Below are 56,182 nucleotides of genomic sequence, written 5' to 3'. Positions count from 1 at the left end.
TGGGTCGTGCGGCGGATCGAGGCGGATTATCTCGCCGCCGCTAGGTTTGAAGACGAGCTGATGGTCGAGACCGAGATGGTTTCGCTATCGGGCGCTCGGTTGACAATGTCGCAATTGGTCAAGCGTGGCGAGACCGAGATTTTCCGCGCCGTAGTAACGGCCGTCTGTATGAATGCGCAGGGCAAGCCCGTGCGCCTTCCGGCAGAGATTCGCGCATTGATGTAACATTTTCAGCCTCCGGGGTGGTTCTGTTGGCTTTTCATCTCCATCTGCGTTAGCGTTTGGCAAAACAAGGCCAAATGGCCATCAGGCAAAACAAAGAGCAGGTTCATGGAAGCTGAAACGCTGGCGCTGGCGCAGGAGATCGATTTCTCCATGTGGGGGCTGTATGCCCGCGCGACCTTTATCGTCAAACTGGTGATGTTGATGCTGATCGGTGCATCCATCTGGTCCTGGGGCATTATCATTCAGAAACTGATCAACTACCGAGCCGCGCGGCGCGAGGCGCAGGTATTCGATGAAAGCTTCTGGTCTGGCAATCCGCTGGATGAGCTGTTCGAGCAGATCGGAACCCAACCCGATGGCAGTTCCGAGAAGATTTTCGCGGCGGGGATGATCGAGTGGCGACGCTCGCACCGCACCGATGGCGGCTTGATCGCAGGGGCGGCGGCGCGGATCGATCGCTCGATGGACGTGGCGATCGCGAAAGAGGCCGAGGGGCTGCAGAAAGGGTTGCCCATTCTGGCCACTGTCGGATCGACAGCGCCGTTTATCGGCCTGTTTGGCACCGTTTGGGGCATCATGAATGCCTTTATCGAGATTGCCGAGCAGCAGAACACAAACCTCGCCGTTGTGGCCCCGGGTATTGCCGAGGCGTTGCTGGCCACCGGTCTTGGCTTGCTGGCCGCGATCCCGGCGGTGATATTCTATAATAAACTCAGCGCAGACAGTGACCGCATCGTCGGCGGCTACGAGGCCTTTGCCGATGAATTCGCCACTATCCTGTCGCGTCAGTTGGATAGCTGACGATGGGTGCGGCAGTTCAGCAAAGCTCGGGCGGGAACGGACGCAGGCGCGGGCGGCGGCGCGGGCGCGCCCAACCGATGGCCGAGATCAACGTGACGCCCTTTGTTGATGTCATGCTGGTGTTGCTGATCATCTTTATGGTGGCGGCCCCATTGTTGACCGTCGGCGTACCTGTCGATCTGCCCAAGACTGCCGCAAGTGCCTTACCCGGTGACAACGAAGAGCCGCTGACTGTGACCCTGACCGCAGATGGGCGCGTGCAGATCCAGACCACGGATGTGCTGCGCGAAGAACTGATCGGTAGGCTGCGCGCGATCGCAGCTGAGCGCAGCAGCGACCGTGTGTTCTTGCGTGCTGACGGCGCGATTCCCTACGCGCAAGTGATGCAGGTCATGGGTGCTTTGAACGCAGGCGGGTTTTCCAACGTTGGCCTTGTGACCGATACCGGCGGGCCAACGCTGGACGAAGGGTGAGAGTGAGGCTGCGCGGTGGATACCGGCACCAAGATTTCGGCAATTGCGCATGTCAGCCTGATTGGCTGGGCGCTGATCGGCGGGACCTTCCGGTCCGAGCCGTTGCCGATGGCTGTACAGGATGTCTCGGTGATCTCGGCTGAGCAGTTTGCGGCCATGACCGCGCAACGCGAGGCACCCGAGGTGCCGACTGACCCGGCTGAACTGCAACAGCCTGCAGAACCTGATAAGATCGAAATACTGGACCCGACGCCGGAAGAAACGCCCGAACCTGAGCCGGTTGCCCAGCCCGAGCCGGAACCTGAGCCCGAGCCGGAACCGGAAACGGTGGAAGTCCCACCTGAACCCGAACTGATAGAACAGCCTCCAACGCTTGAAGAGCCCGAGCCTGAGTTGGCGGCGCTTCCTGCGCCTCCGGGCCCAGAGGCCGAACCAAGCCCTGCGGATAAGATCGCGCCCGAGCAGATTGCTCCTCCTCCGCCCGAGGCCAAGCCGGATGACATTGAAACCCCTCCGGTTTCGCTGGATGAAGGGGCGGAAATCCAACAAGAACAGCAAGATCAAACGGCACCGGAAGAGGCCGCGCCCGAGATTGTGACCGAGGCGGAAGAAGTCGAAGATCCGGCCCCGCGAACTTCTCCTCGTCCGCGCGTGCGCCCGAACCGACCGGCACCCCAGCCAGAGCCTGAGGTTGCAGAAACGCCCGAGCCCGCGCCGACTGAACCTGCGCAAAACGAGCAAGCAATAAATGACGCCCTGGCCGAAGCATTGGGCAATGGCACCGAACCTTCGGGCCCACCACTGACTAGCGGTGAAAAAGACGCGATGCGGGTTGCGGTGTCGCGGTGTTGGAATGTCGGGTCCCTGTCGACGGATGCGCTGGAAACTGTGGTTGTTGTCGGGTTTTCGTTAACCAGAGATGGCAAAGTGGTTGGCGGCAGTTTGCAGCTACTCGACAGTACAGGCGGCTCGGCCGCATCAGCAAAACAAGCCTACGAAGCTGCGCGCCGCGCAATTTTGCGCTGTGGGTCTAAAGGATATGACCTACCTGCTGACAAATACGATCAATGGCAGGATATTGAGATTACATTCAATCCCGAGAGGATGCGGATCAAATGATGAAACTTCTGACCAGCCTCTTAATTGGCCTGACCCTTCTTTCGACCTCGGCCTACGCCCAAAGTGGCCCGCTGCGTCTGGAAATCGATGAAGGGATCATCGAACCTATGCCGTTTGCCGTGCCAAGCTTTGTGCCTGACGGTCCCTCGGCGGCACAATATGCACAAGATATCTCGGGGGTGGTCGTGTCTGACCTGACCGGAACGGGCCTGTTTCGTGAAATCTCGTCGGATGCATATATCAGCCGCGTCAGCAGTTTCGATGCGCCGGTACAGTTCGCTGATTGGAAGGCGATCAACGCTCAAGCACTGGTGACAGGGGCGGTCAACGTGTCGGGCAAGCGCCTGACGGTCCGGTTCCGGGTTTGGGATGTCTTCTCGGGGCAGGAACTCGGCAACGGTTTGCAGTTTGCAGGAACAACCGACGGTTGGAGGCGCATGGCGCATAAGGTCGCGGATCAGGTTTATACCCGGATCACGGGAGAGGGCGCCTATTTCGACAGCCGTGTCGCGTTCGTGTCGGAGAGCGGCCCAAAGGATCAACGGCGCAAACGGTTGGCCATAATGGATTACGACGGCGCTAATGTGCAGTATCTGACCGACAGCGCAGCGATTGTTCTGGCGCCTCGGTTCTCACCGACGGGCGACCAGTTGCTCTATACCAGCTACGAGACCGGTCAGCCGCGTATTTATCTACTGGATGTAGGCCGTGTGAAACGGCAGGAATTGCCGACGCAGGAAGGCACCATGAGCTTTTCGCCACGTTTCTCACCCGATGGCCGTTCGATCGTTTATTCTCTGACCCAGGGCGGAAACACGGATTTGTGGAAAATGGATCTAGCCTCGGGCCAAAGCGTGCGACTTACCAATACGCCCGCGATTGAAACTGCACCAAGCTATGCGCCGGATGGCAGTCGGATCGTGTTTGAAAGCGACCGGTCGGGCACTCCGCAGCTTTACATCATGCCCGCTAACGGAGGCGAGGCAACGCGGATCAGTTTTGGGCAAGGCCGCTATGGCACGCCGGTCTGGTCTCCTCGCGGGGACTTGATTGCCTTTACCAAGCAGAACAAAGGTCGCTTCCACATCGGCGTTATGCGCACGGATGGCAGCGAAGAGCGCCTTTTGACCGCCTCGTTCCTGGACGAAGGTCCCACATGGTCGCCAAACGGGCGGGTCATCATGTTCACCCGCGAAACGCAGGGAGCAAGCGGTCGATCGACGCTTTACTCTGTGGATATTTCGGGCCGTAACTTGCGTCCTGTTAGAACGCCGGATGGCGGTAGCGACCCGTCTTGGGGGCCACTGCAGAATTGATCGGAACAGACAGCAGGTAAAGTTCACAACAAACCCGCAATGTGATAGAAGCGCGGCAATAAACAACGAAACACGAGGCACTTGAGATGAAACTGTTGAGCAAAGTCGCGGCAATTGGGGCGCTGACCCTGATTGCGGCCTGTTCCAATAATGATCCGTCGGCTCTGGGTGGCGGTGCTGGTGGCAGCGGCGCGCTGGTTCCGGGCTCACCCAGTGATCCGCGTTCGCCAGCCTATTTCCAGCAGACAGTTGGTGACCGGGTCCTGTTCGCAGTCGATCAGTCCACGCTCAGCCCGCAGGCGCAAACAATTCTGCAAGGGCAGGCCGATTGGCTGCTCGCCAATCCGGATTTTGTCGCCAATATCGAAGGCCATGCGGACGAGCAGGGCACGCGCGAATACAACCTTGCGCTTGGAGCTCGTCGGGCCAATGCGGCGCGGGAGTATCTGATCTCTCGCGGGGTGGCAGGCAACCGGTTGACCACCGTCAGCTATGGCAAGGAACGCCCGATCGAAATTTGCAGCACCGAGGATTGCTATTCCAAAAACCGCCGCGCGGTGACGGTGCTGACCGGCTCAACCTTGGGGTAAGATGATGCGAATTGCAGGATTGGTTCTGGCGGCGGTTGTGGCCGTCGCTGGTGTGGCACAGGCTCAGGATCAGCAGACTTTGGCGGATATCCGTCAGGAGCTGACGGTGCTTCACGTGGAAATCCAACGCCTCAAGCGCGAGTTTTCAACCACTGGTTCCCCTGCGCCAAACCTGTCCGGCAGTTCCGTGCTTGAGCGCGTTGATGCGATCGAGGCAGAATTGCAGCGCCTGACACGCCAGACCGAGCAGTTGAACCAACGGGTGCAGAATGTCGTGACCGATGGCACCAACCGTATCGGTGATTTGGAGTTTCGTCTGGTTGAACTTGAAGGCGGTGATCTGAGCGCGTTGGGCGAAACCTCAACGCTGGGTGGTGAGACATCGACCGATGTGGCTGTGGCACCCACCCCCAACCCTACGCAACCCACGGTCACTGATCAGGGGGAGCTTGCAGTCGGTGAACAAGCGGATTTTGATGCCGCTTCGCAGGCCCTGGTGGATGGAGATTTCCAGACCGCGGCCGATCTGTTTGCGCAATTCGACCAGTCCTATCCGGGCAGCCCGCTGGCGAGCCAAGCCAACCTGCGGCGCGGGCAGGCGCTGAAAGGGGTGGGCGATACACGCGAAGCGGCGCGCGCCTTTCTGGCCAGCTTCACGGGCGACTCCGAAGGGCCTCTGGCACCCGAGGCGTTGTTTGAGTTGGGCGCAGCGCTTGGACAGCTGGGCCAAACCGATCAGGCTTGCATCACCCTCGGCGAAGTTGGCGTACGATTTCCGGCATCGGCACCAGCTGCTTCGGCCACACAAGAAATGGCAACGCTGGGCTGTTCTTGACCTCTGACGCCGATACGCTGCGGGCAAATCTGCGGGCGGGTCTGCCGGATCCACCACCGCGCCGGCTGGGGGTGGCGGTATCAGGGGGCAGCGATTCGACCGCCCTGTTGCATTTGCTGGTTGATATTGCGCGACAAGAGCAGATCGAGCTGTTTGCGGCGACCGTTGATCACGGCCTGCGAGCTGAATCTGCGTCAGAGGCCTTGGCCGTCGCGACACTGGTGCAGCGCTTAGGCATTCCTCATGAAACGCTGAAATGGCAGGGGTGGGATGGATCCGGAAATCTGCAGGATCAGGCGCGGCGTGCGAGATACCGGTTGCTGGTCGCGTGGGCCGAATCGAAGGGCCTAGAGGCAGTTGCGCTGGGCCACACGGAGGATGATCAGGCTGAAACGGTACTGATGCGGCTGGCCCGTGCTTCGGGCGTTTCGGGGCTTTCGGCCATGGCTGTATCGCGAAAAGAAGGTCGGGTCACATTGCTGCGCCCCTTGCTGTCCACAACACGCTCAAATCTTCGGGAATATCTGACTGCGCAGGGTATTTCATGGATTGATGATCCGTCGAATCAGGACCCTCGTTTTGACCGGATCAAAGCCCGCCAGGCACTTTCCGGATTAAATCAAATCGGGATCACGGCAGAGTCATTATCACGGGTCGCTGAAAATATGGCACAAGCGCGTGAAGCATTGGCGCAATACGCGCAGGAATCCGCTCTCCGGTTTATCACGGTGGCGGATGGCGATCTTTGCATCGATCGCGATGGGTTCGAAACTCTGCCCGAAGAAATCTGTCGTCGGCTTGTGATTGCGTCTGTTTCATGGATCACGGGGGGAGAATATCCGCCGCGACACAAAGCGGTGGATCAGGTGTTGGATGCGATTTCGTCTGCTAAGACGGCCACCCTGGGGGGATGCATTATAATCCCGGAAGGCAAAAAAACTTGGATTTGCAGAGAGCTAAAGGCCGTCACCAAACAGCACGCGCGACCCTCAGAGCCGTGGGACCAGCGATGGATTCTATCCGGGCCCAAAACTGAAGATGCAGAAATTCGGGCACTTGGTGAGGATGGTATTTTGCAGCTGGAAAACTGGCGCTCTGCGGGAAAACCTCGTGCTGTCGTGCTGTCGACGCCCTCAGTCTGGGTTGAAGGCATGCTATTGGCGGCACCTCTGGCCGGTTTTGCAAATGAATGGCGGGCCGAACTGCTTCCTGAAAGGTCTGACTTCGACGCAGTGATTTTATCTCATTGAACCTGCCACAATCCTCTCTATTTTAAGGAACAACCCCGGCAGGTCCCCACCTGCCGAAACCTTTCGGGAGATTTTCCTTGGGCAACGCTCGCAACATCGCCTTCTGGGTCGTTCTGTTTCTGCTGATCCTGGCACTGTTCAACCTGTTCAGTGGACCCAGCGGGTCGCTTCAGAACAATGAACGCACCTATTCCGAATTCGTCAGCGCCGTGGACGCCGGAGACGTCACCAGCGTGACGCTAGATGGCGAACAGATCCGCTATCGCACGAATGAGAATCAGGACTTTGTCACCATCAAACCCACCGATGCCGAGGTGACGAAGCTGCTGATCGACAAGAACATCCCCGTACGTGCTGAAAAACAGCAGCAATCGGGTTTCCAGTCGTTCCTGATCACGCTGCTGCCCTTCCTGCTGCTGATCGGTGTCTGGGTCTATTTTATGAACCGGATGCAGGGTGGCGGCAAAGGTGGCGCGATGGGTTTTGGCAAGTCCAAGGCCAAGATGCTGACCGAAAAGCACGGCCGGGTGACGTTCGACGACGTTGCGGGCATCGACGAGGCCAAGGAAGAGCTGGAAGAGATCGTGGAATTCCTGCGCAACCCGCAGAAATTTTCGCGTTTGGGCGGTAAGATTCCCAAAGGCGCGCTGCTTGTGGGCCCTCCGGGCACTGGTAAGACGCTGCTTGCCCGTGCGATTGCGGGCGAGGCAGGTGTGCCGTTCTTTACGATCTCGGGTTCCGATTTCGTTGAAATGTTCGTTGGTGTTGGTGCATCGCGTGTGCGTGACATGTTCGAGCAAGCCAAGAAGAACGCGCCTTGTATCGTGTTCATCGACGAAATTGACGCCGTGGGGCGCCATCGTGGTGCTGGCTATGGCGGCGGTAACGACGAACGCGAACAGACCCTCAACCAGCTGCTGGTTGAGATGGACGGTTTCGAGGCCAATGAAGGCGTGATCATTCTGGCTGCCACCAACCGGAAGGACGTTCTGGACCCTGCGCTGCTGCGTCCGGGCCGGTTTGACCGCAACGTGACTGTTGGCAACCCCGACATCAAAGGCCGCGAAAAGATTCTGGGCGTGCACGCGCGCAAGACGCCTCTGGGTCCCGATGTCGACCTGCGCATTATCGCGCGCGGCACGCCGGGCTTTTCGGGTGCTGATCTGGCGAACCTCGTGAACGAGGCCGCATTGATGGCCGCCCGCGTCGGTCGTCGCTTTGTCACCATGGAGGACTTTGAGAACGCCAAAGATAAGGTGATGATGGGGGCCGAGCGCCGTTCGATGGTGCTGACGCAGGACCAGAAGGAAAAAACCGCCTATCACGAGGCCGGCCATGCCGTTGTGGGTCTGGAACTGCCGCTGTGCGATCCGGTCTATAAGGCGACCATCATTCCGCGCGGTGGTGCGCTGGGTATGGTTGTGTCACTGCCCGAAATGGATCGTCTGAACTATCACCGCGATGAGTGTGAGCAGAAGCTGGCCATGACTATGGCAGGCAAGGCCGCCGAGGTGATTAAATACGGCGAAGATCACGTGTCGAACGGCCCTGCGGGCGATATCATGCAGGCCAGCCAACTGGCGCGCGCCATGGTGATGCGCTGGGGCATGTCGGACAAGGTCGGCAACATCGACTATGCCGAGGCGCATGAAGGCTATCAGGGCAACACCGCTGGGTTCTCGGTATCGGCCCATACCAAAGAGCTGATCGAAGAAGAGGTAAAGCGCCTGATCCAGCAAGGCTATGAGCGCGCGCACAAGATCCTGACCGATAAGAACGAGGAATGGGAGCGTCTGGCGCAAGGTTTGCTGGAATACGAAACCCTGACCGGCGATGAGATCAAGCGCGTCATGAATGGCGAACCGCCCACCGAAAGCGATGATGAGGGCGACAGCCCCGATGAGGGCAACGCCCCCAGCGTGACTGCCATCCCGAAGACCAAGTCCAAGAAATCGCCGCCAGATGGCGGGATGGAACCAGAACCCACCGCATAATTGCAAAACCCGGAGCCAGCCTCCGGGTTTTCTCTTTTCATCAGGGCGTTGCTGGGCATTATGCCTGCTAACCTGTCATTGAAGGGGGGGCGCCTCATGCCATTCTTGCGTGAAACAGAATATTCAGCCGAGGTGGTATGGCTGGGCCATGTTCCAGCAGGCCAGTCTTTGCGGGCCAAGCCTGTCAACGATTTGGACCTGAATTTTGATGGCGTTCAGGGGGAACGGCATCAGGGGCTCAATAGGGCGTCCTGTGTTCGAGTAGCGAATCTCTATCCAAAGGGCACCGAGATCCGGAATGTGCGGCAACTGTCAGTGCTGTCGGCAGAGGAATTGGGTGATATTGCGGCTGAGATGGAGTTGGCAACGCTTGATCCGTCTTACCTTGGGGCTTCGATTGTCCTGAAGGGCATTCCCGATTTCTCTCATATCCCTCCATCTTCGCGGTTGCAGGCCGAGAGCGGTTTAACGATCACTGTGGACATGGAAAACGCCCCCTGCGTTCTTCCGGGCCGTGAGATCGAGGCGGATCACACTGGTTACGGGGCGGCATTCAAACCTGCGGCCAAAGGGCGACGCGGGATAACGGCTTGGGTCGAACGTCCGGGGGCTCTGAAACGCGGCGACAAGATGCAATTGTTTGTGCCGGATCAGCCCCTTTGGAACCCATAGGTTCAATCCGTTTCCGATTTGCGCATTACGATTTCTCGCAACGCCGTTTCGCGGCATGAAAATGTCGGAATCCTTAGCCATCAGTGTTGTGTACATCAGTATATGTTGCGCAGCGCCGACGCCCGTGCGTCGGTTTTGCACGGAATTCAATCAGGGACCCTGCCCAATGAGCTACAAATCCGACATTGAGATTGCCCGCGAGGCGAACAAAAAGCCGATTCAGGAAATCGGCGCGAAGCTGGGTATCTCCAGCGATGATCTGCTGCCTTACGGCCATGACAAGGCCAAAGTCAGCCAGGACTTCATCAACTCGGTACAGGACCGCGAAGACGGCAAGCTGATCCTGGTGACCGCGATCAACCCAACCCCCGCAGGTGAAGGCAAGACCACCACCACCGTAGGTCTGGGCGACGGCTTGAACCGCATCGGCAAGAACGCGATGATCTGTATCCGCGAAGCTTCGCTTGGCCCGAACTTCGGCATGAAGGGCGGCGCCGCAGGTGGCGGTTACGCGCAGGTTGTTCCGATGGAAGAAATGAACCTGCACTTCACAGGTGACTTCCACGCCATCACCTCGGCCCACTCGCTGCTGTCGGCGATGATCGACAACCACATCTACTGGGGCAACGAGCAGGAAATCGACACCCGCCGCGTTGCATGGCGCCGCGTCGTCGACATGAATGACCGTGCTCTGCGTCAGATCACGGCGTCTCTGGGCGGCGTGTCGAATGGTTTCCCGCGTGAAGCAGGCTTTGACATCACCGTGGCGTCCGAAGTCATGGCGATCCTTTGCTTGGCAAACGACTTGAAAGATCTGGAGAAGCGTCTGGGCGACATTATTGTTGCTTACCGCCGCGACAAGACCCCGGTTTACTGTCGCGATATCAAGGCAGAAGGTGCAATGACCGTTCTGTTGAAAGACGCGATGCAGCCGAACCTGGTGCAGACGCTGGAAAACAACCCGGCCTTCGTTCACGGTGGTCCCTTCGCAAACATCGCGCATGGCTGCAACTCGGTCATCGCAACCAAGACCGCGCTTAAAGTGGCCGACTATGTTGTCACCGAAGCGGGCTTTGGTGCTGACCTCGGTGCCGAGAAGTTCATGAACATTAAGTGCCGCAAGGCGGGTATTGCTCCGTCGGCAGTGGTACTGGTTGCCACCGTGCGCGCGATGAAAATGAATGGCGGCGTGGCCAAGGCTGACTTGGGTGCGGAAAACGTTGACGCTGTGAAGTCAGGTTGCGCCAACCTGGGTCGTCACATCGAAAACGTCAAATCCTTCGGTGTTCCGGTTGTCGTCGCGATCAACCACTTCGTCACCGACACCGATGACGAAGTTCAGGCGGTCAAGGACTACTGCGGCGAGCATGGTGTTGAGGCGATCCTTTCGCGTCACTGGGAGCTGGGTTCGGACGGCTCTGCGCCTCTGGCCGAAAAAGTTGTCGAAATCGTCGAAAATGGTGCCGCGAACTTCTCACCGATCTACCCAGACGACATGCCGCTGTTCGAGAAGATCGAAACTATCGCCAAGCGTATCTATCGCGCCGACGAAGTTCTGGCCGACAACAAGATCCGCAACCAACTGCGCGAATGGGAAGAAGCAGGCTATGGCAACCTGCCGGTCTGCATGGCAAAAACCCAGTATTCGTTCTCGACCGATCCGTCGCTGCGCGGCGCGCCCACCGGCCATTCGGTTCCGGTGCGTGAGGTTCGCCTGAGCGCCGGAGCTGGTTTCATCGTCGTTGTCTGCGGTGAGATCATGACCATGCCCGGTCTGCCGCGCAAACCGGCCGCCGAAACCATCTGCCTTAACGACGCAGGTGAGATCGAGGGCTTGTTCTAAGCGCTCAAATAAGACATCTCGTGGTCCGGGGATATCCCCGGGCCGCAGGAGACCAAAATGCCCACTCTGATACCTCCGCAAGACTGTCATTCGATGAAGGAATTGCGGCCTCAGATCGACAAGCTGGACCGCCAATTGATTGGGTTGCTGGTAAAGCGCGCAACCTATATCGACCGCGCGTCGCAGCTGAAACCCGGCGAGGGCCTGCCAGCCCGCATCCCGGAACGTGTCGAAGATGTGGTGCAGCGCGTCCGCAAGAGCTCGGATGAGTTGGGTATGGACCCCGATCTTGCCGAAAAGCTCTGGCGTATACTGATTGATTGGTCGATTGCCCGCGAAGAACGCGTGCTCGGCCCAGACTGAAGAAACGGGCGCCTAGTGCGCCCGATCCGTTTTGTGAAAGAAGGGATCAAAGAATGGTAGCGCAGGTTATCGACGGAAAGGCCTTTGCCGCCAAAGTGCGCGCGCAGGTGGCTGACCAGGTTGCAAAGCTGAAAGAAGAGAACGGCATCACCCCCGGTCTGGCGGTGGTTCTGGTGGGCGAAGACCCGGCCAGCCAGGTCTATGTCCGTTCTAAGGGCAAGATGACCGTCGAGGTCGGCATGAACTCGTACGAGCACAAGCTGGATGCAGAGACCTCCGAAGAGGACCTGCTGGCGCTGATTGACAAACTGAACAATGACCCTGCGGTGCACGGCATTCTGGTGCAACTGCCGCTGCCCAAGCATCTGAACGAAGATCTGGTGATCAACACGATCGATCCGGCAAAGGATGTGGACGGGTTCCACATCTCGAATGTGGGCCTGCTGGGAACAGGTCAGAAGTCAATGGTGCCGTGCACTCCGCTGGGCTGTCTGATGATGTTGCGCGATCACCACGGCTCTTTGTCCGGCATGGATGCTGTAGTGATCGGTCGGTCGAACATCGTGGGTAAGCCGATGGCGCAGTTGCTTCTGAGCGACAGTTGCACCGTGACCATCGCGCATAGCCGCACCAAAGATCTTCCCGATGTTGTGCGTCGTGCTGATATTGTGGTCGCCGCAGTTGGTCGCCCCGAGATGGTTCCGGGTGACTGGATCAAGGAAGGCGCAACCGTGATCGATGTCGGCATCAACCGGATCGAACGCGACGGCAAGAACAAGCTGGTTGGCGACGTTGACTACGCCACTGCGGCAGAACGCGCTGGTGCGATTACCCCCGTTCCCGGCGGAGTTGGCCCTATGACGATCGCCTGCCTTCTTGCGAACACGCTCACCGCGGCTTGCCGCGCAAACGGCTTGCCTGAACCGGAAGGCCTGACTGCCTAATTGCAACCTCCGAGTTCAATTCGGGCGCAAGGTCAATGATTGAATTGGTCGGAGAGCGAAAAGCTCTCCGGCCTTTTTCATTAGATTAGGATATTTATATAACTACATCTTGACTTGACCTAGCGTCGGTCGGTGATAATCCTTCTATTCCAGCCGTTTAAGGGGTTATAATCCTGTCTGTTCGTGTTTCATGGTTTTGCCTTTGGCGAGGTGCGTTACCTGGTATGATGAAGCTGAGTCCGATCTTCTCGTTAGTAAGCCTTCAACGGGTAGTGGCGGGCCTCGTTTTTATTCCTTTATTGGCGTATTCCTTTGCCCCCTTTCGGGATATGACACTGCCATTCAGTCAGCGGATGGTGTTCTGGACAGGTGTTATGCTGCTCGCGCTTGCAGCGACTTGGTCGGCTGGAAAGTTGGTACGCGAACGGCTCAATCGATCAGGATTGCTGGTGCGTGATTTTGCCTTCGTCCTGTTGATCCTGACATTGTTTGCCCCGTCGCTGTGGTTGCTGACCTGGATTCTGTTCACGCTAAATGGATTGATGGCACCGGGCATATTGAAAGTCGCCCCTTATGGTCTTCTCTTCGCCACCGGACTTTTGCTGGTGCGTCAGCGGGAAGAAACTGCAGCACCGGTATTCGAACCCAGACCACGTCTTTTCAATCGTTTGCCCGCCACTTTCGAGGGGCAGGTTTATCGGTTAACCGTGCGCGATCACTATGTCGACGTGGTCACGTCCGATGGCACGTTTACAATTCGCTCGCGCTTTACCGACGCGATTGCCGAGATGGAGCCGGTACAAGGCCATTGTACGCACCGTTCACACTGGGTCGTGGATTCGGCGATTGTTGGGGTCGAAAAAGAAAAGGGAAAATCCTTTTTGCACCTAAGCAACGGCGATCAGGTTCCTGTCAGCAGGAAATACAAGCAACAGCTCGTGGACGACGGGTTGCTCTAGAACCTATCTGGGCATCGGGATGAGTTGAGGTTGCGCGCCGGTCAGAATTGCCCGCGCATCCAGTGCCATGATGCCGCTCAGAGCCTCTGCTGAACTGCGCAACCCCCCAGTGTAAGCGCCATAAGCTGGAAGGATCAGACGTGATTGATCCAACAAAAAAGCCGGGCGGGTGATCGAGCGCCCTCGGGCATTCAGGTTAACTTTGGGGTGGTAGTGGCCCGAGACTTCACCTGCACTGTTTTGCTGGGCGATATGGCGAAAAATCAGATCGTGGCAAGCCCACTCGGACAGATGTGTGCCGCCCATTTCTACCGGGCCGGGGTCATGGTTCCCCTCGATCCAGATCCAACGTCGACCAGCCTGCATTGCGGTGATCTGTTGCCTATCCTCAGCAGCCAACGCGCCCGAGGCATCGAGATCGTCAAAGCTGTCCCCCAAACAGATGACCGTCGTGGCACCGGTACGGGCAAGATCACTTGCCAATCGGGTCAATGTTTCGCGGCTGTCATACGGCGGCAAGGTCGGGCCGCCTCTGCGGGCGATCCGTTCGGATTTGCCTAAATGCAGATCGGAAACACAGAGCAAGCCCTGTTCCGGCCACCATAGTGCGCCCGACCCAAGTGCAGTCAGGTCTTGGCCAGAAAATGAAAACGCGATCTTGTTCATGATCCGTTCTTCATACGATTTTGCGGATTGCGCAAGTGGTTTATGCCGGTTGCAATCCGGCCGCCTGCAGTAAACGGGCACTTTCTTCCGCAAGCAGGCGTTCCTCGGCTTCACCCTTGACGGGGACTTTGCCAACTTCGAGGAACAGAGGCGCCGCCAGGGGTGAGACGCGGTCTAGCCGCAGCAGGTCAATCCGGTCTCCGATCCGGGCGACCATGGCTTCGATCCGTCCGAAATCGACCAACCCGCGCATGGCCTCTTCGCGGGTGATTTGCATCAGCAGATGTTCAGGATCGTATTTCAGCAAGGTGTCATAGAGGATATCTGACGAAAATGTCGCCTGCCGACCACTCTTGCGCTGCCCACCAGTGTTGCGTTCGATCAAGCCCGCGATTGTGGCCGAAGCACGAAATGTGCGTTTCATCACGGCGTTACCCGCCAGCCAAGTCTCCAATCCTTCTCGTAGCGCGTCCAACTGAAATAGTGGGCGCGGATCGGTCACCGCATCCAGCCCCCAGATTAAGGTGGCATAGTCAGTGGCTACAAATCCCAGCGGCGCAAGGCCGGTTTCCTCCATGCGTTTGGTCAACAGCAAGCCCAGCGTCTGTTGCGCATTGCGGCCGGCAAATCCGTAGACGCATAGATGCTCGCGCCCCCTGTCAGGGAAGCTCTCAATCAACAGGCGGTCACTTTGCGGCAGGCGTGATATCTCGCGCTGAAGACCCAGCCATTCGGCAGTATGTCCGGGCAGTTGAGGCCAATCCGGCTGTGCGAACATCCGTAGGATTCGGTCGCTCAGCTGGGTGGACGTGGCGAACTTAGTACCCGAAAAGGTCGCGATCTTGGGCTTGCGGTCAGCGCGGCGGCTGACCTCGACCACCATCTCTCGCAGACCCTCATAGCGGACGATCTGACCACCGATCAGAAAGGTATCACCAGGGGTTAGCGAGGCCGCGAATCCCTCCTCTACCTCACCCAGAGGCTTGCCCCCGCGATTGCGCTTAAGCCGAACCTTCAGCGTGTCGGTGTCCTGAATCGTGCCAAGGTTCATGCGGATACGCTGTGCCGCCCTCGGGTCGCGCAATTGCCAGGCTCCATCCGGGCGCTGCTGAAGCCTCTGCCACCGATCATAGGCTCGCAGGGCATATCCACCGGTGGCGCAGAATTCCAAACAGGCATCGAATTCAGCACGGGTGATCTGCGCATAAGGCCCGGCAGCCGTCATTTCGGCGTAGAGTGCATCTGCATCAAACGGTCCCGCTGCGGCGGCGATCAGAATATGCTGGCACAAAACGTCCCTGGGTCCTGGCCCGCGGGGGTCGCCATCCAGATCATGTTCTTGCACAGCTTCCAGTGCAGCAACACATTCGACCACTTCGAACCGGTTGGCTGGGACGAGAATAGCTTTGGAAGGGGCATTGTAGCGGTGATTTGCGCGCCCGATCCGCTGCACTAGCCGCTTGACGTTCTTCGGCGCGCCGATCTGGATCACCAGATCCACATCGCCCCAGTCGATCCCCAGATCGAGGCTGCCGGTGCAGACAATTGCCCTCAGATCACCCCTGACCATCGCGGCCTCGACCCGTTCGCGTTGTTGCCGATCCAGGCTGCCGTGGTGAATGCCGATGGGCAGAGCGTCGTCGTTGGCGAGCCAGAGGTTGTGAAAGAAAATCTCGGCCTGCGCCCGAGTATTGTGAAAGATAAGTGTCGTCTTGTGCTTTTTGATCTGCTCCATCACAGCGGGGATGGAATAGGCTGCGCCACCGCCCGACCATGGCGGCATCTCTTGTGTTTGCAGCATCGAGATATCGGGGTCAGGGCCGGGATCAGCCTGAATAACTCGGCAAGGATCGGGATTGCGGGCTAGAAATCGTGCGATGCCTTCGGGGTCTTCAACAGTGGCGGACAAGCCAACGCGGCGCAGATCGGGGCAGAGTGTCTGCAATCGTGCCAGCGCCAGCATCAATTGATCCCCCCGTTTGCTTTCTGCCAGTGCATGTATTTCGTCGACAACAATGCGCTGGACCCCAGCAAACATGCGCGGAGCATCTTCGTATGAAGTAAGTAACGCCAGACTCTCGGGCGTGGTCAGCAGGATATGTGGAGGATCGGCGCGCTGGCGTTTCTTCTGCGTGGCCGATGTGTCGCCGGTGCGATCTTCGATCCGAATTGGTAGGCCGATTTCCTCGACGGGAACGCGCAGATTGCGCCTGATATCCGCTGCCAGCGCCTTGAGAGGAGACACATAAAGCGTGTGCAATCCGTCATGCTGCCCCAGCGCCAACTCGGCCAGGGAAGGCAGAAACCCGGCCATGGTTTTCCCGCCACCAGTTGGAGCGATAAGAAGGGTCGCGGGATCATTCGCCCGCTCAAACATTTCTTGCTGATGTGGATGAATCGACCAGCCTTTGTTCGAAAACCAGTTTTGGATTGCCGGGGGAATCTGCACCATCCGGCAAACCTAGCGCAGCCCTCAGGCCATGGAAACCAGGACAAGGGGATCAGTGAATGATCTTTTCTTCCTTCACGAACATGTTGGCCCAGGCTCGGTCGATCAGGTCCGGACTCATCTGATAAGGGATACCCTCAAACTCGCAGATTGAGATCATCTGGTCGATCAGGAAGATCGGCTGATAGTTTGCGTAGATGTTGTTGATGGTCGGGTATTTGACCTTCAGCAAATGCACCAACGCCGCCTCGTCTAGTGGCATACCGCGCTTGCGGGCGACCATGGCAAAGATCTTCAGGAAGTTCTCTTGGTTCGGGCCGTCGATTTTGATCTTGAAGAAAATCCGGCGCAGGGCCGCTTGGTCGAAAATCTCATTCGGGTGGAAGTTGGTCGAAAATATAACCAGCGTGTCGAATGGTACTTCGAACTTCTCACCCGATTGCAGGCCAAGGATATCCTTGCTTTCTTCAAGCGGAACAATCCAGCGGTTGATCAGGGCCTGAGGGGGCTCTGCCTGACGTCCAAGGTCGTCCACGATGAAGATGCCGCCGGTGGATTTCAGCTGCAAAGGCGCCTGATAGGTACGCGCGGTGGGGTTGTAGACCAAATCCAGCATGCTCAGTGACAGTTCACCACCAGTCACAACGGTGGGACGTTCGCATTGAACATAGCGAGTGTCGAACCGCTTGCGACGGCGCAGACTGTTGGGATCGTCCTCTTCTTGCTCGATCGCGGTGTGCACGATCGGATCGTAGACCGTAATCACCTGACCGGCATATTCGATTGCGCGCGGAACATAGACGTTGTCCCCCAAAGCATCACGAATGCCGTTCGAGATCGAGGATTTACCATTGCCCGGAGGGCCATACATCAGAATTGAGCGACCGGCGCTGACCGCCGGGCCCAGATGATCCAGCAGGCTGTCGGGCAGAACAAGATGGCCCATCGCGCCAGTTAGCTGGTCGCGAGTGACTTGAATGTTGCGGATCGACTGGCGCTTGACCTGCTCGCGGTAAACATCGAGCGGCACCGGCATCGCACCGAAATATTCAGACTGGCTCAACGCGTCCAACGCCCGCGCTTTGCCCGCATCGGTCAGCTGATAGCCCATTTCATTGCCGGAGTTGGCGTTCAGAGTCCCGGTCGCTTCAAGCAGTTTCTGCTCGCGTGCGATATCAACTAGTTCCTGTGTCACGGACCCGGGCAGACAGATGGCACCCGCAATTTCGCTGACCGTATCCACGTTCTTGCGAAAGACGGTCTTCAACAGAATGTCCCGCATCATCACCAGCGGAAGTTGCATTTCTCCCAGGCCTTTAGGGGCAGGGGGGGCAATCACAGAGGAGGTCTGCATATTCATGAGCGGGGCTCGTCCATCCAAAAATCACGCAAAAGGCCCTTGCGGGGCCGCTTTGGAAGAATTTGGCGCGGATTTGTGGCAGGACAAAGGCGCGGGCAAGGCGCGCTGATGATTGTTCACGATCCGTGGATTATGCCCAAAATCAAATAAACAACGAGGCTGCCAGCCAGCGTCAGACCCATAGGGAACTGTTTGCCGCGATCCCAGCTTTCCCAATGTGGTGCGATCTGGCGCAGCCGGGTGTATTTCGCCAACCGGTGTGCAAAGAACGCTCCCAGCAGAGTTGCCGTCAGAATCACCATGACCCACATCAGGTCACCGACCCAGACAAACGCTGCGGCTGCGGCACAGAACTTCGCGTCTCCGGCCCCCATCACACCAGCTGCATTTAGCACGATGCCGATAACAAGAAGGACAACCATGTGAAGCAGCTGCCATCCGTAGACAGGCAGGGTCAGGGTTAACGGCCCGATGTTGCCGGGGATCCACGGACCGGACCACGGTGGCAATGCGATAAGCCCGACGATGAGATAAACAACCGCCAGCGCGACGACAGCGTGGTTCTTGATCCGCATCTCACGCATATCCGTAAAGGCAACGTAGAAACAGATCGGCAGAACAAAAGGTAGAAACCAGGCCGCCGCTGCCGCTGGTATGATCATGGATCAGGCGTCCTCAAGGGCCCGAAGCGAGCGGACCGCCTCGTCATAATGCTGCGGGTGGGTGGAAATCGCCTCGCGATAGAGGTTCTTGGCCAGGTTGATATTCCCCTGTTTCACGGCTGAAATGGCCATGGTGTTCAACAGTTTCGCCCGTTCGGTCTGCGTCATTGGGACAACAGGGACGCTGTAGTTGCCTTGCGCGCTGCGCGCCAGAACAAGGTTGTTCTTGGCGGTGAACATAGAATTGTCCTGCCTAATGGCGTCGGTAAACAGCCGCTCGGCTTCCGCATATTGCCCGCGCGTTAGTTTGGAATAGCCCCAGTTGTTCATGACTCCGGCAGGGCGGGTCGTCAGGCCCACCGCGGTTTCGTAGTAATGGTCGGCGCGATTCCAGTCTTTTTTGGCATCTGCCACCAGCGCTTCAAGCCGATACCGTTTAAAGGTTTCATATGTAGGGGGGATCTTGTCCAATGTCGCCTTTGCGCCGTCCCAGTTGCCGCTGCGAATCTGCGCATCAGCGTATTCGACACGGTCGGCGTTGTTGGCCCCTTTCATGCTCAGCACTCGTTTCCACGCGGCGGAAGCTTCAGTGCTGCGCTTGGCACGGGTCAGCGTGATCGCTAGTCCTCGTTGCAGGTCGATGCGGTCGGGGTTCTTGGCGGCCGCACTTTGGAAATAGGTCACCGCCTCATTGGGATCGGCCGCATTCAGCATCACGTCATTCAGGTTGGTCTCGTCGATAACGTTCACTTCCTGAAAAGTACGTTCAACCTTTTCCTCTTCGGTTTCCTTTGCGCAGGCGGCCAAAACCAGCCCGCACGCCAGCATCGTCGGAATCAAGAAGGGTTGGCGCATTTTTGTGCGTCCTTTACTGCTCTGCCTCTATTACTGGATTTTACGCAGAACAAATTGCCCGTTGCCGCGCTGCTCCAGTTCAAATTCTTGTTCTTGAGGGGTATTATTAACAGGATTTTCCATTTTTGCGAGTGCTAACCGCAGATTGTCGCGGATTGCGTCACTTTCGCCATTGTCCAGCGCATAGGCTCTGCGGAACATCTGCGCGGCTTCGGCATATTCGCCCGTTTCCACCAAGAAGACACCCAGGTTGTTCCATGCCACAGGCCACTCGGGATCGTCCTCGACAGCACGACGCAGTAGCGGTTCAGCTTGGCCAATCCGGCGCAATCCCAAATTAGCTGTCCCAAGCGAAGTCAGGATTTGCGGGGTCATACCCTGTTGCAACGCGGCACGGGTGAAGGATTCAAGTGCAAGCTCATATTCGCCCGCCGCCATCAATCGGTTTCCGACGGTCACCTCATCTACCGCAGGCCCATCTGGGTCGACGCCAGGGGCAAACGGATCGTCTGTCGCGCCTGTTTCAGTGCAAGAGGCCACCATGGTGAAAACCATGGCGGCCTGAATTGTCATACGAAGGTGCCAACAACCTGATTTGGCAACCCAGCGAAGAAGCGGGAAGGCGTTATCGGTTTCCAAACTCCATAATACCTTTTGCCGAAGGTCCAACAAGGATGACCAGCAGAGGAGGGACGGTCAACATCATTGTCGCAAGGGTCATTTTGGTTGGCAACTTATTCGCTGCCTCTTCGGCGCGCATCACGCGTTTGTCACGCATTTCATCGGCATAAACCCGCAACGCTTCGGCAATGGATGTCCCGAATGTCGCTGATTGGATCATCACGGTGACGAACGCACTAACGTCCTGAACGCCGCATCGCGTCGCGAAGTCGCGCAAAACGGTGTCCTTTTCTTTACCGGCTTTCATTTCGTAGGCGACAACCTCGAACTCAAGCGCGATGTCTGGGTAAGATGCTTTCATCTCAGACGCGACCCGTACAATGGCCTGATCCAAGGACTGCCCGGCCTCGACGCATACCAACATCAGATCGAGCGTATCAGGGAAACCATTTACGATCGCTTCCTTGCGTTCCTCTACGCGCCGCGTGATCCAGTATTTGGGCACGAAGTAACCCGCAATACCAGGTCCCAGAACGCGAATGAGGATTTGTGTCGAGTCAAATTCCTGATCGCCCGCAAACACGGTAACCAGCGAGACGCCGATCAGGATCCCGATTATGCCCAATGCGAACTGAGCGAAGTGATAGAAACGAACCGCGTCCTTGGACTGATAGCCGGCTTGCCTCAACTTGAGTTGAACGGCGGTATACTCTTCTTCGTTCTTTGGTTCGAGAAAGTTGGCGAACTTCTCAAGCTGTTCGTTCCGGCTGGCTGTTCTGAGACGCTCTTTCTTTTCTTTCTTGTTGTTTTTTGGCGGTGAATTTGACCGCTGCAACTTCTTTAGTGGGTCTTCCGGCTGGTTCAGCATCAGCGGGATTGTGACCAGGATCATGAACAATCCCAAAACGCCCACGACAATCAGCGGACCGAATTCACCCAAGTTCTGCTTCAACAGTTCATTGATCTGGTTCAAAAATTCCATCTTTGGGCCTCTTAAACCTTAATGTCGGTCAGGATACGCATGACGATCAGGTTCAGGGTCAGCGTGATGCCGACAAAGAAACATGCCGGAATGAAAAGCGGATCGTCGATTACGGCGTCGTAGTAGTTCGGGTCCTTAACCATGATGAACAGAAGACAGGCGACCGGGAAACCCGACAGGAATTTACCTGACCATTTGGCTTCGGCGGTGATAGCGTTCACCCGGCGGAACAGTCGGAAACGCGCGCGGATCACCTTGGCCAATCCAGCCAAAATATCGGCAAGGTTACCCCCCGATTGCTGCTGGATCGAAACGGCGACGGCCAAAAACCGTAAATCCTGCATGTCCAGCCGCTCTGCCATATCTTTGAGTGCTTCACCGACATCCCGGCCATAAGCGGATTCATCCGAGATAACACCGAACTCTGTCGCAAGGGGGTCCTCGACCTCGTTAGCAACGATTTGGATCGAAGAAACAAATGGGTTTCCGACACGAAGTGACCGAACCATCAGTTCCACCGCGTCGGGCAATTGTTCTTCAATCAAGGCCATACGTTTATTGGCTTTGTTATTGACCCAAGCGTACACCGCTCCGACCCCGATCGCGACCGATAGAGCCGCCCGAAGCGTCGGTTCGGTCGCTGTTCCTACGCTCAAACCTACAAAAGCCAGCCCTGAAACCAGTGCCATGATCACAATCAACTGCCGAGGAGAGAAAGCGATCGCCGCCTTCTGCGCCTTGTCTGCCAATAGCGAGTAGAGCGGTATGCTCTGCGACTTCATGTGCTGCTGCATTTCCTTGCGCAGCTGCTCCAGTACTTGCTCGCGCCCGACGCCCTTATCGATCATGTCCAGCCTGCGATTGACGCGGCTGTTCAGGCTGATCGATTTTCCGAATGCGACGAGATAGATACCTTCGACCAGGGCAAAGACCCCGACGAAAATCACGATGTAGATGAGCGCCTCGACAGGCAGTTGCATATCTTGGTTCTCCTACATCGTGGTTGGATCGTAGATCGAGGCGGGCAGATCGAAGCCCCACAGACGGAAGCGCTCGGAATAGTGGCTGCGCACACCTGTGGCGGTGAAATGACCGATGATCTTGTTGTCGGGGGTCAGGCCAACACGTTGAAATTTAAATATTTCCTGCATCGAGATGACGTCACCTTCCATGCCGGTAATTTCGGTGATTGATGTCATCCGGCGCGAACCATCCTGCAGACGGCTGGCCTGAACGATCAGATTCACAGCCGACGAGATCTGGCTGCGGACCGCTTTGATCGGCATTTCGATCCCCGCCATGGCGATCATGTTTTCAAGACGCGAGATACCGTCACGGGCCGAGTTCGCGTGGATCGTGGTCATTGATCCGTCGTGGCCGGTATTCATGGCCTGCAGCATATCGATCACTTCGGCGCCACGGGTCTCGCCCACGATGATGCGGTCGGGGCGCATCCGCAGGGCGTTTTTCAAACAATCGCGTGGACTGACCTCGCCTTTGCCTTCAACGTTGGGCGGACGGCTTTCCATCCGACCCACATGGGTCTGCTGCAGCTGAAGTTCCGCGGTATCCTCAATGGTCAGAATGCGCTCGGCGTCGTCGATAAAGCTCGACAGCGCGTTCAGCGTTGTCGTTTTACCGGAACCGGTACCGCCCGAAACAATGATATTCAGACGAGTCGACACGGCGGCTTGCAGATAGGCTGCCATTTCTTCGGTAAACGCACCGAAATTGACCAGATCGTCGATGCCGAGCTTGTCTTTCTTAAACTTACGAATGGAAACAAGCGAACCATCCACCGCGATCGGCGGCACCATCGCATTGAAACGTGAGCCATCAGCCAAGCGGGCGTCAACATACGGGTTGGATTCATCGACACGGCGACCAACGGCAGAAACGATCTTGTCGATGATCCGCATCAGGTGCTTTTCGTCTTTGAACGTGATGTCGCTGATCTCAAGCTTACCGGCCCGTTCGACAAAAATCTGCTGGGGGCCGTTGACCAGAATATCGTTGACCGAGTCGTCTTGTAGCAGCGCTTCCAGCGGCCCGAGACCGGTGACCTCGTCATAAAGCTCTTTGTTCAGCTGGCTGCGGTCTTCACGGTTCAGAACGATGTTGCGGGCTTCCAGAACTTCGCTGGCAATCGCGCTGATTTCTGTCCGCAGCTCGGATTCTTCAGCTTTTTCAAGGGCTGCGAGGTTCAGGTTTTCAAGAAGCTCGCGGTGCAGCTCAAGCTTGATTTCGCCCAGCCGTTCCTTGCGTTTGCGTTCCTTGTCGTTTCCAACAACTTCTGCTGCCTTTTTCTTGACCGGCTTGCGCGCAATTGCGTTGGCAGCTGGTGCCGCAGCTGCCGCTGCCGGGGCCTCGACTTTCGACGCCTGGGTTTCAACCGGCTGCGCCGAAGGCTGTTTTTTGTATCTTGAAAACACGGCAGCTCCCCTTTGAGTTATGCGGCTTCGGCGTCACTGCTGCCAAGGCTATGAAGCGATTGAGCCAATTTGGCGATTTCCCGGCGCAGTGGGTTCTTGGCCGCTGAATTTGCCAGCGGTAAACCGTGGTCGCCGCTTTGCATGACGGGTTTGCCGCCATCGGGCAGAAGCAGATCAATGGAAATACCCAGACTTTCGCCCATACGTTTAACCCGGCTTTTACCGTTGAGATCGGTAAATTTCGGAGCCCGATTCATAGCAAACCGCAGTTTGTTGAAGGGTAATTCCTCGGCCTGCAGTGCCCGTTTCAGACGCAATGCATTCTGGGCCGAGCGCATATCCAGCTCGAGCAAGGCAAAATAGACATGGGCGGCCTGCAGAACCGTTTCTGACCAGTGAACAAGTGTTTTTGGCATGTCTATGACGACATAATCAAAATTCGCGCGTGCGGTGTCGATCACTCGCTGAATGTCCTCAGGCGTGATGATGTCCAGCGGCACCATGTCAGATGGTGCTGTTAGAACTTGCAGCTTCTCTTCAAACGTCTGGAGCGCCTGTCCGAAAGAGTCTTCGTCCATCGAATCCGTGTCTGAGAGCATTTCGAACACGGCTTCATGACGAGGCAGATCCAAATAGGTCGAAACTGTGCCGTATTGCAGATCCAGATCGATCAGGCACACTTTCGGGGCTTCTTTGGCTGAAGCCGTTGCAAGTTCCCATGCCAGATTGACCGCCATGGTTGTAGAACCGACACCACCTGCCAGGCCCTGCACGACAAAAAGCGCCCCTTCTTTCGAGGAGCCGTTCGTCGCAGTAGGCGCTGCTTGTGGTGCCACAACCGGATCGGGTTGTTGCATACGATCGATGGCTTCCTGAAGTTCATTTTCGGGAAGCGGGTAGGGGACAAACTCGTCCGCACCTCTGCGTAGCAGCTGATGCAATGCGGCAGGGGTGACATCCTCGGCGATCAAGACAACCTTGATGCCTTTTTCCTTGGCCTGAGTGATGATCTCACCCATCAGTGTCAGGTTGTCTTCGTCATCGCCGTCCAGCGCCAGCGCTACAAATTGAAGCGTCTTGGCTTCGGGTTGGCTAAAGAACGCAAGCGCTTCGGCAAATCCAAGATCACCCCAGCGTTCGCCCAGCGCAGCTTCCATATCCTCGATCAAAAGGTCGAAGTTCTGGACATCACGGCTGATGGTACAGGCCAAAATGGCGTTATTATCGTCTTGCGGCGTCGCGCTCGTCATTAACACAATCCTCATCGAGAGGGCTGAGCAAACCATTTGAACGCGAGAAGATTCAGTTCTGGTATGCTGTCGCCCGATGCGGTCGATTTTGGCCGCAGGTCACCCAATTGTTCACAAAGTGGCTTGGAAGTTAGGCAAGAATTGGGCGCAAAAGAACCAATTGTAGGGAAATGGGCGACAATGCCGCCCATTTCCTATTTATTAGTCGCTGGTACCACCGGCGTCTTCTTGCCGTTGGATATCGCTTATCGGGATCGCGCTTGAGATGTATTCGCGATAGATCACGTCCGCATATTTTCCATCCAGAATATTTGGATGCCGGTCGAAGAAGCCGGATACCTCGGTCACTGTCCGCCGATTGCGTCGATCCCGATCTTGGGTGGCAACCAGCGGCCTGGATTTGCCAAAGGAAACAACGGCTTCCAACCGTGAGCGCGATATTCCTTGTCGTGTCAGGAATGCAACGGCGGCATTGGCGCGGCGCTGGCCCAATCGCTTGTTATATGCCTCAGAGCCAACGGCATCCGTGTGCCCATAGACACGGAACCGCGCCTCGGGGAACTGTTTGATCCAGGCCGCCTGCTGCAACAGGATTCGTTGCGCCGAAGCGTCCAATTGCGCGCTATCGAAGGCAAAGTTGATCTGTGTTGGCACCTCGGCAGCGAAACGCCGCGCGAGGATTTGGCCATACGTCAACTCACCATTCATGACCTGAATGTTGTTCAGTGTAGCGTTACCAAACGTGCCCTGATCGATTTCGTACCCGGCCTCGCGTGTACAACCGGCGACAGCAACCGAAAGACCCAGTGTGATGATCCACTTTTCCATTGGTTCTATCCTCTCTATCAGTCCAGCACGTAGCCGTAAGAGGTGCCAAAATCCTGATTGGCAACTTCAGAGGCTGCACCATTTCCGGCGCGTTCAGTCCGAGAGATCTTGCCGTTTACGAACAGATCGAACTCGCTGGGCGGTTTCACACGATCGGTCGGCAGGGCAAGCGCCTCGCCACGAGTGGGCGACACCAGATGCGCGGTAATGATGATGATCAATTCACTCTGCTCACGCTGATACTGAGCGCTCCTGAACAACGCGCCCAACACAGGCACATCGCCAAGCCAGGGAACCTGGCTGTTCAGATCCGTGAAATCATCCTGGATTAGGCCTGCAATGGCAAAGCTCTCACCGTCGCGCAACTCGATGGTTGTCCGGGTTTGACGCGTGATGAAGCTGGGAACATTATCGCCGTTGATCGTGAAGTTCGCACTCTGGTCGATGCTCGATACTGATGCACCCAGTTCCAGGTTGATTAGGTTGCCATCGACGACGCGCGGAACAAACAGCAGCTGTACGCCAAACTGACGATACTCGATCGCAACGACACCGTCGCCTTGGGGTACTGGGATTGGCACCTCACCACCGGCAAGGAACTCCGCCTCTTGGCCAGACAGTGCAGAAAGATTCGGTTCTGCCAAGCTGCGAACCAAACCCTTGGTTTCAAGGGCTTCCAAAAGCAGTCTAACCTGTGTCGACCCCGCGCCGAAACCGAAGAGAATGGCACCGGAATTTGTCTGAACAAACGGGATGTTGTTCGCCAGTGCGTTGTTCAGTGCGCCCTGGTTATTCAAGGAATTGAAGCCCGCAGTGGTGTCGCCACCGCCAAAGCCCAACGATGCCGACAAGTTTTTGGCTACAGAGCGGTTCATTTCCGCAAAGCGCACTTTCAGCATGACCTGCTGCACGCCACCGACATTCATCAGGTTCGATACACGTTCAGGGGCATACCGTTCTGCCAACTCAAGCGCACGCGCCAGTTTGGCACTGCTGGAAACTGTTCCCGACAAGACGATCCCATCATTGGCGGTCCGAACCTCGATTCGCTCACTGGGAAGAATCTGACGCAAGCGTTCTTTGAATTCCGAAACATCAGGGGAAACACGCACACGCACGTTGGTAATCAGATTACCCGCGCCGTCGAACATTGTCAGGGTGGTTGTACCCGGTGCCCGACCGAGAACATAGATAGTGCGGTCCGACAGGGTCGAAATATCCGCTATGCCTGCATTGGCAATGCTGATGTCTGCGAACGGTTGTTCGCTTTCCACCACGATTGCGCGATTTACGGGGACATCCAGCGTTTCCGCTGTACCCTTTTTAACCACGCGAAGATTTTGGGCCCAAGCGGCATCGCCGATTGGGCTCACAACTAGCGACAACCCCAGCAGGGTTGCGCTGATCCAGGAACGTATTGTCATGTGACCTGCCTCTCCGATCACCACTCGATTTTTTTTGGGTCTTATGCCCTATGCTATGAAACCCTGCGACAGAACCAGATTTATTGCAATAATCAATGGTTTCTGGAAAGTTTCTTATGTGGATTATGCGCAACAACACAAAGAAAGAGACCGCGCAAAATGCGCGGTCTTTGTCTCGTAAAGGTCTGAAACTTAGTTAGTTTGTGCAGGGAATTGGGGTCTCTACCGTCTCGCCACCACGACGGGTGCGGATTGTGCAGACCTTCTCCGGAGCTGCGACGGGGGCCGGGGCCCTCTCTTCAATGCCAAGCAAAGACTGCTGATCGACTTCAACCACCTCTGCCACCTTGTCATCTTGAGCGCCAACCAGTGCCAGCGACATGCGACCCGTGTTCTGAGCCTGTGCCAAAGCGGCGATCTGTTGTGGCGTCGCTGCAACTGTGACCGTGCGAGCAATGGTTGTGCCGGTCACATCCAGACCCGCCGACTGATCAACAGCGACCAATTCGATGTTCGTCAGTACCAAACGAGTAATCTCACCGCGGCCAGAATCGCTGGTGCCACGTAATGAGCCGGTCCAATACACGTCCACCGTATCGCCTGGGCGCAAAAAGCCCGATACGCCAGATGCCACATCAACGCTTATCGCAAATGCGCGCATCCCCTTGGGCAATTGTGACCTGAGGCCAGCAGTCTCGCCTGGATTGGTGACTTTGACTTCCATAATCGCTTCGTCTTTCTCCATCGCGCGGAGAACGAATCGTTCATTGTTTTTGATTTCCGGGAATAGGGTTGTCATGTCCACAAAGGCACCCTCGGGAATCGCATCCTCTGGCCACTGAACGACGCGGATATCTTCCTGGTTCAAACGTTCGCCGTATTTGAAGGAGCGATTCGAAACCAAAACGCCTACGGTCGGGACGATGCCCGCCTGCGCATTGGCAAGCGCCTCTTCGCGCAACTTGCGTTCCTGAGCAAGTTTGGCCTGATTGTCCGTGATGTATTCGCGTGCCATATAGACAGCACCACCGGCCAACGCGACCCCGATGATAAGAACAAGTCCAAAAACAGCTCGCATTTGTCCCTCTTTATTTTCCGTAGACCGCGACTCTTGAAGTCACATCGATTCAGGATCCAAGATATTTTTCAATTGTGTCGAAAAAGCGGACAATCCCGGTAATTTTTGGCAGAAAATACGCTTATTCGCAGGGTTGCCGTCTCGCTAGTAAATGGGAACGGGCCCGCGCTACTCAAAGACCATCTCTTCTACTTCTACATTTGCGATCGGCTGTCCCGCTGTTAGAAGTCCTTGGCTCAGGATGAAATAGATTATTGCGGCGAGACCTGCGATTGCAGCAGTTAAAACCACCCAGTCTACGGTTATCGCGCCGGTCTCATCGGTTCGGAAACTATGTACTCTTTTTAACATTGGACTATACCGGATCGCTCTCTTCTGAAAACAAAGGGGCCACGCCTTTGAGTAAAGACATGGCCCCAAGTTGTTATGCTAGACCGATAACAGATTAATCGGTATCCGGAACTGTCACAGTTACCGAACCCAGAGCGTCATCGATGTTGCCTGCCAGGCTGCTGGCACCATTGTGGATCTGGTTGTAAGCAACGGCTGCCAGGCCAACAACAGCTGCGGTCAGAACGACCCAGTCTACAGTTACGGCGCCGTCTTCGTCTTTGCGGAAGTTCTTGATGAACTTGATCATGTTATGTCCCTCCTAAAGGATCAAAAATTAATTAACCTCGGCGTCTTTCAGAGCTTTCTCTCTCAGTCCGCTCCCGATCGTCTCGGTATGGATATATGTTTGACCCCTGTGCGTGGCAGGAATTGGGCCAAACCAATATTTTTTTGCTCAAAGCTTAATTTTTTGTTGGTGAATTTAGTAACTAGTTGGAAATAAATAAAAAAAATCACACCTTTTTTGTACTTCCGTTGTGTGGGCGATGCAAAATGGCGGCAATTGAGGCGAAATTGCCCCAATTCGCTTGGTTTTTCTGGTGTTGCGGGCCGTTATGATGTTCAAAATGCTTCAAAAGATAAGAAATCGAGGCAGGCAAATGTATTTCCGGGACGCAGTAATATGCGCCGGTGCAGCGGTGTTTCTGATGACGGGTGCAATTCCTGTCACTGCAACCGAAACCGAGCCGCGCGGTGTCTATAAGCGCATAAAGGCCCCTAAACCGGGGACACGTCCGCGCGTGACGATTCAAATCACGCCCGAACAACATGCTGCATCACCATCAGCCCCCAGCACTGGCGCCAAGCTGGAAGTGCCTGAGATTGCCGCTATCGCAAAGCCGCCCCCATCGGTTCCTCAGAAGATTGCGGGGGCGACCAAGCCAGTTGGCTCTTATAAAGCATTCTGGAGCCGGGTATCCCCCGATCTGGCGCAGGCCAGCGCAGGTAGGCTGAGAGAGGCCGTTCGAGCGCTTACTGCCACGGGTGTCGCGGCGCCGCGTCTGCAGACCTTGCAAGACATCGCAGAAAAGCGAGGGGTGGATATTCTACGTTCGACCGTAGGGACCAATGTCTCACCCGCACTTGTCCTAGCCGTGATCTCAGTAGAGTCTGCGGGCCGCACACAGGCTGTCAGTTCTGCCGGGGCGCAGGGCTTAATGCAATTGATGCCAGCTACCGCCGAACGTTTTGGGGTAGAGGACAGCCTGAAACCTGAACAGAATATCGAAGGTGGGGTGAAATACCTGCATTGGCTTATGAACGAGTTCGACAATGACCCGATTCTCGTATTGGCAGGTTACAATGCCGGCGAAGGGGCCGTGCGCAAGCATAGTGGTGTGCCACCTTATGCCGAGACCAGAGACTACGTGCCCAAGGTTCTGGCCGCGTTTCAGGTCGCGAGTGCTCTTTGTACAACAACACCGCAGTTCGTTTCGGACCCCTGCATTTTTCAGACTTCGAACTAAAAAAGGCCCGCGTCGCAGCGGGCCTTATGTTTCATTGGCCTGAGGTCAATCTACGATTGTTGCCTGAGTCGCTCCTCGCATCTCGTCCTCGCTGACGCCATCGGCCAGTTCGACGATCTTCAGGCCGCCTTCGACGACATCCAGAACACCCAGATTGGTGATGATGCGATCCACAACGCCTTGGCCAGTCAGAGGCAGCGTGCATTCCTTCAGCACTTTTGAATCACCATGCTTGTTGGTGTGATCCATCACTACAATTACGCGACCAACGCCAGCGACCAGATCCATCGCACCGCCCATACCTTTGACCAGCTTGCCGGGGATCATCCAGTTGGCCAGGTCTCCTTTCTCGTCCACTTCCATCGCACCCAAAATCGCAGCAGCGATCTTACCGCCTCGGATCATGGCGAACGAGGTCGCGCTATCGAAGTAAGAGGTGCGGGACAGTTCGGTAATCGTCTGCTTGCCTGCGTTGATCAGGTCAGCGTCTTCCTCGCCCTCAAACGGGAAAGGCCCCATGCCCAGCATACCGTTTTCGGACTGTAGGGTGATGTCCTTGTCCCCTACATAGTTCGCCACCAGCGTCGGAATACCGATGCCGAGGTTCACATACATGCCGTCTTCCAGCTCTTCTGCCGCACGTGCGGCCATCTGATTGCGATCCCAGGGCATTATGCGTCCTCCTTCTTGCGGGTGGTGCGCTGTTCGATGCGCTTTTCGTGGCTGCCTTGGATAATGCGATGCACATAGATGCCGGGCAGGTGGATGCCATCCGGGTCCAGCGAGCCGCGCGGGACGATTTCTTCAACCTCAGCCACACAAATCTTGCCGCAAGTCGCTGCGGGCACGTTAAAGTTGCGGGCGGTCTTGCGGAACACGAGGTTCCCGGTGTCATCGGCTTTCCACGCCTTTACGATCGCGAGGTCGGCGAAGATGCCTTCCTCCATGATATAGGTCTCGCCGTTGAAGTCCTTGTGCTCTTTGCCTTCAGCGATCACCGTTCCCACGCCCGTCTTGGTGTAAAACCCGGGGATGCCAGCGCCACCGGCCCGCATCCGCTCGGCCAGTGTGCCTTGTGGATTGAATTCCAGCTCCAGTTCTCCACTGAGATACTGGCGCATGAATTCGGCGTTTTCCCCAACGTAAGAGCTGATCATCTTTTTGACCTGCTTGGTTTGCAGCAGGATGCCGATGCCAAAATCATCCACACCTGCGTTGTTTGAGGCAAACGTCAGGTCCTTCGCGCCTGAGGCCTTGATCGCTTCAAGCAGCATTTCCGGGATACCGCACAGCCCAAAGCCGCCCGCGGCGATCAGCATGCCGTCCGATATCACCCCATCGAGCGCCTCATCGGCATTGTCATAGATTTTCTTCATGGAAAACTCCCCCAATGACATGGTGTTGGGCCGATTTGTGCCGCCACGTCACGGGGAAGTCAACGAATCCAAGGGTCAGGTGGTATTTCTACCTAACTTGCTTTCTTGGTGGTCTTCTTGGCAGCAGCTTTCTTCTTGGGGGCTGCCTTTTTCTTTGTGCCTTTCTTGGCCGCGCGTTCATTGACCAGTTCGATGGCCATTTCCTGGGTCACATCCTCGGGTTTGATGTCTTTGGGGATCGTCGCGTTGACCTTTTCCCATTTCACATACGGTCCATAGCGCCCGTCCAGTACCTGCATCGCGCCGCCATCGGGATGGTCGCCCAGCTCTTTCAGCGGCTTCGCGGCCGCCCGACGTCCGCGACCTGGATTGGCGCGTTTTTCGGCCAACAGTTCGACGGCGCGGTTCATGCCGATCTCAAACACATCGTTCGGGTCTTTGAGGTTGGCGTAGACAGGCTTTGCCTCGTCGGCCAACTGATGCATTAGATAAGGTCCAAAGCGACCAAAGTTCGAACTGATCATGCCGCCTCCGGGGTGCTCGCCGATCTGACGAGGCAAGGACAGAAGCGTCAGAGCTTTCTCCAGATCCATGTCGTCTTTGCTCCAGCCACGGGGCAGGGACGCACGAGGAGGCTTCTTGTTTTCAGGCGTGGGCTCTCCGCGCTGGACATATGGCCCAAATCGACCGGATTTCAGCCAGATCTCATCGCCCCCATCTTCGCCCAGCAAACGCTCGTCACCTTCCGCGCCCTCACCAGCGATCGGACGGGTATAAGTGCACTCAGGATAGTTGCCACAACCGACAAACCCGCCGGTGCGCGAAGTTTTCAGATGTAACTGCCCAACACCGCATTTCGGGCAAATGCGCGGGTCCGAGCCATCTTCACGCGGCGGATACAGCTGCGGTGCCAGCGCTTCGTCCAGCTTGTCCAGCACTTCCGAGATACGCAGCTCCGATGTCTCACCAATCGCGGCAGAGAAATCGCGCCAGAACTTTCCCAGCAGATCCTTATAGTCGCGTTCACCTGCGCTGACGTCGTCAAGCTCTTCTTCCAGATTGGCGGTGAACTCGTAGCCCACATACTGGCGAAAGAAATTCAGCAGGAAGATGGTGACGATCCGGCCCTTTTCTTCGGGGATCAGCCGATTCTTGTCTTTACGTACATATTCACGATCCTGAATCGTGGTGACAATCGAGGCATAGGTCGACGGACGCCCGATCCCCAGCTCTTCCATCCGTTTGACCAGCGTGGCCTCTGTATAGCGCGGGGGGGGTTGGGTGTGGTGCTGCAGCGCCAGAACGGATTCGTTCTCGGCCAGAATGGCGGCCTTTTCCGAGTCGGCGGTGGCCTTGGCAAACTGATCACGCAGCGAGGTCTTTGCAAAACGTGCGGGATCGCCCTGCATGATCTGTGGCAAGCGCTTGTCGTCATCGTCGACCACGTCATCGCGGCCTTCTTCGTAAACGCGCATGAAGCCATCGAACAGCACCACCTGACCGGTGGCGCGCAGGCCAACCTGACCGTCCGTGCTGGTAATCTCGACAGTCGTGCGTTCAAGCCGTGCGGCAGCCATCTGACAGGCAATGGTGCGTTTCCAGATCAGATCATAAAGCTTGCGCTGATCCTCATCGGTCACCTTCAGCGCCTTAGCATCGCGCGACATATCTGTCGGGCGAATACACTCGTGTGCTTCCTGAGCGTTTTTGGCCTTGTTTTTGTACATGCGCGGGCTGTCTGGCACGTATTCCGCACCATAACGGTCGGCGATTGCATCGCGCGCTGCCGCCACGGCCTCGGGGGCCATGTCGATGCCGTCGGTTCGCATATAGGTGATGTATCCGGCCTCATACAGCCGCTGGGCCACCTGCATTGCATGGCGTGCGCCCATGCCGAACTTGCGGCTGGCTTCTTGCTGCAAGGTCGACGTCATGAACGGGGCAGAGGGGTTGCGCGCGGCAGGCTTGGCCTCGACGGACGTCACGCTCAGATCACGGCTGGTGATCGCCTGAACCGCCAGCTCAGCCTGCGTTGCGTTGGCCAGATCGTGCTTGTCCAGTTTCTTGCCTGCCAGCGTGACTAGACGCGCCTCGTAGGTTTGTCCCCTAGGCGTCTCGAACACAGCTTTGACCGACCAGTATTCGACCGGCTTGAAGGCTTCGATCTCCATCTCGCGTTCAACGATGAGGCGCAGGCAGACCGATTGCACGCGCCCCGCTGAACGGGCACCCGGCAACTTGCGCCACAGAACGGGTGACAGGTTGAACCCTACCAGATAGTCCAACGCGCGGCGGGCCAGGTAAGCCTCGACCAGCGGCATATCGACCTCACGCGGGTTCTGCATCGCCTCGGTCACGGCGTCCTTGGTGATCGCGTTGAACGTTACGCGGCTGACTGGCGTGTCCTTCTTGATCGAACGCCGCTTGGTCAGCGCTTCTTGGAGGTGCCAGCTGATTGCCTCGCCTTCTCGATCAGGGTCAGTCGCGAGGATCAGTGCGTTGTCTTCTTTCAGAGCGTCGGCGATCGCCTTGACATGCTTACGGCTGTCATTGCCGACCTCCCATTTCATTGAAAATTCATGCTCGGGATCGACCGACCCATCCTTCGGCGGCAGGTCCCGCACATGGCCATATGAGGCCAAAACGGTGTAGTCGGGGCCAAGATACTTATTGATCGTTTTTGCTTTGGCCGGAGATTCTACAACAACTACGGGCATTTAAGAGGAATCCTCGCTCGACGGATTTTGCGCTTTGTATGACCGTGCAAAATGTGTGGGGCAAGATCGAATTGTCAATGCGTTCGTTTTCACTACTAAAAATACTCTGAATTCAAGCCGGTTCTGGCCGCACCGCTCGCGGAATCCGGTGTCGAATCCGTTCGATAGCTTAGGCGCAAAGTGATAGCAGGCCGCCTGGTTGCCGCTGAATCTTGCCCTCAAGCTCCAGATCGACCAACACAGGGCCGACTTCGCCCGCAGATGCAGCGATGTCCCGGATCAACTGGTCTTCCGCGATCGGAGATGGGCCAAGTCGAGTCAGAATCGCCTCGTGCAAGGCTTGGGGCGTGAATTCGGCTGAGTCTGCGTCGGGTCCAAGCGGTGGGATTTGTTGGGCAGAAGATTGTAGCTGTTGCTTGGGCAAAGCATCAATCACGTCTTCTGCATTGCGGACGAGTGTCGCCCCGTCTCGGATCAGCAGATTGCATCCTGCCGCGCGGGCGTCAAAGGGATGGCCGGGCACGGCCAGAACCTCGCGCCCTTGGTCCAGGGCGTCCCGCGCGGTGATCAAGCTGCCGGATTTCGCCGCGGCCTCGACAACGACCACTGCCTGCGCCAGACCCGAGATAATGCGATTGCGGCGCGGAAAATGTCGTGCCTGAGGTGTTGTGCCCATCGGTTGTTCAGACAGGCGAAGACCGGTTTCTGCGATATCTCGCGCAAGATCGGCATTTTCGGCCGGATAAATCACATCTACCCCACCTGCTAACACTGCCACAGTACCGGTCGCCAACGTGGCGAGGTGCGCCGAGGTGTCAATGCCGCGGGCAAGCCCCGAGACCACGACATAGTCTTGCTTACCCAGATCCGTCGCCAACGCCCGCGCCATGCGCGCGCCCAGCGAAGAACAGTTCCGTGCCCCGACCATGGCAATTGCCCGGCGTTTCAAGATCGACGGATCGCCGATTGCCCAAAGCATCGGGGGCGCATCCGAAAGGTCACATAACGCGTAAGGGTAATCGGCGGCCCCAAGGCACAAAAGCCGCGCTTTGGCGACCTTTGCGGCCTTGAGCTCCGCCTCAATTACGCCGGACGGGCAGATTTCATAATCCTCGATCCCGGCAGCGCGCGCCATTTCCGGCAACGCGGCCAGCGCGTTCTGCGCCGAGCCATGTTCGCGCAATAAGCGCCGGAATGTTGCCGGCCCTACTTTGCGTGAGCGCAACAGACGGAGCCAGGAAAACCGGTCCTCTTCCGTGGTGGGTGGGAGTGGGGGGTGATTGGAAGAAAGCTGCTCTTCGGTCATCCGATGCTCCGCCTGATTGCAAAACTGGTTTACGGTGCAGCGGGTTAACAGCCTGTGAATCTTATAAAACTAGATCGGTATTTTTCGAACCCAACCCTCGGAGAGATGATTATCTCATTGAAAGAAAAAGAGAAAATTCGTGCGAATTTTCTTGGCACACATAGTCCATGGATGAGTTTTTGATTTGACGCGAAGGGTAGTGTGTTAACCCTTCGCGCCTTGATTCTTCTTTTGAGCCGACTCAGGTGGCAGAGCCGCCCACAGTCAGCCCATCCATCAAAACGGTAGGTTGGCCGACACCGACCGGCACCCATTGCCCATCCTTGCCACATGTGCCCATGCCGGGATCCAGCGCCATGTCATTGCCCAGTCCCCGAATGCGTTTTAGCGCCGAGGGGCCGTCGCCAATCAGCGTCGCGCCTTTGACCGGAGCGCCGATCTTGCCGTTCTCGACACGATATGCCTCGGTGCAGGAGAACACGAACTTGCCGTTGGTGATGTCGACCTGGCCACCGCCGAAGCCCACAGCCCAGATGCCGTCTTTGATATCTGCCACCAACGAGGCCGGATCGGCATCGCCACCCAACATGATCGTATTGGTCATGCGCGGCATCGGTTTATGGGCGTAGCTTTGACGCCGGCCGTTCCCGGTTGGAGAAACGCCCATCAGGCGTGCGTTCTGTCGGTCCTGCATATATCCGGTGAGGATTCCATCCTCGATCAGAACTGTACGCGAACTGGGTGTACCTTCGTCATCCATTGATATCGAACCGCGTCGGTCTGCAATCGTCCCATCATCCACGACTGTTACACCTTTCGAAGCGATCTGCTGCCCCATCAGCCCGGCAAAAGCGGAACTGCCCTTGCGGTTGAAATCACCTTCAAGCCCGTGGCCGATGGCCTCGTGCAACAGAATGCCGGGCCATCCGGGGCCCAACGCGACTTCCATCACGCCGGCAGGTGCAGGGACGGCATCCAGATTGACCATCGCGATCCGCAGAGCCTCACGCGCCTTATCTTGCCAGTCTGAGGGATCGATCAAGCCATCCAGCCCCACGCGACCGCCACCTCCGGCAGAACCGCTTTCGCGTCTGCCGTTCTGTTCTACTATAACCGAGATGTTCAGGCGGGTCATCGGGCGTATATCGCGCACCTGCACACCATCGGGGCGAAGAATCTCGACCTCCTGCACTGCAGCGGCAATCGTGGCGCTGACTTGCACAACCCGGGAATCCAGACCACGGGTAAAAGCGTCTATCTCGCGCAGTGTCTCGATTTTGACCGGGAAGGCGGCGGATTCGATCGGGTCTTCATCGGTATATAACCTGGTATTGGTGGCACGTGGTGGCCCGGCCAGCGTCCCACCACCATCGCCGACCGCCAACCGCGCGGTTTCGGCTGCACGCTTCAGAGAGGGAATCGAAACATCCGTTGAATGCGCGTATCCAGCCACTTCACCCTGCACCGCGCGAAGACCGAATCCCTCGGAAGCGTCGTAAGAAGCCGTGCGCAATCGACCGTCATCAAACACCAAAGATTCGGATTTGCGCCGTTCTACGAACAGTTCCCCATCCTCGGCGCCATCAGTTGCAGCCTTCAGTACAGCAAGCGCTTCATCCTTGGGAAGAACGCTTTCAAACGGGCGAAACGGGGCCTGAGTCATCAGTTGTGACCTTTCGGGTTTGATCCAGATCAAAAATAGCGTCTGTTTGACGCAAGCATTTTGCTTTATCTACCCGACGGAATATGGTTTTTAACGCGGCCAAAGACAACGGGAGAGGTGCGACCGATTCACACCTTTTCGCGAGAGACGCAAAGATCAAACGATCAGGACAGAAAATGAAGAATGCTTTGATGCTTTCCGGGCTTGCTACGGCCCTCTCCAGCCTTCCCGCCATGGCTCAGGAGCTTGAGATTATTGGCAAGCCGGTTGACGGCGGCATGGGGTTCCAGCCTGCTGCCACCAGCCTTGCCGAAGGGATTCAGTCGCTGGACAACATGATTCTGGTGATCATCACCGCGATCTGTGTGTTTGTTGCGGGTCTGCTGGTTTACTGCATCGTACGCTACAACCAGCGCGTAAACCCGAACCCGGCTCGGTTCTCGCATTACACTCCGGTTGAGATTGCCTGGACTTTGGGCCCGATCCTGATTCTGGTCTTCATCGGGGCTTTCTCGCTGCCGGTTCTTTTCAAGCAACAAGAGATTCCCGAAGGCGACATCACCATCAAAGTCGTGGGGAACCAGTGGTACTGGACCTACGAATATGTCGATCATGACTTTGCCTTCGATAGCTATCTCCTGGGCCACCCGGCCACCCTCGACGAGGGCGCGCGCCCGGCGGATGCCGACGTAACCCCATTTGTTCTGGATGATGCGATGCGGGCGAAGCTGGCCGATGCAGGCTATGGCGAAGACGAATGGCTGCTCGCCACCGACACCGCGGTCGTTGTTCCGGTCGGCAAGATTGTCGTGATGCAGGTTACTGCATCGGACGTGATCCATTCCTGGACCATTCCTTCGTTCGGCGTGAAGCAGGACGGCGTTCCTGGTCGTCTGGCCGAACTGTGGTTCGAAGCAGACAAGGAAGGCGTCTATTTCGGACAGTGTTCTGAGCTGTGCGGTAAAGACCATGCCTATATGCCAATCACTGTCAAAGTGGTCAGCGAAGAGGCATATGAACAGTGGCTGCAGGGTGCGCTTGAAGAATATGCAGGTCAGCCTGCTTCCTACCAAGTGGCCTCGAACTAAGCCCTTTGCGGCCTAGGTAAACACATGCGGGCTGCGCGGAAATCGCGCAGCTTTTGCCCCGAAAAGGACCGGATATGAGCGACGCAAGCTTCAATGCCAGCACCGTCTCTGCGCAGACCCGCGCGGACGAGGCCAGCTTTGGCGATTATTTCGCCCTGCTGAAGCCGCGCGTGATGTCGCTGGTCGTATTCACGGCTTTGGTCGGACTGCTTGCGGCTCCGGTTCCGATACATCCATTTGTTGGCTTCTGCGCCATCCTGTTCATCGCTATTGGTGGCGGTGCATCCGGCGCGCTGAACATGTGGTGGGACGCGGATATCGACCGCGTGATGAAGCGCACCAAAGGCCGTCCAATCCCCTCTGGCAAAGTTGAAGAAGGCGAGGCATTGGCGCTGGGTCTGGCTCTGTCTGGCCTGTCCGTGATTATGCTGGGTTTGGCAACCAACTGGTTTGCAGGGGCGTTTCTGGCCTTCACTATTTTCTTCTATGTTGTCGTCTACACGATGTGGCTGAAACGCTCGACGCCTCAGAACATCGTCATTGGTGGTGCCGCGGGAGCGTTCCCGCCGGTCATCGGATGGGTCGCGGCCACTGGCTCGATGACGCTCGAACCGTGGTTGATGTTTGCCCTGACATTCATGTGGACACCTCCGCATTTCTGGGCGTTGGCCTTGTTCATGCGCTCGGACTATGACGATGCCGGGGTGCCGATGTTGACCGTCACCCATGGTCGACGCGCGACGCGCTGGCATATTCTGGTTTATACCGCGTTGCTGGCGTTGCTGGCGGTGGGGACTGCGTTCTCGGATATCGGAGGCCCGATTTATCTAGTTGTTGCGCTGGTTCTGAATGGCTTGTTTCTGCGGGGGGCCTGGCAGATTTCTCGTCGAAACGAAGACGATTCGGAGGCCGACAACTTCAAGGTCGAACGCAGTTTCTTCAAACTGTCGCTGCTGTACCTGTTTCTGCATTTCGGCGCGATTCTCGTCGAGGCCCTGTTGAAACCTTACGGATTAGGAGGCTGGTCATGAGCCTGCGCAAAACTCACGAACTTCACCAAAGACGGTTCAGCCGCAATCTGGGCGTCGGCCTGACACTGGCCGCGTTTATCGTGATCATCTTCGGCCTGACAGTCGTCAAGGTCTCGAACACAGATTTTAGTCTGGCGACGCAGCAGGTGCAGAACTGATGAAGTTGACGGGGCCACAGAAAACGGTCGCGCAACTGGTCGGCGTCGTCGTCCTTATGGGCGGTTTGGCATGGGCAGCGGTGCCGTTTTATAATTGGTTCTGCCGGGTCACGGGGTATGGAGGGACCACGGGGGTTGCCGAGAAAGCCCCTGATGACATACTCGACCAAGTGGTGACGGTCCGATTTGATGCCTCCAAGGCCAAGGGTATGCCGTGGGAATTCAAGCCCGTCGAACGCGAGATGAAAATACGTATCGGTGAGACAGGTCTGGCGTTCTACGAAGCGTACAACCCAACCGACAAGCCCGTCGCAGGGCAGGCGTCCTACAACGTGGCGCCCTATTCCGCCGGGGGGTATTTTCAGAAAATCGCCTGTTTCTGCTTCGATGAACAGGTGTTGGAGCCGGGTGAGCGAGTCGAGATGCCCGTTACGTTCTTCGTCGATCCCGAACTGATCGAAGATCCCGAAGCAAAATATGTGCATACGATCACGCTGTCGTATACATTCTATGAGATTGATCTGCCCGAGGGCTATGCCGCCCTTGATGTGCAGGCTGAAACAAACAAGAACTAACGCCTGTAGGTGAGGGACGCTGATGGCACACGCAAAAGACCATGATTACCACATTCTGAACCCGTCAATCTGGCCACTGATCGGCGCGGTAAGCGGATTTGTGATGCTGTTCGGGGCCGTTCTTTGGATGCACGGGATTACCCCGTGGATCTTCTGGATGGGGCTGGTCGGGGTTCTTTATACCATGTTTGCATGGTGGTCCGAAGTCGTGGTTGAAAGCCGTCAGGGCGATCATACGCCGGTCGTGCGTATCGGCCTGCGCTATGGCTTTATCCTGTTCGTGATGTCCGAGGTGATGTTCTTCTTCGCCTGGTTCTGGTCGTTCTTCAAACATCGCATGTATCCGATGTACGACTATGCCGGTACTGAATACATCCAGCCGGATATCCACGCCGTTGATCCGTTCCACCTGCCACTGATCAACACTTTGGTCCTGTTGCTGTCAGGTTGTGCGATTACTTGGGCCCACCACGCGCTTGTTCATGACAATGACCGCAAGGCGCTGATCAATGGTCTGGCCATTGGTATCGTTCTGGGCATCGCCTTTACTGCGCTTCAGGCGTTTGAATACTATGAGTTACTGGCCCATGAGGGTTGGGAGTTCGGTGGCGATCAGTTCTATTCGAACTTCTTCATGGCAACCGGTTTCCACGGCGCGCATGTGATTATCGGCACCATCTTCCTGTCGGTCTGTCTGATCCGCGCCCTGAAGGGGGACTTTACGCCCGAGAAACACGTCGGTTTCGAGGCTGCCGCTTGGTACTGGCACTTCGTTGACGTCGTCTGGCTGTTCCTGTTTTTCGCCGTCTACATTTGGGGTCAGGCCCCGCTGATGTAACGCCACGCAGATGATCCAATTGCAAAAGCCGCCCCACGGGGCGGCTTTTTCTCAATCAGGGGCGCAAGATTGCGCCCCATACAATTACATGGTTGCACTTCGGTTCACGTGCCCCTTAACAAGGCGCCGGTTCCCGCAACAAGGTCTGATCCCAATATGCGTCGCATTCTGTTTCTGCTGATCTTCGGCCTTGCCGGTCTGGGCCTGCTGCTGTCGCTGGGCATTTGGCAACTGCAGCGGCTGACCTGGAAACAGGAGGTGCTGGCCGAGATCGAAAGCCGCATCGCTGCCGATCCTGTCGCCTTGCCATTGCAGGTGTCCGAAGATGCGGACAAATACCGGCCGGTGACGGTCACAGGCGAGATCGAACCGGGCGAGATCCACGTTTTGGTTTCGGTCAAGCAGGTGGGGCCGGGGTATCGGATCATCCAGTCCTTTACCACCGACGACCGGACTATTCTGGTGGATCGCGGTTTTGTGCCGACCACAGCCAAGCAGGCTGTTCGCCTGACTGGCCCGATGGAAATCACCGGCAACCTGCACTGGCCCGATGAAGTCGATGGCTACACGCCTGACGCAGATATTGACGGCAACATCTGGTTCGCCCGCGATGTGCCCAATCTGGCCGCCGCGCTGGGGGCTGAGCCGGTGTTGCTGATTGCCCGCTCGGAAACCGATCCGAATGTAACGCCAATGCCGGTGGATACGGCGGGCATCCCCAACGATCATTTGCAATATGCAATCATCTGGTTTGGTCTTGCTCTGGTCTGGGCCGCAATGACCGGATACTTCCTGTGGCGCAGCCGTGCCAATTCCGAAAGTGACGCGACATGAAATACATCTCAACCCGCGGGCAGGCGCCCGAACTGACCTTTGAAGAGGCGATGCTGACCGGACTGGCCCGTGATGGTGGTCTGTACTTGCCCGCTGAAATTCCGGTGATGTCGCAGGACGAAATTGCTGCGTTGGCTGGCTTGTCCTACGAAGAAATCGCATTCCGCGTGATGTGGCCCTATGTGAGTGGCTCGTTCTCTGATGATGAGTTCAAAGATATCATAGCGCGCGCTTATGAGGGCTTCGGCCATGACGCCCGCGCGCCCTTGAAGCAGCTGAACGAGAACCATTTTCTGCTGGAGCTGTTTCACGGACCCACACTGGCCTTCAAAGATTTCGCCATGCAGCTAATCGGCCAGCTGTTCCAGGTCGCGCTCAAACGGCGCGAAGATCGCGTGACCATTGTCGGCGCGACGAGCGGGGACACCGGTTCTGCCGCCATCGAGGCGTTCCGTGGGCTGGACGCGGTGGATGTGTTCATCCTGTTCCCACATGGCCGTGTTTCAGAAGTGCAGCGCCGTCAGATGACTACGCCTGCAGACAGTAATGTGCACGCTTTGGCGGTAGACGGCGATTTCGATGACTGTCAGGCCGCGCTCAAAGACATGTTCAACGACTTTGATTTCCGCGACGGTGTGAAACTTGCAGGCGTCAATTCGATCAACTTCGCCCGCGTGTTGGCACAGATCGTTTACTATTTCTCCGCCGCCGTCAGCCTCGGCGCGCCACATCGCAAGGTCAGCTATACCGTGCCGACAGGGAATTTCGGCGATATCTTCGCAGGCTATCTGGCCAAACGCATGGGGCTGCCCATCGATCGTCTGGTGGTGGCGACCAACCAGAACGACATCCTGCACCGTTGCCTCTCAGGCGAGGGATATTTCAAGGGCGATACGATCCCCTCAATCAGCCCGTCGATGGATATTCAGGTCAGCTCGAACTTTGAACGTGCACTGTACTACGCCTATGGCGAAGATGGCGGCGCAGTCGCTCAGTTGATGAATGAACTCAAGAGCGGAGGCTTCAATGTCAGCCAAGGCGCAATGGAGGCTCTGCGAGAAAGCTTTGACTCGGGCCGCGTTTCTGAGGACGAGACGCTTGAGACGATCAGGCGCACCATGGTCCACAGCGCCGAGTTGGTTTGTCCGCACACCGCCGTTGGGATCAAAGTGGCTGAAGACCACCGCGCTGCCGATGTGCCCATGATCACGCTCGCAACCGCGCATCCCGCGAAGTTCCCGGCGGCGGTCGAGAAGGCAAGCGGCGAACATCCGCCTCTTCCATCCCGCATGTCTGATCTGTATGAACGACCAGAACGGGTGACCCGAGTTGCAAACGATCTGGGTGCCCTTGAGGATCATATCAGAAGGCATATTGCTGAGTGACAGTCAGACAGGACCAACTGAAGAACGGATTTCGTGTCGTCAGTGAACATATGCCGGGGCTGCAATCTGCGGCCATCGGCATCTGGGTAACCGCCGGTGGGCGGCACGAGCGGATCGAGCAGAACGGTATCGCGCATTTCCTTGAGCATATGGCGTTCAAGGGAACCCAGCGGCGTTCTGCGCTGCAAATCGCCGAAGCGATCGAGGATGTGGGCGGGTACATCAACGCCTATACCTCGCGCGAAGTTACGGCCTATTATGCACGCGTACTGAAGGACGATGTGGCGCTGGCCATGGATGTCATCGGCGACATCGTCATGAACCCGGTATTCGACCCGCGCGAGATCGAGGTCGAGCGCGGAGTGATCCTGCAAGAGATTGGTCAGGCCTATGATACGCCGGACGATGTAATCTTTGACTGGCTGCAAGAGCAGAGCTATCACGACCAACCCCTTGGCCGCACCATTCTGGGCCCGACCGAGCGCGTCAGTGCGTTTTCCCGCGAGGACTTGTCTGGTTTCGTGGCCGAACACTACGGGCCGGAACAGATGATCCTGTCTGCAGCTGGAGCTGTGGACCACGATGCGCTGATGAAACTGGCCGAAGAGATGTTCGGCCACCTGCAGCCGCGCAAGGGTCTGATCCCCGACGCTGCGCGGTTCACTGGTGGCGAGGCGCGGCAGGAGAAAGAACTGGAGCAGGCGCATTTCGCGCTGGCGCTGGAAAGTCCGGGCTATCGCGATGATGCGATCTATACGGCCCAGATTTACTCGACCGCTCTGGGTGGAGGCATGTCCTCGCGCCTGTTTCAGGAAGTGCGCGAAACTCGCGGGCTTTGTTATACGATCTTTGCTCAGACCGGTGCTTATGCGGATACCGGTACGACAACGATTTACGCAGGCACCTCGGCCGATCAGGTGGGCGAATTGGCGACGATTACCATCGACGAGATGAAGCGCGCTGCCGAAGACATGAGCGCAGAAGAGGTTGCCCGCGCGCGGGCCCAGATGAAGGCCGGGATGCTGATGGGGCTGGAAAGCCCGTCGAACCGGGCCGAACGTCTGGCGCGGCTGGTGCAGATCTGGGGACGTGTGCCCTCGCTTGAGGACACCGTGGCCAAGATCGATGCGGTCAGCACTGAGGACGTGCGTGCCTTTGCCGAAGACATGGCAGTCAAAGCCCCTGCAGCGCTGGCGCTGTATGGGCCGGTCTCGGGCGCACCGACGCTGGTGGATCTGCAGGAGAGGCGTGCGGCGTGATGCTGTTAGGCAGACGCAAGCTGAAACTCGAAACCGAGCGCTTGACGCTGCGCCCGCCCATGCATTCCGACTTCAACGACTGGACCGCCTTGCGGCGTGCTTCAAAGGACTATCTGGTGCCGTGGGAGCCGGTTTGGGCCAAGGACCATCTGAGCCGAAAGTCGTTTACCAACCGGGTCTATTGGGCCCAGCGCTCAGTCGCGGGTGGTACGGCGATACCTCTGTTCCTGTTTCGTCGCACAGACAATATTCTGCTGGGGGCGATCACGTTGGACAATGTTCGCCGTGGTCCGGCGCAGGCTGGCACCTTAGGCTATTGGACCGGGCAGGCCTTTGCGCGTCAGGGGTTCATGCGCGAAGCAATTGGCGCCGTTGTTCATCACGCCTTCACCCGTCTGGATTTAAGCCGGATCGAGGCCGCGTGTTTGCCTGAGAACAAGGCCTCTCGCGGTCTGCTGGAAAGCTCAGGCTTCAAATACGAAGGCGTGGCGCAGTCTTATCTGCAGATCAATGGGCGCTGGCGAACACATGTTCTGTATGCCAGCTTAAGGTCCGATCGTCGGGGCAAGACTGAGGCAGGCTAGAGGGCTCTGCCGCCAGGCATGGCAAGCCTCCTGTCCTGGAGATATCCGTGGCCAGATCAACAAGGGCATGACTTGTTGGCCCATTGCGCTACACTTGCCCTATGTGGCGGTTTGTTGCGGGACTGATGATGATTGCAGGCGGGGCTGTGGCGCAGGAGCGGCGGCCTAGTCACTGCATCGCCATCGCAGATGCGGCACCGGGGATTGAATATCTTCACAAAGCGGCGTGGCAGGATCCCGTGCCCGAGTTTTCGGTTCGTATCAGCTATGTCGCGCATGCATCGTTTCTGATCCAGACACAGGGCGGGCTGAACGCGGTGACCGATTTCACCGGTTTTATCGGCGGCGCTGCGCTAATTCCTGACGTGGTCACAATGAACCATGCGCACAGCACCCACTGGACTGCCCATCCCGATCCGGCCATCCCGTATGTCTTGCCGGGCTGGGGAGAGTTCGGCGAAGGCATCGAGCACCATCTTGATCTGGGTGAGATGCTGATTCGCAATGTGTCGACCGATATCCGTTCGGCCTATGGCGGTATTGAAGATCGCGGAAACTCGATCTTTGTGTTCGAGGTCGAAGGGTTGTGCATCGGCCATCTGGGGCATCTGCATCACATTCCGTCGGATGAACAATTCGCTGCACTGGGTCGGCTGGATGTGGTCATGGCGGCGGTGGACGGAGGCACCACGATGCCCTTGCCCGAGATGGTTCAGGTTCTGAAACGCCTCAAAAGCTCGGTCATTATCCCGATGCATTGGTTCTCGGACTTTTCGCTCCAGCGGTTTTTGGTGGATATTCGGGATGAATTCCCGGTTGAACGGGATGGGGTGTCCGAGATTGTCGTCTCGTTGCGCACGCTGCCCGACAGGCCGACGGTTGTGGTGCTGGAGCCTCAGTACCTGATAGAGCTGGAATAGGGCTTGTCGCGGCCCGTGGCCTTTGGCAGGGAAGAGCCATGAAACTGAACCCTGCAGACAGCCGCCTTGCCGAAGCAATCAGAGCCCGATTGGGTGCTGACGTTTTGCGCCCGATTGCAGATCGTTACCTTGAAGAGCCGCGTCAGCGGTTTGTCGGGCAGCCCGGTTTGCTTGCCTTGCCGCGCACCGTGGAAGATGTGTCGGCTTTGGTGCAATTGGCCGCAGACGCTCGGGTGCCTGTTGTCCCTTATGGCGGCGGCACCGGTCTGGTAGGAGGGCAGGTTGTTCCGGATGGTCCCGCCCCTTTGATCGTTTCCCTGGAACGGATGACGGCGATACGGGCGACTTACCCCACCGAGAACATACTTGTGGCCGAGGCCGGTGCCATTCTGGCCGATGTCCAGACTGCCGCTGAAGACGCGGACCGTCTATTTCCCCTGTCGCTGGCTGCGCAGGGTTCTTGCCGGATTGGCGGCAATCTGGCCACCAATGCGGGTGGCGTGAATGTGCTGCGCTATGGCAACGCACGCGATCTGTGCCTGGGGCTTGAAGTGGTATTGCCCAGTGGTGAGATCTGGCACGGGCTTAGCCGGTTGCGTAAGGACAACACCGGTTATGATTTGCGCAACCTGATGATCGGGTCCGAAGGGACACTTGGCATCATCACCGCGGCGGCGTTGAAGCTGTTCCCGCGACCCAGGGGCGTTGGAACCGCAATGTTTCAGGTCTCCGCACCCGAGGCTGCCATTGATCTGTTGTCAGTGGCGCGGGATCAAGTGGGGGAAGCGGTCAGTACGTTTGAGTTGATCCATGGGCAGGGCCTCGAATTCCTGACCGAGGTTTTGCCCGACGTGCGGCAACCCTTTGCGGCAACACCGGAATGGAGTGTGTTGATCGAGCTGGGCTTGTCGGTCGGCCAAGACCCTTCGGAAATGCTTGAGGCGATTTATGTCGCCGCTGATGAGCGCGATCTGGTCCGCGATGCGGTTATCGCGCAGAGCGAAGCACAGCGGTCCGAACTCTGGGCCGTGCGCGAGCGCATCCCCGAGGCCAACCGGCTGATCGGATCAGTTTCCAGCCATGATATCTCGGTCCCGATTTCCCGCATTCCAGAGTTCATTAGGCGCGGCGCGGATGTGGTGGCCGGGCAGGGGCCGTTTCGCGTGAACTGCTTTGGACATCTGGGCGACGGTAATCTGCATTATAACGTGTTTCCACCCGCCGGGCAGGACAAGTCAGAGTTTGTTGCGCAGCGGGGCGCGGTCAAACGCGCGGTACATGATCTGGTTCATGAATTTGGTGGATCGGTCAGTGCCGAACACGGTGTCGGTCGGCTCAAGACAGATGATCTGGAACGCTATGGCGATCCAGTCAAGATGCAGGCCATGAGGGCGATCAAAGCAGCGCTTGATCCTCAAGGGATTATGAACCCCGGGGCGGTTCTGGCCTAATAGACGCGCCCCGGACGTATACCGGGGCGCTGCGGTTCTTTACGAAGCGGGCAGAATGACCTTGTCGATCACATGGATCACGCCGTTCTCGGCTTCGATATCGGCTTGCACAACGTTGGCATCATTCACCATGACGCCATTGTCGAGATCGATGGTGATATCTCCGCCCTGCACGGTGGCGGCGGTCATGTCATCGGACAGATCACCCGACATCACTTTGCCCGGGACAACGTGATAGGTCAGCACTGCGACCAACTGGTCCTTGTTTTCGGGCTTCAGAAGATTTTCGACCGTGCCCTCGGGCAGCGCTGCAAAAGCCTCATCCGTTGGGGCGAAAACGGTGAACGGCCCTTCGCCTTTCAGCGTTTCAACCAGTTCGGCGGCCTGAACGGCAGCGACGAGCGTTTCAAAACTGCCCGCGCCCACCGCAGTATCGACGATATCCTTGGCGTGCCCATCTGCCAAAGCAGAGGTGGTCAACAGAAAACTGGCAACTCCAGCAACAGCGAATTTGCGCAACATGACATGATTTCCCTTGTTGAGAATGCCTTAGGTGGCATCATTCGGGGTACGCAGTCAGGTCGCGACAAGATCACAGAATCCAGAGGCAACTGCTTCTTGAATGTGACCCCAATCGCGCTAAGCCTGCGGCGCACGCGATTTCCAGTCACGAGTTTGTGAAGTTTGTGGAGTTCAGAGCCCTTCGAACTCGCACAGAACGTGCACGTCCATGCCCAAATCTTCCAGCGCTTTGCGACCACCCAATTCGGGCAGATCGATGATGAACGCGCATGAGATGATCTCGCCGCCCAGCCGTTCGATCAGCTTGATCCCCGCGGCGGCGGTGCCTCCGGTAGCCAGAAGATCATCAACGACCAGGATCTTCTCACCCGGCTGGATGGCGTCATCGTGAATTTCGACGATCGCCTCGCCATATTCCAGCTTGTAGTCCTGGCTGATCGTGGTGCCGGGCAGTTTGCCCTTTTTGCGGATCGGCACGAATCCAACGCTCAGCTGGTGGGCAATCGCACCGCCCAGAATAAAGCCGCGCGCCTCAAGGCCCACAACCTTGTCGATTCGCTCACCGGCGTAAGGGTGCAACATCTGGTCGATTGCCATGCGGAACCCGCGCGGGTCGGCAAACAGGGTGGTGACATCGCGGAACATGATCCCTTCATGCGGGAAATCGACGATGGTCCGAATGTAATCCTTGACCGTTTTGTTTCTGGACATGGGCCACCCCTTTGGCATCAAACACGCGCGGGGTATTTCGCCCATAAGGTGCGGTCATGCAAGAGAACTCTGGCCCCTGCGGCTACTTGCTGCGGCCGCGCATGGCGTTAGGCAGGCCGTAGTAGCGATACAGCGCGTTCGGAAGCCAGGACAAGTGCGGCTTGCGCCAGTTGCGTTGATCCCGAAGAAGAATGGCTTGCGCGACATGAAGGTTCATTGCTTTAATCTCACTTTTGCTGTTATGTGCGCGATATCTACATTTTATATTCTATGTATATACAATGCATCGCTCTTAGAATCAAGGGCAGGACGGGGACTGGACGTGTGACCAAGAAAGATGGAAAGAAATCTACCAAGAAAAACAGTCAGTTGGTTTTGCGTCTCGACAAGGATGAGCGCGATGCATTCGTCGAGTTGTGCAGGGATCTGGACACCTCCGCCGCCCGCGAAATTCGCCGGTTTATCCGGGGGTTCATGAAGGAAAACGCTGAAAACTGAAATCACGCCGGGCGGCGCAGAACCGCTGTGGCGATGCCCATTCCTATCAGGGTCAACCCTCCGAACCGGGTCATGGTCGTGATGACATTCGCGCGTCCGATCATCCGGCGCAGCTTGTCCGCCAGCAGCGCGTAGGCCAGCGCGTTCAACCACGCGAGACCCACAAATGTTGCGATCAGGATCGCGAATTGCGGACCCAAAGGCTCGGCTGGACGCAAGAATTGCGGTACGAAAGCGATGAAGAAGGCAATGGACTTCGGGTTCAGCGCGGTGACTGCAGCGGCATGGCCAAAAACACTGCGGGCGGTCACGTCACGTTCGGTTTCAATTGCTTGCAGCCCGCCCGACGGCGCGCTGCGCAGGAGTTTGACACCAAGCCAGACAAGATAGGCTGCCCCAACCCATTTCAGCACGGTAAACAGTGTGGCAGAGGCCAGCACCAGCGCCCCCAGCCCCAGCAGCGACGCGGTCATCGCCACCAAATCCCCCAATGCGACCCCAGTGGCCGAGGCAACCGCCACACTGCGTCCTTTCGACAGCGCATAGCTAAGCACCAGCAACACGGTCGGGCCTGGGATCAGCAGCAGCGCGGTCGAAGCGGCCACAAAGGCAAGCCAGATTTCAATGGACATGGAGTATCCTATTAGAGTGTTTCCCACAGCAAGCCTTGGCACGACGTATTGGTCAAGGCTTTGCGGGCACATTCTCGTGGTGAAACACCGACTCCAACGGGTTGGCGTTCGGATTTGTGAAGCCGGGGTCGCCTAAATACCGAGGACATGGGGCAGGGAATTCAGGCGTGCAATGCGGTCTGGGATTGCCGCAACAGGTTTAAGATTGGATGAAGCTTGGCTTATGTATCTTGAAACGCCTCCAATGTACCCCACTCTCGCAATGCGACCCAAAGGAGGGAGCCATGGTTCAAACCCAACACGCTGAGGCCGATACCGGCCGCGCCAGATCCAGTGTCGAGCGCCTCAAAAGCATCTTGGTAGGACTGCTGTTGGCCGGGGCGATCTTGTATGCGGGCGTCCTCGGATACATGTTTTTCAACCAGCAATCTCTGCTGTACAAACCCGAAGATACGTTACCGGATCCGGCTTCGGTGGGGTTGGCGGATGTTGATGCGCTATCGCTGACAATGGCTGATGGTACTGCCCTGACGGTCTGGGCAGCACCCGCTGCAATCCCGGATGCACCGACCGTCCTATTCTTCCACGGCCAAAGCGGCAATCTGGGGGACCGTGCTGAACGGCTGCGCGAAATCCTGAACTCGGGCTACGGGCTGCTTGCCCCCAGCTATCGCGGCTTTCCGGGCAGCGAAGGCGAGCCCTCGGAACTGGCGCTGATCTCTGATGGAGTTCAGCTCTATGACAGGCTGGCGGGTCAGGGCAAAGCTGTGGTGCTGCACGGTCAGAGCCTCGGCACCGGCATTGCCGCCGCTGTGGCTGCCGAGCGTCCCGATGCAGAACTTCTGGTGCTCGAGGCCCCGTTCACTGCAACCGTTGATGTCGCGGCGGAACGCTATCCTTTCCTGCCGGTCTCAGCCTTGATGAGGGATCAGTTCGCCACACGTGATCTTATCGAACAGATCTCGGTGCCGACGTTGATTTTTCACGGCACCGAGGATGAAACTATTCCACTGCATCACGGAAAAGCTCTGGCCGAGATGTCTGATACCGCGCAGATTTACGTGATCCCCGACGGCACCCACAACGATTTGTGGTCGCGTGGCCTATGGGACGAGGTGCAAAAGAAACTGTCGCAGTACTGAGTTTATAACACCCGCCCAGCCACAGCATCCAGCTTGGCCAACAATTCCGGATCGCGCTTTTCAGGCACGGTCAGGATGGCATACTCCAGCGCCCGGTCGCAGCCATGCGGGCAGGGCGCACGGTCGGTCCCCAGCATAGCGGGCAGACCTTTGACCAATGCCCGGCCTTTTTCCGCATTGCCGGTCAGCGTGGCGATGATGGCGGCCACGTCGACTTCACCGTGATCAGGGTGCCAGCTGTCATAGTCGGTGACCATGGCAATTGAGGCATAACAAAGCTCGGCCTCGCGTGCGAGTTTCGCTTCGGGCATGTTGGTCATGCCGATCACGTCGCACCCCCATTGTTCGCGATATAATTTGGATTCCGCCAATGACGAGAATTGCGGTCCTTCCATCGCCAGATAGGTTCCACCTCGGTGGATGGTGATGCCAGCCGTCTTGCCTGCAGTCTCACAAGCGTCCGACAGGCGCGGGCAGGTCGGATGCGCGACACTGACATGGGCGACGCAGCCAGTCCCGAAAAAGCTCTTTTCACGGGCAAATGTTCGATCGATGAACTGATCCACGATCACGAAATCACCCGGCGCCAAATGTTCGCGGAACGACCCGCAGGCCGAGACCGAGATCACATCCGTTACGCCAAGCCGTTTCAACGCGTCGATATTGGCGCGATAGGGCACCTCGGTCGGCGAGTGCACATGTCCGCGACCGTGACGCGGCAAGAAGGCCATTTCGACCCCATCCAGCGACCCGGTCAGGATCTGATCCGACGGATCGCCCCATGGCGTTTCTACTGTGACCCACTCGGCATTCTCCAGACCATCGATGTCATAAATGCCCGATCCTCCAATGACGGCGATTTTTGTTTGGGTCACGAGTGCTCTCCATTGAAAATTCCTGCTGTGTGAGTTCTGCGGGCCACAGCACCTTTTGACAAGTGGGTTCAACGGTTTGTGTGCGCTTGGGTCAAGCTATGCGCACGGCGCATATCAGGGTCCCGCCTGGCGCGGTATCTCAAGACCGGTTTGACCGCTAGAAGGCCCCTTTCGCGCGAACAATACCGACCAACAGGACCGATCCATGCCCCGAGCCATGCTGGCAAGCTTTGCCAATCGTATAGCCAAACCCGATTTGCGCTGGGTACCGGATGAGGGATTGACCTTTTCCCGCCTGCGGATCGAACTGCTGTCCGGTCTCACCGTCGCCTTGGCGCTGGTCCCCGAAGCCGTGGCCTTTGCCTTTGTCGCCGGGGTGCACCCTCTGGTCGGGCTTTACGCAGCGTTTCTGGTCGGTCTGATCACTGCTTTGATCGGCGGTCGCCCCGGCATGATCTCGGGCGCGACCGGGGCGCTTGCGGTTGTCATGGTCGCACTGGTCGCACAACACGGGGTCGAATACCTGTTCGCAACGGTGGTGCTGATGGGGATTATGCAGATCATCGCAGGTGCGATGCATTGGGGCCGGTTCATCCGACTTGTGCCGCATCCGGTGATGCTGGGCTTTGTGAACGGCCTGGCGATTGTGATCTTTCTGGCGCAGCTGGGGCAATTCAAAGTGCCCGGAACCATGGAAAATACCGGCCACGGCATGGGCGGTGGCGAGTGGCTTTCGGGCCTACAGCTCTACACAATGCTGGGTCTGGTCGCTCTGACCATGGCTGTGATCTGGATCATGCCCCGCATCACCCGCGTCATCCCAGCGCCTCTGGCCGGGATTTTTGTTGTCGCTGCTTTGGTCATTGGCATTGGGCTGGACGTCCCGCGTGTCGGTGATCTGGCTTCGATCGAAGGCGGCCTGCCCAGCTTCCATATACCTATGGTGCCGCTGAACTGGGAGACCTTTGAAATCATCCTGCCCTATGCCCTGATCCTTGCCGCAATCGGTCTGATTGAATCCCTGCTGACGCTAAACCTTGTGGGTGAGATCACCGGCAAGCGCGGTGGTGCTTCGCAGGAATGTATCGCGCAGGGCACAGCGAACGTAGTCACCGGTTTCTTTGGTGGTATGGGCGGTTGTGCGATGATCGGTCAGTCGATGATCAACGTGAAGTCAGGCGGGCGCACGCGTATCGCAGGTATCGCTGCAGCGCTATTTCTGTTGCTCTTCATCCTGGTGGGTTCGCCTCTGATCGAGCAGATTCCACTGGCCGCACTTGTCGGTGTGATGTTCATGGTGGTGATCGGAACCTTCGCCTGGAATTCGCTGAAGATCATGCGCAAGGTGCCTTTGATGGATGCGTTCGTGATCGTACTGGTGACAGTCGTCACCGTGATGGAAGACCTTGCGGTGGCTGTTGTGGTAGGTGTGATTGTCTCTGCCCTGGCTTATGCGTGGAATAACGCCAAACGCATCCACGCGGTTACGCGCGACTCGGAAACGGAAGAAGGGGCGAAGGTCTATGAAATTCAGGGCCCGCTGTTCTTTGGCTCGTCCGAGGGCTTCGTGGAGCTGTTCGACGTAAGAAACGACCCCGAGACCGTCATCATCGACTTTGCAGCCAGCCGTGTGGTGGACCAATCCGCGCTGCAGGCTATCGAAAACATCGCCGCCAAATACGAAGCGGCTGGCAAACGCGTCATGCTGCGGCACCTGAGCCGTGACTGTCATACACTGCTGAACAAGGCCGGCCATCTGATGGTCGACAGCGATGATGACCCGGATTACGAACTGGCTGTGGATTATTCGGTCCGCACCGGTATTCTGGGCGGGCACTGAATACGCGAAAGGGCGGCCGGATTGGCCGCCTTATATCTCAGAAGCAATGCGCTCCAACGCATCGATATTGCCTGAAAGCAAGGCATCTTCGGCCCGAGTGATGGTTTCTGCGGGCCAATCCCACCATCGCAAGTCTTGCAGCCTTTCAATCACATCGCGATCAAAACGATAGCGCCGGACTTTTGCCGGATTTCCGGTAACGACTGCATAGGGTGGAACCTGACCCCGCACGACCGAGCCTGCGCCAACAATCGCGCCATTTCCGATCTGCGCTCCGGGTAAAATCAAAGCTCCGTAACCGATCCAGACATCGTGCCCGATAACGGTATCACGTGTATCAGGCTGGTAGCCTGACATGCGATCCGGATCGAAGATTGGAAATGGAAAGCAGGTCAAGCCATCGGTCGCGTGATTTGCGGAGGCAGTGATAAACCTTACTCCATGAGCGATTTGGCAGAACTTGCCCAGCATCAGCTTTTCTTCTGAAAAGGGAAACAGATACGGTGCAAGCCGCTGCGCCCAGTCCTTCGGTGCATCGAAATCCGACGCATAAGTGTAAGCTCCTGCCTCAAAGCGGGGATGATCGATGGCCTGAGACAGAAACACTGTTCCGTTGTGGCTAGAGCCGTCGGGCAGAACAATCGGATATCTGCGTGTAGGATCAGGCAGTGGCATTAGTCATCCGGGCGTGAAAGGCTGAACAATTCTGTCACCACAGAATAGTCCCGATAACCCAACCGCGCGAGCGGGTTGAATGAGGTCACGTCAAATTTGCCGTCACGGATGTGGTCATCGTGCAGGTGCACACCAGTGACCTCTCCGAACACCACCCGATTGGACTCACCCGGCAGAGTTACGATCTGGGTAAGTTTGCATTCCAGCGCTGCGGGCGCTCCCTCGACCCGAGAGCAATTTATGGTTTCGCATTCAATGGGTGTCAGCCCAGCATGAGTGAACTCGTCGACGTGCTTTCCCAAACCCTCTGAGCTGGCATTCATTGCGTCGCGATGCGCATGGGCCACCACGTTGACGCAGAATACCTTCGTGGCCTCGATATTGGCGATGCTGTCCTTGCCGCCATCCTGATCGTGTTTGGAGCCGGTTGAGGCGAACATCACCTGGGGCGGTGTATAAGCGACACCATTGAAGAAGGAATACGGGGCCAGGTTGTTGATCCCGTCAGCATCGCGCGTCGAAATCCAGCCGATAGGGCGTGGGGTTATGATGGCGTTGAAGGGGTTGTGTGGCAGGCCGTGGCCGTCTTCGGGGCGATAGAACATATGGACTCCAAGCGTTTGCCCAAGGCCTATCGAAGTGCTAGGGCGATTTCCAGCAAGGATAAGAGGGCGCGCGTGCAGCAATTCAAGATCAGGCCGGAAGAGCCGGAAGACTGGTGGGAGGTCGAAGCGCTCTATGACCTGTGCTTTGCTCCGGGGCGCGAGGCGTTGTCGTCTTATCGTCTGCGCGATGACGTGCCGCCTGTCGCTGGCCTGTCGCAGGTCGCGCGCGATGGGCAGGGCATTCTGGCTGGTGCAATCCGGTTTTGGCCCGTGCATGTGGGTGAACATGACGCGCTGCTGCTAGGTCCAGTGGCGGTCCACCCGACCCATCAAGGCGAAGGGTTGGGCGGATATCTGATCCATCAGGGGGTAGAGGCCGGACGCGCCAAAGGGTGGGATCGCGTCATGCTTGTGGGCGATGCGCCCTATTATGCCCGGTTCGGGTTCACCCCGCTGACGGGTGTCGAAATGCCCCCGCCCACCAACCCTGATCGCATACTGGGTTTGGAACTGATCCCCGGAGTTTGGTCCGAAATTCAGGGGCTTGTTAGTCGCTGGACCCGTTGACCCATTGAAAACCCGCTGCAAAGTCCCGATGTTTTCAGGACAGGAGGGCACAGATGCAGGACGTGGTTCTTGTCGAAAAACTCGATCCTGAGGCCGAGCTTGATCGGCTTGCGCAGCTGTACGGTGCGGCAGGTGGCGCAGGAGTGAATCTGCTGAACAAGCTTGGTGGTTCGGCGGAATCCTTATTGGATCAGTTACCTAAGCCGGTGCGAGAAGGTCTGACCGAAGCAACCGAACAGGCGCTTTGGCTTGCCATGCATGCGGCCGAAGGCTCTCGGCGTGCCGTGCCGGACCAGAAACCATGGGTCAACACAGCCTTGACTACTGCCATGGGCGCAGCCGGAGGTCTGGGTGGAGTGTCCACAGCACTTGTCGAGCTGCCCGCGACAACCGCCATGATGCTGCGCGCGATCCAAGGCGCAGCGATGCGGGAAGGATTTGATCCGACCGCCGAGAACGTGAAATTCGACTCGATCCGAGTGTTGTCAGCCGCAGGTCCTTTGGCCGAGGATGACGGGGCTGATCTGGGCTTTTTCTCAATGCGCATGACCCTGACCGGACCGACCATGCAACGCCTCATTGCGATGGTGGCGCCGCGCCTGTCCGTAGTGCTGGGCCAGAAGCTGGCGGCGCAGTCTGTACCGTTGCTTGGGGCGCTTGCCGGGGGCGGTACAAATTTTGTCTATACCCGCTACTACCAGCAGATCGCGCATGTGCATTTTGGGCTGCGTCGATTGGCGATTGATGCCGACATCCCTCATGACGAGCTGGTGCGGCGTTTGTCGGGGCGGATGGCTCTGAACAAGGGGGCTTTCCCGTAAAGCTTGGCAGACTCTGCCGGATATGATAAATATCACTTTATAAACCGCAACATAAGCGGAGTGAGCAGTGGATATGAACCGTGTTTGACGGGCGCAGTAGTGGTGCGATTGCCGGGCTTTCGGCAGAAAACCTCTCCCTTTCCGGGGCGCTGCCTGTTTATGCTCAATCCGCTGCGCTTTGCTATCGTACCAATGATGACCTGCCAGAGATTTTGTTGATCACAACGCGCAGGGCGCGGCGCTGGATCATTCCCAAGGG

The 56,182-nt window shown here is 57.3% G+C and carries 59 protein-coding genes (2 of these 59 cut by a window edge); 32 read left to right on the top strand and 27 right to left on the bottom strand.

From position 1 onward, the window contains the following. The 14 genes from ybgC to ACR0BI_RS07345 all read left to right on the top strand — a co-directional run. Window positions 1-225, top strand: the 3' portion of a protein-coding gene (gene ybgC, locus ACR0BI_RS07410; protein ID WP_170636436.1) for a tol-pal system-associated acyl-CoA thioesterase. 159 nt of this gene lie to the left of the window's left edge; the window shows 225 of its 384 coding nt (coding positions 160-384); the start codon falls outside the window, past its left edge; it ends in the stop codon at window positions 223-225. Window positions 226-330: 105 nt separating this feature from the next. Next, the gene (gene tolQ, locus ACR0BI_RS07405) at window positions 331-1,026 is read left to right on the top strand and encodes a protein TolQ (protein ID WP_170636435.1); all 696 of its coding nucleotides are present in this window, start codon (window positions 331-333) and stop codon (window positions 1,024-1,026) included. Window positions 1,027-1,028: 2 nt separating this feature from the next. Continuing rightward, window positions 1,029-1,499, top strand: coding sequence for a protein TolR (gene tolR / locus ACR0BI_RS07400; RefSeq protein WP_480561152.1), 471 nt, complete (start codon window positions 1,029-1,031; stop codon window positions 1,497-1,499). Window positions 1,500-1,514: 15 nt separating this feature from the next. After that, entirely contained in the window at window positions 1,515-2,618 is a 1,104-nt protein-coding gene (locus ACR0BI_RS07395; RefSeq protein WP_170424318.1) for a ribonuclease E domain-containing protein, read from the top strand. After that, the gene (gene tolB, locus ACR0BI_RS07390; protein ID WP_480561153.1) at window positions 2,615-3,934 is read left to right on the top strand and encodes a Tol-Pal system beta propeller repeat protein TolB; all 1,320 of its coding nucleotides are present in this window, start codon (window positions 2,615-2,617) and stop codon (window positions 3,932-3,934) included. Before ACR0BI_RS07395 ends, tolB begins: the two co-directional genes overlap by 4 nt. Before the next feature lie 86 nt (window positions 3,935-4,020). Further along, window positions 4,021-4,524 (top strand): peptidoglycan-associated lipoprotein Pal, encoded by a 504-nt coding sequence (gene pal / locus ACR0BI_RS07385; RefSeq protein WP_170397385.1) that lies wholly within the window; start codon window positions 4,021-4,023, stop codon window positions 4,522-4,524. A gap of 4 nt (window positions 4,525-4,528) precedes the next feature. Continuing rightward, window positions 4,529-5,359, top strand: coding sequence for a tol-pal system protein YbgF (gene ybgF / locus ACR0BI_RS07380; protein ID WP_170424526.1), 831 nt, complete (start codon window positions 4,529-4,531; stop codon window positions 5,357-5,359). Then, window positions 5,356-6,609: a tRNA lysidine(34) synthetase TilS gene (tilS, locus tag ACR0BI_RS07375; protein WP_170663876.1), complete on the top strand. Its 1,254-nt coding sequence runs from the start codon at window positions 5,356-5,358 to the stop codon at window positions 6,607-6,609. The genes ybgF and tilS overlap by 4 nt, the downstream gene beginning before the upstream one ends. Before the next feature lie 77 nt (window positions 6,610-6,686). Further along, the gene (gene ftsH, locus ACR0BI_RS07370) at window positions 6,687-8,603 is read left to right on the top strand and encodes an ATP-dependent zinc metalloprotease FtsH (protein WP_170424311.1); all 1,917 of its coding nucleotides are present in this window, start codon (window positions 6,687-6,689) and stop codon (window positions 8,601-8,603) included. 96 nt (window positions 8,604-8,699) lie between these two features. Further along, window positions 8,700-9,275, top strand: a complete 576-nt coding sequence (locus tag ACR0BI_RS07365; RefSeq protein ID WP_170397378.1) for an MOSC domain-containing protein — start codon at window positions 8,700-8,702, stop codon at window positions 9,273-9,275. 166 nt (window positions 9,276-9,441) lie between these two features. Further along, window positions 9,442-11,118 carry a formate--tetrahydrofolate ligase gene (locus ACR0BI_RS07360; RefSeq protein ID WP_170511397.1) on the top strand — a complete coding sequence of 559 codons (1,677 nt, stop codon included), beginning with the start codon at window positions 9,442-9,444 and terminating at the stop codon, window positions 11,116-11,118. A 57-nt stretch (window positions 11,119-11,175) separates the two neighbouring features. Next, window positions 11,176-11,481, top strand: a complete 306-nt coding sequence (locus tag ACR0BI_RS07355) for a chorismate mutase (protein ID WP_170424305.1) — start codon at window positions 11,176-11,178, stop codon at window positions 11,479-11,481. A gap of 53 nt (window positions 11,482-11,534) precedes the next feature. Further along, a complete protein-coding gene (gene folD / locus ACR0BI_RS07350; protein ID WP_480561154.1) occupies window positions 11,535-12,425 on the top strand; it encodes a bifunctional methylenetetrahydrofolate dehydrogenase/methenyltetrahydrofolate cyclohydrolase FolD in 891 nt (296 codons plus the stop codon). Between the two features lie 329 nt (window positions 12,426-12,754). Then, entirely contained in the window at window positions 12,755-13,384 is a 630-nt protein-coding gene (locus tag ACR0BI_RS07345; protein WP_480570896.1) for a LytTR family DNA-binding domain-containing protein, read from the top strand. Between the two features lie 3 nt (window positions 13,385-13,387). On the opposite strand, the gene pdeM is transcribed toward ACR0BI_RS07345, so the two are convergent. The 15 genes from pdeM to ACR0BI_RS07270 all read right to left on the bottom strand — a co-directional run bounded on the left by pdeM (window position 13,388) and on the right by ACR0BI_RS07270 (window position 28,631). Then, window positions 13,388-14,050, bottom strand: coding sequence for a ligase-associated DNA damage response endonuclease PdeM (gene pdeM / locus ACR0BI_RS07340; protein ID WP_480561156.1), 663 nt, complete (start codon window positions 14,048-14,050; stop codon window positions 13,388-13,390). A gap of 40 nt (window positions 14,051-14,090) precedes the next feature. Then, window positions 14,091-16,502, bottom strand: coding sequence for a ligase-associated DNA damage response DEXH box helicase (locus ACR0BI_RS07335; RefSeq protein WP_170626469.1), 2,412 nt, complete (start codon window positions 16,500-16,502; stop codon window positions 14,091-14,093). A gap of 49 nt (window positions 16,503-16,551) precedes the next feature. Next, on the bottom strand, window positions 16,552-17,859 hold the full coding sequence (locus ACR0BI_RS07330) for an ATPase (RefSeq protein WP_170397365.1): 1,308 nt from the start codon (window positions 17,857-17,859) through the stop codon (window positions 16,552-16,554). A 116-nt stretch (window positions 17,860-17,975) separates the two neighbouring features. After that, entirely contained in the window at window positions 17,976-18,521 is a 546-nt protein-coding gene (locus ACR0BI_RS07325) for a prepilin peptidase (protein WP_170397363.1), read from the bottom strand. A gap of 3 nt (window positions 18,522-18,524) precedes the next feature. Continuing rightward, a complete protein-coding gene (locus tag ACR0BI_RS07320) occupies window positions 18,525-19,376 on the bottom strand; it encodes a tetratricopeptide repeat protein (RefSeq protein ID WP_170397362.1) in 852 nt (283 codons plus the stop codon). A gap of 30 nt (window positions 19,377-19,406) precedes the next feature. Further along, the gene (locus tag ACR0BI_RS07315) at window positions 19,407-19,949 is read right to left on the bottom strand and encodes a tetratricopeptide repeat protein (protein ID WP_370644360.1); all 543 of its coding nucleotides are present in this window, start codon (window positions 19,947-19,949) and stop codon (window positions 19,407-19,409) included. A gap of 52 nt (window positions 19,950-20,001) precedes the next feature. Further along, window positions 20,002-20,979 carry a type II secretion system F family protein gene (locus tag ACR0BI_RS07310; RefSeq protein WP_170397360.1) on the bottom strand — a complete coding sequence of 326 codons (978 nt, stop codon included), beginning with the start codon at window positions 20,977-20,979 and terminating at the stop codon, window positions 20,002-20,004. A gap of 11 nt (window positions 20,980-20,990) precedes the next feature. Beyond that, window positions 20,991-21,959: a type II secretion system F family protein gene (locus ACR0BI_RS07305; RefSeq protein ID WP_170397358.1), complete on the bottom strand. Its 969-nt coding sequence runs from the start codon at window positions 21,957-21,959 to the stop codon at window positions 20,991-20,993. Between the two features lie 12 nt (window positions 21,960-21,971). Beyond that, the gene (locus ACR0BI_RS07300; protein ID WP_170397349.1) at window positions 21,972-23,411 is read right to left on the bottom strand and encodes a TadA family conjugal transfer-associated ATPase; all 1,440 of its coding nucleotides are present in this window, start codon (window positions 23,409-23,411) and stop codon (window positions 21,972-21,974) included. Window positions 23,412-23,428: 17 nt separating this feature from the next. After that, complete coding sequence (locus tag ACR0BI_RS07295) at window positions 23,429-24,661, bottom strand: CpaE/TadZ family protein (RefSeq protein WP_480561157.1); 1,233 nt, start codon at window positions 24,659-24,661, stop codon at window positions 23,429-23,431. Between the two features lie 201 nt (window positions 24,662-24,862). After that, entirely contained in the window at window positions 24,863-25,489 is a 627-nt protein-coding gene (locus tag ACR0BI_RS07290; RefSeq protein ID WP_170397345.1) for an OmpA family protein, read from the bottom strand. Between the two features lie 17 nt (window positions 25,490-25,506). Next, window positions 25,507-26,913 (bottom strand): type II and III secretion system protein family protein, encoded by a 1,407-nt coding sequence (locus tag ACR0BI_RS07285; RefSeq protein WP_170397343.1) that lies wholly within the window; start codon window positions 26,911-26,913, stop codon window positions 25,507-25,509. A gap of 196 nt (window positions 26,914-27,109) precedes the next feature. After that, window positions 27,110-27,991 (bottom strand): Flp pilus assembly protein CpaB, encoded by an 882-nt coding sequence (gene cpaB / locus ACR0BI_RS07280; RefSeq protein ID WP_170424295.1) that lies wholly within the window; start codon window positions 27,989-27,991, stop codon window positions 27,110-27,112. A gap of 168 nt (window positions 27,992-28,159) precedes the next feature. Next, on the bottom strand, window positions 28,160-28,342 hold the full coding sequence (locus ACR0BI_RS07275; RefSeq protein WP_170397339.1) for a hypothetical protein: 183 nt from the start codon (window positions 28,340-28,342) through the stop codon (window positions 28,160-28,162). Window positions 28,343-28,436: 94 nt separating this feature from the next. Beyond that, the gene (locus ACR0BI_RS07270) at window positions 28,437-28,631 is read right to left on the bottom strand and encodes a hypothetical protein (protein ID WP_170511390.1); all 195 of its coding nucleotides are present in this window, start codon (window positions 28,629-28,631) and stop codon (window positions 28,437-28,439) included. A gap of 352 nt (window positions 28,632-28,983) precedes the next feature. Here ACR0BI_RS07270 and ACR0BI_RS07265 point away from each other — a divergent pair, with 352 nt between their 5' ends. Beyond that, window positions 28,984-29,850 carry a lytic transglycosylase domain-containing protein gene (locus ACR0BI_RS07265; protein WP_480878354.1) on the top strand — a complete coding sequence of 289 codons (867 nt, stop codon included), beginning with the start codon at window positions 28,984-28,986 and terminating at the stop codon, window positions 29,848-29,850. A 45-nt stretch (window positions 29,851-29,895) separates the two neighbouring features. Here ACR0BI_RS07265 and ACR0BI_RS07260 read toward each other — a convergent pair whose 3' ends face one another. From ACR0BI_RS07260 to tldD, 5 genes are all read right to left on the bottom strand, one after another. Continuing rightward, window positions 29,896-30,522, bottom strand: a complete 627-nt coding sequence (locus ACR0BI_RS07260; protein WP_170397333.1) for a 3-oxoacid CoA-transferase subunit B — start codon at window positions 30,520-30,522, stop codon at window positions 29,896-29,898. Continuing rightward, entirely contained in the window at window positions 30,522-31,226 is a 705-nt protein-coding gene (locus ACR0BI_RS07255) for a CoA transferase subunit A (protein ID WP_170404323.1), read from the bottom strand. The genes ACR0BI_RS07260 and ACR0BI_RS07255 overlap by 1 nt, the downstream gene beginning before the upstream one ends. A 92-nt stretch (window positions 31,227-31,318) precedes the next feature. Further along, on the bottom strand, window positions 31,319-33,943 hold the full coding sequence (gene topA / locus ACR0BI_RS07250) for a type I DNA topoisomerase (protein WP_480561159.1): 2,625 nt from the start codon (window positions 33,941-33,943) through the stop codon (window positions 31,319-31,321). 169 nt (window positions 33,944-34,112) lie between these two features. Next, a complete protein-coding gene (dprA, locus tag ACR0BI_RS07245) occupies window positions 34,113-35,249 on the bottom strand; it encodes a DNA-processing protein DprA (protein ID WP_480561160.1) in 1,137 nt (378 codons plus the stop codon). 241 nt (window positions 35,250-35,490) lie between these two features. Then, window positions 35,491-36,912, bottom strand: coding sequence for a metalloprotease TldD (tldD, locus tag ACR0BI_RS07240; protein ID WP_170663870.1), 1,422 nt, complete (start codon window positions 36,910-36,912; stop codon window positions 35,491-35,493). A gap of 176 nt (window positions 36,913-37,088) precedes the next feature. Here tldD and coxB point away from each other — a divergent pair, with 176 nt between their 5' ends. From coxB to ACR0BI_RS07185, 11 genes are all read left to right on the top strand, one after another. After that, window positions 37,089-38,000 (top strand): cytochrome c oxidase subunit II, encoded by a 912-nt coding sequence (coxB, locus tag ACR0BI_RS07235; RefSeq protein ID WP_170397324.1) that lies wholly within the window; start codon window positions 37,089-37,091, stop codon window positions 37,998-38,000. Between the two features lie 74 nt (window positions 38,001-38,074). Beyond that, window positions 38,075-39,031 carry a heme o synthase gene (gene cyoE, locus ACR0BI_RS07230; RefSeq protein WP_170397322.1) on the top strand — a complete coding sequence of 319 codons (957 nt, stop codon included), beginning with the start codon at window positions 38,075-38,077 and terminating at the stop codon, window positions 39,029-39,031. After that, window positions 39,028-39,189 (top strand): hypothetical protein, encoded by a 162-nt coding sequence (locus ACR0BI_RS07225; RefSeq protein WP_170397320.1) that lies wholly within the window; start codon window positions 39,028-39,030, stop codon window positions 39,187-39,189. Before cyoE ends, ACR0BI_RS07225 begins: the two co-directional genes overlap by 4 nt. Further along, the gene (locus ACR0BI_RS07220; protein WP_170397318.1) at window positions 39,189-39,764 is read left to right on the top strand and encodes a cytochrome c oxidase assembly protein; all 576 of its coding nucleotides are present in this window, start codon (window positions 39,189-39,191) and stop codon (window positions 39,762-39,764) included. Before ACR0BI_RS07225 ends, ACR0BI_RS07220 begins: the two co-directional genes overlap by 1 nt. A gap of 22 nt (window positions 39,765-39,786) precedes the next feature. Beyond that, a complete protein-coding gene (locus ACR0BI_RS07215; RefSeq protein ID WP_170397316.1) occupies window positions 39,787-40,602 on the top strand; it encodes a cytochrome c oxidase subunit 3 in 816 nt (271 codons plus the stop codon). A 156-nt stretch (window positions 40,603-40,758) separates the two neighbouring features. After that, on the top strand, window positions 40,759-41,436 hold the full coding sequence (locus ACR0BI_RS07210) for an SURF1 family protein (RefSeq protein WP_480561161.1): 678 nt from the start codon (window positions 40,759-40,761) through the stop codon (window positions 41,434-41,436). Next, window positions 41,433-42,821: a threonine synthase gene (gene thrC, locus ACR0BI_RS07205; protein ID WP_480561162.1), complete on the top strand. Its 1,389-nt coding sequence runs from the start codon at window positions 41,433-41,435 to the stop codon at window positions 42,819-42,821. The genes ACR0BI_RS07210 and thrC overlap by 4 nt, the downstream gene beginning before the upstream one ends. Further along, complete coding sequence (locus ACR0BI_RS07200) at window positions 42,818-44,080, top strand: M16 family metallopeptidase (RefSeq protein ID WP_480561163.1); 1,263 nt, start codon at window positions 42,818-42,820, stop codon at window positions 44,078-44,080. Before thrC ends, ACR0BI_RS07200 begins: the two co-directional genes overlap by 4 nt. Then, entirely contained in the window at window positions 44,080-44,664 is a 585-nt protein-coding gene (locus ACR0BI_RS07195) for a GNAT family N-acetyltransferase (protein ID WP_480561164.1), read from the top strand. The genes ACR0BI_RS07200 and ACR0BI_RS07195 overlap by 1 nt, the downstream gene beginning before the upstream one ends. 101 nt (window positions 44,665-44,765) lie before the next feature. Then, window positions 44,766-45,584 carry an MBL fold metallo-hydrolase gene (locus tag ACR0BI_RS07190; protein WP_170424278.1) on the top strand — a complete coding sequence of 273 codons (819 nt, stop codon included), beginning with the start codon at window positions 44,766-44,768 and terminating at the stop codon, window positions 45,582-45,584. Window positions 45,585-45,622: 38 nt separating this feature from the next. Then, the gene (locus tag ACR0BI_RS07185) at window positions 45,623-47,035 is read left to right on the top strand and encodes an FAD-binding oxidoreductase (RefSeq protein ID WP_480561165.1); all 1,413 of its coding nucleotides are present in this window, start codon (window positions 45,623-45,625) and stop codon (window positions 47,033-47,035) included. Between the two features lie 39 nt (window positions 47,036-47,074). Here the strand turns inward: ACR0BI_RS07185 and ACR0BI_RS07180 are convergent, their stop codons facing one another. From ACR0BI_RS07180 to ACR0BI_RS07170, 3 genes are all read right to left on the bottom strand, one after another. Then, complete coding sequence (locus ACR0BI_RS07180; RefSeq protein ID WP_170397302.1) at window positions 47,075-47,557, bottom strand: fasciclin domain-containing protein; 483 nt, start codon at window positions 47,555-47,557, stop codon at window positions 47,075-47,077. A gap of 171 nt (window positions 47,558-47,728) precedes the next feature. Next, window positions 47,729-48,268: an adenine phosphoribosyltransferase gene (locus ACR0BI_RS07175; protein ID WP_010441681.1), complete on the bottom strand. Its 540-nt coding sequence runs from the start codon at window positions 48,266-48,268 to the stop codon at window positions 47,729-47,731. A gap of 82 nt (window positions 48,269-48,350) precedes the next feature. Beyond that, a complete protein-coding gene (locus tag ACR0BI_RS07170) occupies window positions 48,351-48,485 on the bottom strand; it encodes a hypothetical protein (RefSeq protein WP_255612018.1) in 135 nt (44 codons plus the stop codon). A 107-nt stretch (window positions 48,486-48,592) separates the two neighbouring features. Here ACR0BI_RS07170 and ACR0BI_RS07165 point away from each other — a divergent pair, with 107 nt between their 5' ends. Then, window positions 48,593-48,766, top strand: a complete 174-nt coding sequence (locus ACR0BI_RS07165) for a hypothetical protein (protein ID WP_170397300.1) — start codon at window positions 48,593-48,595, stop codon at window positions 48,764-48,766. 2 nt (window positions 48,767-48,768) lie between these two features. On the opposite strand, the gene ACR0BI_RS07160 is transcribed toward ACR0BI_RS07165, so the two are convergent. Then, window positions 48,769-49,398 (bottom strand): LysE family translocator, encoded by a 630-nt coding sequence (locus tag ACR0BI_RS07160; protein ID WP_480561166.1) that lies wholly within the window; start codon window positions 49,396-49,398, stop codon window positions 48,769-48,771. Window positions 49,399-49,682: 284 nt separating this feature from the next. Between ACR0BI_RS07160 and ACR0BI_RS07155 the strand changes: the two genes are divergently transcribed. Further along, window positions 49,683-50,540, top strand: a complete 858-nt coding sequence (locus ACR0BI_RS07155; protein ID WP_480561167.1) for an alpha/beta hydrolase — start codon at window positions 49,683-49,685, stop codon at window positions 50,538-50,540. 2 nt (window positions 50,541-50,542) lie between these two features. Here the strand turns inward: ACR0BI_RS07155 and ACR0BI_RS07150 are convergent, their stop codons facing one another. Next, window positions 50,543-51,415, bottom strand: coding sequence for an S-methyl-5'-thioadenosine phosphorylase (locus tag ACR0BI_RS07150; RefSeq protein ID WP_480561168.1), 873 nt, complete (start codon window positions 51,413-51,415; stop codon window positions 50,543-50,545). 205 nt (window positions 51,416-51,620) lie between these two features. Here ACR0BI_RS07150 and ACR0BI_RS07145 point away from each other — a divergent pair, with 205 nt between their 5' ends. Then, window positions 51,621-53,255 (top strand): SulP family inorganic anion transporter, encoded by a 1,635-nt coding sequence (locus tag ACR0BI_RS07145; RefSeq protein WP_170404268.1) that lies wholly within the window; start codon window positions 51,621-51,623, stop codon window positions 53,253-53,255. Window positions 53,256-53,285: 30 nt separating this feature from the next. Here ACR0BI_RS07145 and ACR0BI_RS07140 read toward each other — a convergent pair whose 3' ends face one another. Together ACR0BI_RS07140 and ACR0BI_RS07135 are read right to left on the bottom strand one after the other, a co-directional pair. Next, window positions 53,286-53,930, bottom strand: a complete 645-nt coding sequence (locus ACR0BI_RS07140; RefSeq protein WP_170397291.1) for a CatB-related O-acetyltransferase — start codon at window positions 53,928-53,930, stop codon at window positions 53,286-53,288. Continuing rightward, window positions 53,930-54,535, bottom strand: a complete 606-nt coding sequence (locus tag ACR0BI_RS07135) for a flavin reductase family protein (RefSeq protein ID WP_480561169.1) — start codon at window positions 54,533-54,535, stop codon at window positions 53,930-53,932. Before ACR0BI_RS07135 ends, ACR0BI_RS07140 begins: the two co-directional genes overlap by 1 nt. 72 nt (window positions 54,536-54,607) lie before the next feature. Between ACR0BI_RS07135 and ACR0BI_RS07130 the strand changes: the two genes are divergently transcribed. The 3 genes from ACR0BI_RS07130 to ACR0BI_RS07120 form a co-directional block, all read left to right on the top strand. Continuing rightward, window positions 54,608-55,102 carry a GNAT family N-acetyltransferase gene (locus ACR0BI_RS07130; RefSeq protein WP_170404788.1) on the top strand — a complete coding sequence of 165 codons (495 nt, stop codon included), beginning with the start codon at window positions 54,608-54,610 and terminating at the stop codon, window positions 55,100-55,102. Window positions 55,103-55,155: 53 nt separating this feature from the next. Beyond that, entirely contained in the window at window positions 55,156-55,923 is a 768-nt protein-coding gene (locus tag ACR0BI_RS07125; protein ID WP_170404266.1) for an EcsC family protein, read from the top strand. An 80-nt stretch (window positions 55,924-56,003) separates the two neighbouring features. Further along, window positions 56,004-56,182, top strand: partial view of an NUDIX hydrolase gene (locus tag ACR0BI_RS07120; protein ID WP_170404261.1) — the 5' portion only. 307 nt of this gene lie beyond the right edge of the window; only the first 179 of its 486 coding nucleotides appear in the window; its start codon is at window positions 56,004-56,006; the stop codon falls past the right edge of the window.

It is taken from the genome of Ruegeria sp. E5 (assembly GCF_056534105.1).
Note: the sequence above shows the minus strand (reverse complement) of the source record. Positions and strands in the feature narration are given on the sequence as shown.

Bases quoted from the DNA above. Each gene is read 5' to 3' on its own strand.
- pal (WP_170397385.1), top strand. From the start codon at position 4,021: ATGAAACTGTTGAGCAAAGTCGCGGCAATTGGGGCGCTGACCCTGATT.
- cpaB (WP_170424295.1), bottom strand. From the start codon at position 27,991: ATGCGAGCTGTTTTTGGACTTGTTCTTATCATCGGGGTCGCGTTGGCC.
- ACR0BI_RS07175 (WP_010441681.1), bottom strand. From the start codon at position 48,268: ATGTCCAGAAACAAAACGGTCAAGGATTACATTCGGACCATCGTCGAT.
- coxB (WP_170397324.1), top strand. From the start codon at position 37,089: ATGAAGAATGCTTTGATGCTTTCCGGGCTTGCTACGGCCCTCTCCAGC.
- ACR0BI_RS07295 (WP_480561157.1), bottom strand. From the start codon at position 24,661: ATGACGAGCGCGACGCCGCAAGACGATAATAACGCCATTTTGGCCTGT.
- ACR0BI_RS07260 (WP_170397333.1), bottom strand. From the start codon at position 30,522: ATGCCCTGGGATCGCAATCAGATGGCCGCACGTGCGGCAGAAGAGCTG.
- ACR0BI_RS07335 (WP_170626469.1), bottom strand. From the start codon at position 16,502: ATGGTGCAGATTCCCCCGGCAATCCAAAACTGGTTTTCGAACAAAGGC.
- ACR0BI_RS07290 (WP_170397345.1), bottom strand. From the start codon at position 25,489: ATGGAAAAGTGGATCATCACACTGGGTCTTTCGGTTGCTGTCGCCGGT.
- ACR0BI_RS07315 (WP_370644360.1), bottom strand. From the start codon at position 19,949: ATGACAATTCAGGCCGCCATGGTTTTCACCATGGTGGCCTCTTGCACT.
- folD (WP_480561154.1), top strand. From the start codon at position 11,535: ATGGTAGCGCAGGTTATCGACGGAAAGGCCTTTGCCGCCAAAGTGCGC.
- ACR0BI_RS07360 (WP_170511397.1), top strand. From the start codon at position 9,442: ATGAGCTACAAATCCGACATTGAGATTGCCCGCGAGGCGAACAAAAAG.
- cyoE (WP_170397322.1), top strand. From the start codon at position 38,075: ATGAGCGACGCAAGCTTCAATGCCAGCACCGTCTCTGCGCAGACCCGC.
- tldD (WP_170663870.1), bottom strand. From the start codon at position 36,912: ATGACTCAGGCCCCGTTTCGCCCGTTTGAAAGCGTTCTTCCCAAGGAT.
- ACR0BI_RS07195 (WP_480561164.1), top strand. From the start codon at position 44,080: ATGCTGTTAGGCAGACGCAAGCTGAAACTCGAAACCGAGCGCTTGACG.
- ACR0BI_RS07255 (WP_170404323.1), bottom strand. From the start codon at position 31,226: ATGAAGAAAATCTATGACAATGCCGATGAGGCGCTCGATGGGGTGATA.
- ACR0BI_RS07185 (WP_480561165.1), top strand. From the start codon at position 45,623: ATGAAACTGAACCCTGCAGACAGCCGCCTTGCCGAAGCAATCAGAGCC.
- ACR0BI_RS07305 (WP_170397358.1), bottom strand. From the start codon at position 21,959: ATGCAACTGCCTGTCGAGGCGCTCATCTACATCGTGATTTTCGTCGGG.
- ACR0BI_RS07125 (WP_170404266.1), top strand. From the start codon at position 55,156: ATGCAGGACGTGGTTCTTGTCGAAAAACTCGATCCTGAGGCCGAGCTT.
- tolB (WP_480561153.1), top strand. From the start codon at position 2,615: ATGATGAAACTTCTGACCAGCCTCTTAATTGGCCTGACCCTTCTTTCG.
- ACR0BI_RS07225 (WP_170397320.1), top strand. From the start codon at position 39,028: ATGAGCCTGCGCAAAACTCACGAACTTCACCAAAGACGGTTCAGCCGC.
- ACR0BI_RS07270 (WP_170511390.1), bottom strand. From the start codon at position 28,631: ATGATCAAGTTCATCAAGAACTTCCGCAAAGACGAAGACGGCGCCGTA.
- ACR0BI_RS07145 (WP_170404268.1), top strand. From the start codon at position 51,621: ATGCCCCGAGCCATGCTGGCAAGCTTTGCCAATCGTATAGCCAAACCC.
- tolR (WP_480561152.1), top strand. From the start codon at position 1,029: ATGGGTGCGGCAGTTCAGCAAAGCTCGGGCGGGAACGGACGCAGGCGC.
- ACR0BI_RS07285 (WP_170397343.1), bottom strand. From the start codon at position 26,913: ATGACAATACGTTCCTGGATCAGCGCAACCCTGCTGGGGTTGTCGCTA.
- ACR0BI_RS07320 (WP_170397362.1), bottom strand. From the start codon at position 19,376: ATGCGCCAACCCTTCTTGATTCCGACGATGCTGGCGTGCGGGCTGGTT.
- ACR0BI_RS07265 (WP_480878354.1), top strand. From the start codon at position 28,984: ATGTATTTCCGGGACGCAGTAATATGCGCCGGTGCAGCGGTGTTTCTG.
- ACR0BI_RS07365 (WP_170397378.1), top strand. From the start codon at position 8,700: ATGCCATTCTTGCGTGAAACAGAATATTCAGCCGAGGTGGTATGGCTG.
- tolQ (WP_170636435.1), top strand. From the start codon at position 331: ATGGAAGCTGAAACGCTGGCGCTGGCGCAGGAGATCGATTTCTCCATG.
- pdeM (WP_480561156.1), bottom strand. From the start codon at position 14,050: ATGAACAAGATCGCGTTTTCATTTTCTGGCCAAGACCTGACTGCACTT.
- ACR0BI_RS07310 (WP_170397360.1), bottom strand. From the start codon at position 20,979: ATGGAATTTTTGAACCAGATCAATGAACTGTTGAAGCAGAACTTGGGT.
- ACR0BI_RS07155 (WP_480561167.1), top strand. From the start codon at position 49,683: ATGGTTCAAACCCAACACGCTGAGGCCGATACCGGCCGCGCCAGATCC.
- ybgF (WP_170424526.1), top strand. From the start codon at position 4,529: ATGCGAATTGCAGGATTGGTTCTGGCGGCGGTTGTGGCCGTCGCTGGT.
- ACR0BI_RS07215 (WP_170397316.1), top strand. From the start codon at position 39,787: ATGGCACACGCAAAAGACCATGATTACCACATTCTGAACCCGTCAATC.
- ACR0BI_RS07275 (WP_170397339.1), bottom strand. From the start codon at position 28,342: ATGTTAAAAAGAGTACATAGTTTCCGAACCGATGAGACCGGCGCGATA.
- ACR0BI_RS07330 (WP_170397365.1), bottom strand. From the start codon at position 17,859: ATGAATATGCAGACCTCCTCTGTGATTGCCCCCCCTGCCCCTAAAGGC.
- ACR0BI_RS07140 (WP_170397291.1), bottom strand. From the start codon at position 53,930: ATGCCACTGCCTGATCCTACACGCAGATATCCGATTGTTCTGCCCGAC.
- ACR0BI_RS07325 (WP_170397363.1), bottom strand. From the start codon at position 18,521: ATGATCATACCAGCGGCAGCGGCGGCCTGGTTTCTACCTTTTGTTCTG.
- ACR0BI_RS07170 (WP_255612018.1), bottom strand. From the start codon at position 48,485: ATGAACCTTCATGTCGCGCAAGCCATTCTTCTTCGGGATCAACGCAAC.
- topA (WP_480561159.1), bottom strand. From the start codon at position 33,943: ATGCCCGTAGTTGTTGTAGAATCTCCGGCCAAAGCAAAAACGATCAAT.
- ACR0BI_RS07135 (WP_480561169.1), bottom strand. From the start codon at position 54,535: ATGTTCTATCGCCCCGAAGACGGCCACGGCCTGCCACACAACCCCTTC.
- ACR0BI_RS07210 (WP_480561161.1), top strand. From the start codon at position 40,759: ATGCGTCGCATTCTGTTTCTGCTGATCTTCGGCCTTGCCGGTCTGGGC.
- ACR0BI_RS07180 (WP_170397302.1), bottom strand. From the start codon at position 47,557: ATGTTGCGCAAATTCGCTGTTGCTGGAGTTGCCAGTTTTCTGTTGACC.
- ACR0BI_RS07190 (WP_170424278.1), top strand. From the start codon at position 44,766: ATGTGGCGGTTTGTTGCGGGACTGATGATGATTGCAGGCGGGGCTGTG.
- ACR0BI_RS07355 (WP_170424305.1), top strand. From the start codon at position 11,176: ATGCCCACTCTGATACCTCCGCAAGACTGTCATTCGATGAAGGAATTG.
- thrC (WP_480561162.1), top strand. From the start codon at position 41,433: ATGAAATACATCTCAACCCGCGGGCAGGCGCCCGAACTGACCTTTGAA.
- ACR0BI_RS07345 (WP_480570896.1), top strand. From the start codon at position 12,755: ATGACACTGCCATTCAGTCAGCGGATGGTGTTCTGGACAGGTGTTATG.
- ACR0BI_RS07220 (WP_170397318.1), top strand. From the start codon at position 39,189: ATGAAGTTGACGGGGCCACAGAAAACGGTCGCGCAACTGGTCGGCGTC.
- dprA (WP_480561160.1), bottom strand. From the start codon at position 35,249: ATGACCGAAGAGCAGCTTTCTTCCAATCACCCCCCACTCCCACCCACC.
- ACR0BI_RS07160 (WP_480561166.1), bottom strand. From the start codon at position 49,398: ATGTCCATTGAAATCTGGCTTGCCTTTGTGGCCGCTTCGACCGCGCTG.